This is a genomic window from Rufibacter sp. JT20002, assembly GCF_056491185.1.
This window is the reverse complement of record NZ_JBSZJY010000003.1, coordinates 634,387-692,057: the sequence shown is the minus strand read 5'-3', so window position 1 is coordinate 692,057 and position 57,671 is coordinate 634,387. Positions and strand designations below refer to the sequence as shown.

At 46.0% G+C, this 57,671-nt stretch carries 46 protein-coding genes (2 of these 46 only partly in view); 22 read left to right on the top strand and 24 right to left on the bottom strand.

Going from position 1 to position 57,671, the window contains the following annotated elements:
* From ACW9SV_RS16790 to ACW9SV_RS16745, 10 genes are all read right to left on the bottom strand, one after another.
* Positions 1-893 carry the 5' portion of a polysaccharide pyruvyl transferase family protein gene (locus tag ACW9SV_RS16790; protein WP_479557914.1) on the bottom strand. It extends 235 nt beyond the left edge of the window, so only the first 893 of its 1,128 coding nucleotides appear in the window; the start codon lies at positions 891-893; its stop codon lies beyond the left edge, outside the window.
* A 3-nt stretch (positions 894-896) separates the two neighbouring features.
* Positions 897-2,177: an ATP-grasp domain-containing protein gene (locus tag ACW9SV_RS16785; protein WP_479557913.1), complete on the bottom strand. Its 1,281-nt coding sequence runs from the start codon at positions 2,175-2,177 to the stop codon at positions 897-899.
* A 48-nt stretch (positions 2,178-2,225) separates the two neighbouring features.
* A complete protein-coding gene (locus tag ACW9SV_RS16780) occupies positions 2,226-2,924 on the bottom strand; it encodes a WbqC family protein (RefSeq protein WP_479557912.1) in 699 nt (232 codons plus the stop codon).
* 80 nt (positions 2,925-3,004) lie between these two features.
* Positions 3,005-4,087: a DegT/DnrJ/EryC1/StrS family aminotransferase gene (locus tag ACW9SV_RS16775; protein ID WP_479557911.1), complete on the bottom strand. Its 1,083-nt coding sequence runs from the start codon at positions 4,085-4,087 to the stop codon at positions 3,005-3,007.
* Between the two features lie 348 nt (positions 4,088-4,435).
* Entirely contained in the window at positions 4,436-5,125 is a 690-nt protein-coding gene (locus tag ACW9SV_RS16770) for an ABC transporter ATP-binding protein (protein WP_479557949.1), read from the bottom strand.
* A 1,221-nt stretch (positions 5,126-6,346) separates the two neighbouring features.
* A complete protein-coding gene (locus ACW9SV_RS16765) occupies positions 6,347-7,321 on the bottom strand; it encodes a UDP-glucuronic acid decarboxylase family protein (protein WP_479557910.1) in 975 nt (324 codons plus the stop codon).
* Positions 7,322-7,323: 2 nt separating this feature from the next.
* Complete coding sequence (locus ACW9SV_RS16760; protein ID WP_479557909.1) at positions 7,324-8,676, bottom strand: UDP-glucose dehydrogenase family protein; 1,353 nt, start codon at positions 8,674-8,676, stop codon at positions 7,324-7,326.
* Between the two features lie 63 nt (positions 8,677-8,739).
* The gene (gene asnB / locus ACW9SV_RS16755; RefSeq protein WP_479557948.1) at positions 8,740-10,647 is read right to left on the bottom strand and encodes an asparagine synthase (glutamine-hydrolyzing); all 1,908 of its coding nucleotides are present in this window, start codon (positions 10,645-10,647) and stop codon (positions 8,740-8,742) included.
* Positions 10,648-11,119: 472 nt separating this feature from the next.
* Positions 11,120-12,097, bottom strand: a complete 978-nt coding sequence (locus tag ACW9SV_RS16750) for a UDP-glucuronic acid decarboxylase family protein (protein WP_479557908.1) — start codon at positions 12,095-12,097, stop codon at positions 11,120-11,122.
* 24 nt (positions 12,098-12,121) lie between these two features.
* Positions 12,122-13,474 (bottom strand): UDP-glucose dehydrogenase family protein, encoded by a 1,353-nt coding sequence (locus ACW9SV_RS16745; RefSeq protein ID WP_479557907.1) that lies wholly within the window; start codon positions 13,472-13,474, stop codon positions 12,122-12,124.
* 354 nt (positions 13,475-13,828) lie between these two features.
* On the opposite strand from ACW9SV_RS16745, the gene ACW9SV_RS16740 reads away from it, so the two are divergent.
* Positions 13,829-14,914, top strand: a complete 1,086-nt coding sequence (locus tag ACW9SV_RS16740; protein WP_479557906.1) for a mannose-1-phosphate guanylyltransferase — start codon at positions 13,829-13,831, stop codon at positions 14,912-14,914.
* Positions 14,915-15,405: 491 nt separating this feature from the next.
* Here the strand turns inward: ACW9SV_RS16740 and ACW9SV_RS16735 are convergent, their stop codons facing one another.
* The 4 genes from ACW9SV_RS16735 to ACW9SV_RS16720 all read right to left on the bottom strand — a co-directional run bounded on the left by ACW9SV_RS16735 (position 15,406) and on the right by ACW9SV_RS16720 (position 19,636).
* On the bottom strand, positions 15,406-17,208 hold the full coding sequence (locus ACW9SV_RS16735) for a hypothetical protein (protein ID WP_479557905.1): 1,803 nt from the start codon (positions 17,206-17,208) through the stop codon (positions 15,406-15,408).
* A 36-nt stretch (positions 17,209-17,244) separates the two neighbouring features.
* Entirely contained in the window at positions 17,245-18,171 is a 927-nt protein-coding gene (locus ACW9SV_RS16730; RefSeq protein ID WP_479557904.1) for a glycosyltransferase family 2 protein, read from the bottom strand.
* A gap of 131 nt (positions 18,172-18,302) precedes the next feature.
* Positions 18,303-19,244: a GNAT family protein gene (locus ACW9SV_RS16725; protein WP_479557903.1), complete on the bottom strand. Its 942-nt coding sequence runs from the start codon at positions 19,242-19,244 to the stop codon at positions 18,303-18,305.
* On the bottom strand, positions 19,229-19,636 hold the full coding sequence (locus ACW9SV_RS16720) for a sugar 3,4-ketoisomerase (protein ID WP_479557902.1): 408 nt from the start codon (positions 19,634-19,636) through the stop codon (positions 19,229-19,231). Before ACW9SV_RS16720 ends, ACW9SV_RS16725 begins: the two co-directional genes overlap by 16 nt.
* 261 nt (positions 19,637-19,897) lie before the next feature.
* Here ACW9SV_RS16720 and ACW9SV_RS16715 point away from each other — a divergent pair, with 261 nt between their 5' ends.
* The 6 genes from ACW9SV_RS16715 to ACW9SV_RS16690 all read left to right on the top strand — a co-directional run bounded on the left by ACW9SV_RS16715 (position 19,898) and on the right by ACW9SV_RS16690 (position 26,467).
* Positions 19,898-20,338, top strand: coding sequence for an ArsI/CadI family heavy metal resistance metalloenzyme (locus ACW9SV_RS16715; RefSeq protein WP_479557901.1), 441 nt, complete (start codon positions 19,898-19,900; stop codon positions 20,336-20,338).
* Between the two features lie 25 nt (positions 20,339-20,363).
* The gene (locus tag ACW9SV_RS16710) at positions 20,364-20,873 is read left to right on the top strand and encodes an N-acetyltransferase family protein (RefSeq protein WP_479557900.1); all 510 of its coding nucleotides are present in this window, start codon (positions 20,364-20,366) and stop codon (positions 20,871-20,873) included.
* A 180-nt stretch (positions 20,874-21,053) separates the two neighbouring features.
* Entirely contained in the window at positions 21,054-21,587 is a 534-nt protein-coding gene (gene sigZ / locus ACW9SV_RS16705) for an RNA polymerase sigma factor SigZ (RefSeq protein ID WP_479557899.1), read from the top strand.
* Positions 21,588-21,734: 147 nt separating this feature from the next.
* Positions 21,735-23,318: an NAD(P)/FAD-dependent oxidoreductase gene (locus tag ACW9SV_RS16700; RefSeq protein ID WP_479557898.1), complete on the top strand. Its 1,584-nt coding sequence runs from the start codon at positions 21,735-21,737 to the stop codon at positions 23,316-23,318.
* Between the two features lie 4 nt (positions 23,319-23,322).
* A complete protein-coding gene (locus tag ACW9SV_RS16695) occupies positions 23,323-24,867 on the top strand; it encodes a hypothetical protein (RefSeq protein ID WP_479557897.1) in 1,545 nt (514 codons plus the stop codon).
* Positions 24,868-24,922: 55 nt separating this feature from the next.
* A complete protein-coding gene (locus ACW9SV_RS16690; RefSeq protein WP_479557896.1) occupies positions 24,923-26,467 on the top strand; it encodes a hypothetical protein in 1,545 nt (514 codons plus the stop codon).
* A 37-nt stretch (positions 26,468-26,504) separates the two neighbouring features.
* Here the strand turns inward: ACW9SV_RS16690 and ACW9SV_RS16685 are convergent, their stop codons facing one another.
* The 3 genes from ACW9SV_RS16685 to ACW9SV_RS16675 form a co-directional block, all read right to left on the bottom strand.
* A complete protein-coding gene (locus ACW9SV_RS16685) occupies positions 26,505-28,586 on the bottom strand; it encodes a ComEA family DNA-binding protein (protein ID WP_479557895.1) in 2,082 nt (693 codons plus the stop codon).
* Positions 28,583-29,419, bottom strand: coding sequence for a PorV/PorQ family protein (locus ACW9SV_RS16680; RefSeq protein ID WP_479557894.1), 837 nt, complete (start codon positions 29,417-29,419; stop codon positions 28,583-28,585). Before ACW9SV_RS16680 ends, ACW9SV_RS16685 begins: the two co-directional genes overlap by 4 nt.
* Positions 29,420-29,578: 159 nt before the next feature.
* Complete coding sequence (locus ACW9SV_RS16675) at positions 29,579-31,885, bottom strand: S46 family peptidase (RefSeq protein WP_479557893.1); 2,307 nt, start codon at positions 31,883-31,885, stop codon at positions 29,579-29,581.
* A 66-nt stretch (positions 31,886-31,951) separates the two neighbouring features.
* Here ACW9SV_RS16675 and yidD point away from each other — a divergent pair, with 66 nt between their 5' ends.
* From yidD to ACW9SV_RS16650, 5 genes are all read left to right on the top strand, one after another.
* The gene (gene yidD, locus ACW9SV_RS16670; protein ID WP_479557892.1) at positions 31,952-32,182 is read left to right on the top strand and encodes a membrane protein insertion efficiency factor YidD; all 231 of its coding nucleotides are present in this window, start codon (positions 31,952-31,954) and stop codon (positions 32,180-32,182) included.
* A 97-nt stretch (positions 32,183-32,279) separates the two neighbouring features.
* Complete coding sequence (locus ACW9SV_RS16665; protein WP_479557891.1) at positions 32,280-33,023, top strand: DUF4184 family protein; 744 nt, start codon at positions 32,280-32,282, stop codon at positions 33,021-33,023.
* Positions 33,020-33,457 (top strand): nucleoside deaminase, encoded by a 438-nt coding sequence (locus tag ACW9SV_RS16660; protein ID WP_479557890.1) that lies wholly within the window; start codon positions 33,020-33,022, stop codon positions 33,455-33,457. The genes ACW9SV_RS16665 and ACW9SV_RS16660 overlap by 4 nt, the downstream gene beginning before the upstream one ends.
* 155 nt (positions 33,458-33,612) lie before the next feature.
* Positions 33,613-34,191: a peptide-methionine (R)-S-oxide reductase MsrB gene (gene msrB / locus ACW9SV_RS16655; protein ID WP_479557889.1), complete on the top strand. Its 579-nt coding sequence runs from the start codon at positions 33,613-33,615 to the stop codon at positions 34,189-34,191.
* A gap of 180 nt (positions 34,192-34,371) precedes the next feature.
* A complete protein-coding gene (locus tag ACW9SV_RS16650) occupies positions 34,372-35,235 on the top strand; it encodes a hypothetical protein (protein WP_479557888.1) in 864 nt (287 codons plus the stop codon).
* A gap of 112 nt (positions 35,236-35,347) precedes the next feature.
* On the opposite strand, the gene lgt is transcribed toward ACW9SV_RS16650, so the two are convergent.
* Entirely contained in the window at positions 35,348-36,175 is an 828-nt protein-coding gene (gene lgt / locus ACW9SV_RS16645; RefSeq protein ID WP_479557887.1) for a prolipoprotein diacylglyceryl transferase, read from the bottom strand.
* A gap of 193 nt (positions 36,176-36,368) precedes the next feature.
* Between lgt and ACW9SV_RS16640 the strand changes: the two genes are divergently transcribed.
* The 7 genes from ACW9SV_RS16640 (at position 36,369) to ACW9SV_RS16610 (ending at position 48,654) form a co-directional block, all read left to right on the top strand.
* Positions 36,369-37,382, top strand: a complete 1,014-nt coding sequence (locus ACW9SV_RS16640; RefSeq protein WP_479557886.1) for an NAD(P)/FAD-dependent oxidoreductase — start codon at positions 36,369-36,371, stop codon at positions 37,380-37,382.
* Between the two features lie 4 nt (positions 37,383-37,386).
* Positions 37,387-37,710 carry a 2Fe-2S iron-sulfur cluster-binding protein gene (locus ACW9SV_RS16635; RefSeq protein WP_479557885.1) on the top strand — a complete coding sequence of 108 codons (324 nt, stop codon included), beginning with the start codon at positions 37,387-37,389 and terminating at the stop codon, positions 37,708-37,710.
* A 296-nt stretch (positions 37,711-38,006) separates the two neighbouring features.
* Positions 38,007-38,771, top strand: a complete 765-nt coding sequence (locus ACW9SV_RS16630; protein ID WP_479557884.1) for a LuxR C-terminal-related transcriptional regulator — start codon at positions 38,007-38,009, stop codon at positions 38,769-38,771.
* A gap of 477 nt (positions 38,772-39,248) precedes the next feature.
* Positions 39,249-41,780, top strand: coding sequence for a TonB-dependent receptor (locus ACW9SV_RS16625; protein ID WP_479557883.1), 2,532 nt, complete (start codon positions 39,249-39,251; stop codon positions 41,778-41,780).
* Positions 41,781-42,101: 321 nt separating this feature from the next.
* A complete protein-coding gene (locus ACW9SV_RS16620; RefSeq protein ID WP_479557882.1) occupies positions 42,102-43,013 on the top strand; it encodes a carboxypeptidase-like regulatory domain-containing protein in 912 nt (303 codons plus the stop codon).
* A gap of 298 nt (positions 43,014-43,311) precedes the next feature.
* Positions 43,312-45,834, top strand: a complete 2,523-nt coding sequence (locus ACW9SV_RS16615; RefSeq protein ID WP_479557881.1) for a TonB-dependent receptor domain-containing protein — start codon at positions 43,312-43,314, stop codon at positions 45,832-45,834.
* A 363-nt stretch (positions 45,835-46,197) separates the two neighbouring features.
* On the top strand, positions 46,198-48,654 hold the full coding sequence (locus ACW9SV_RS16610; protein WP_479557880.1) for a TonB-dependent receptor: 2,457 nt from the start codon (positions 46,198-46,200) through the stop codon (positions 48,652-48,654).
* 60 nt (positions 48,655-48,714) lie between these two features.
* Here the strand turns inward: ACW9SV_RS16610 and ACW9SV_RS16605 are convergent, their stop codons facing one another.
* From ACW9SV_RS16605 to ACW9SV_RS16585, 5 genes are all read right to left on the bottom strand, one after another.
* Positions 48,715-49,347 carry an HD domain-containing protein gene (locus ACW9SV_RS16605; RefSeq protein ID WP_479557879.1) on the bottom strand — a complete coding sequence of 211 codons (633 nt, stop codon included), beginning with the start codon at positions 49,345-49,347 and terminating at the stop codon, positions 48,715-48,717.
* A gap of 223 nt (positions 49,348-49,570) precedes the next feature.
* On the bottom strand, positions 49,571-51,424 hold the full coding sequence (nadE, locus tag ACW9SV_RS16600) for an NAD(+) synthase (RefSeq protein ID WP_479557878.1): 1,854 nt from the start codon (positions 51,422-51,424) through the stop codon (positions 49,571-49,573).
* Between the two features lie 212 nt (positions 51,425-51,636).
* Entirely contained in the window at positions 51,637-52,389 is a 753-nt protein-coding gene (gene rnc, locus ACW9SV_RS16595) for a ribonuclease III (protein ID WP_479557877.1), read from the bottom strand.
* Between the two features lie 2 nt (positions 52,390-52,391).
* Positions 52,392-53,645 carry a beta-ketoacyl-ACP synthase II gene (fabF, locus tag ACW9SV_RS16590; RefSeq protein ID WP_479557876.1) on the bottom strand — a complete coding sequence of 418 codons (1,254 nt, stop codon included), beginning with the start codon at positions 53,643-53,645 and terminating at the stop codon, positions 52,392-52,394.
* A 76-nt stretch (positions 53,646-53,721) separates the two neighbouring features.
* A complete protein-coding gene (locus ACW9SV_RS16585; RefSeq protein ID WP_048919546.1) occupies positions 53,722-53,958 on the bottom strand; it encodes an acyl carrier protein in 237 nt (78 codons plus the stop codon).
* 177 nt (positions 53,959-54,135) lie between these two features.
* Here ACW9SV_RS16585 and ACW9SV_RS16580 point away from each other — a divergent pair, with 177 nt between their 5' ends.
* Together ACW9SV_RS16580 and pyk are read left to right on the top strand one after the other, a co-directional pair.
* A complete protein-coding gene (locus ACW9SV_RS16580; RefSeq protein ID WP_479557875.1) occupies positions 54,136-54,561 on the top strand; it encodes an IPExxxVDY family protein in 426 nt (141 codons plus the stop codon).
* 3 nt (positions 54,562-54,564) lie between these two features.
* On the top strand, positions 54,565-55,995 hold the full coding sequence (gene pyk / locus ACW9SV_RS16575; RefSeq protein WP_479557874.1) for a pyruvate kinase: 1,431 nt from the start codon (positions 54,565-54,567) through the stop codon (positions 55,993-55,995).
* A 231-nt stretch (positions 55,996-56,226) separates the two neighbouring features.
* On the opposite strand, the gene rpsT is transcribed toward pyk, so the two are convergent.
* Positions 56,227-56,484, bottom strand: a complete 258-nt coding sequence (gene rpsT, locus ACW9SV_RS16570) for a 30S ribosomal protein S20 (protein WP_479557873.1) — start codon at positions 56,482-56,484, stop codon at positions 56,227-56,229.
* A 384-nt stretch (positions 56,485-56,868) separates the two neighbouring features.
* On the opposite strand from rpsT, the gene ACW9SV_RS16565 reads away from it, so the two are divergent.
* On the top strand, positions 56,869-57,671 hold the 5' portion of the coding sequence (locus tag ACW9SV_RS16565; protein WP_479557872.1) for a cytochrome-c peroxidase. Its footprint extends 310 nt past the window's final position; 803 of the gene's 1,113 nt are visible here — the first part of the coding sequence; it begins with the start codon at positions 56,869-56,871; its stop codon lies off the right edge, out of view.

Here is a 57,671-nt window from a genome sequence, read left to right as displayed (position 1 = left end):
GCAGCAGGCACACCAAAAGCTAAGGCAGTTATTGCAGCATGCAAGCTAGAACTCAACACAAGTTCAGCGTGAACTAAAATATCAGCAATTTCTAGGGTCTTTAGCTTAGTGGGTAGCATCTGTATTTTTCCTTTAGACAACTCCATTATTATCTTCAAGTATTTATCATCTTCCCAAGGATGTATTACAGGCAATAAATAAACCTTCAGACCAGAATAATCTTCAAACTTCAATAATGATTCAGCTATAGACTTAGCTTCATCATTATCAATTGAATTCACCTGATATATAACATACTTCTCTGAATCTATATATTCTCTATAGAACCTTCCAAACTTCCCACTTGACTTTAATAATTCAGGAAATAACCAACCTAAATCCGGTAATAAATTAATATTTGAATCATAATATTCAAGCTTGTTTTCAAGTGCTTTCTTTGAAAGAATTCCTCTTACTGAGATAAAATCTAAATTCTGTATTGTTCGACTAACTCTACTAAAATCAACATCTTCACCAAAAGGCCTAACACCTACTGAGAGCCAAGCTTTGTAATTAGCTTCACAGTCTGCCCAATCCCAAACTACATCTGAGGGTCTATATGACTCAATTATCAAATTATTTTTTTTATAAATAGGTATCCAAGTTTTCTCATCATAAAAATGAACTACTTCTCCTCCTGCTAAAACTAGAGCATCATAATTACCATTAACTTTTTCTTTTTTATAAGAGACGTACTCAAATTCTTCAACAATAGCACTAGCGGGAGAAAAGAAAGTAAACTCTGTATTTGGAATTCTCGACTGCACTTCTTTCTTAAAAATGTGAGAAAACAAAATATCTCCATAATTATTAATATCAGCGAAAGAAAACATCGCGATCTGTAAATTTCTCATATCTTATCCGAAAACTAAACTATCAACAGCATCAACATCAAACACAGGTATACCTAGGGTTGTTCTAACCTCTTTCCTTTCTAAATACCAATTATCAATAAATATAGAACCTTCTTTCTCTATCACATCCGATTTTTTTTCATTCATCTTCAAAACATATATACCATCAAATAAATGAGGACTTATTTTATATGATTCTAAAGTAACTAGAATATCTTTCGCATGTTTTGTTATTAAGAATACCTTCTTTTTTGTTTCTATCGATTGATAAATAAGCTTAATCAATGATGTATTCACAGAGCCATTTACCACAAGTGTATCATCAAAATCTATATAAAGTTTATCATATTTTATATTAAGTTTATACCTATTAATTGTGCTCCGAAACAGTTCAACATTGAAATCATTCACTAAAATTTCAATATCCATATTTAAAGCATCAAAAATACTTAATAGAGGAAGATTGACTCCTTTCTGTCTAAAGAAACCCATTGAACTTGCAACTCTTGTCGATACTTCAAGAAGCTTTAGCTTACCATGATTATCTTCTTTCAACTGAAAGAACCATAAACCCCTCAGTGAAAGCATACTATTGATTGTTGAAGCAATCTTTGAAATTTCTTCAGTTAATTCACATTCTATGTTGTGAAAAGATATTCCCATTAAAACTGCTACTCGCTCCCTTGCACCACAAAATCTCAAATTACCCTTCCTATCTGTAAAGCAATCTATTGTATATTCTTTACCTGGAAGGTATTCAAGCACAACGAAGTCATTTAAATCATTTGCTCGATTAGCAAATTCTATATCAGTATTTATTTTTAATACCCCTTTTGCTCCTTCTCCTACATTAGGTTTTGCAAAAATTGGGTATTTGAAAGGTGGATTTTGAACATTATAGAGGATTGGACAAAAATCTTTATCTTTAAATAATTCGTAAGTTTTTGATTTATCTCTGCAAATAGAATTAGTTAAGAACTCAGATGTAATCACCTTTGCGTTTATGCGAGTTTGGTCCTTAGATAATAGAAGCGAAACCGTATCATGGGTTGGGAAAATTAACTCAATTTTTTCTTCATTTATCAAATGATTCAATTTTTTGATAAATTGTTCATCGTTTGCATTAGGAAGTTTGAAAACTTTAGAGTTATATATGAGGGGACTATGATCATCCTTACTTGTGGCTCCAACAACTTCTATATGAACAGAATTTTTAATAGCATAGAATACTTCTAATGCATTCTCTGAACCACACGGATAAACTAAGACTTTCTTTTTCTCCATCAACCTAATCTTATAACTTTATAAGCAAACCTGCTTTCAATAAGTAATTCAAACTAATCGATACATTCTCAACAAGGCATCTATTTCTGTTGGCGACAAGAACATCATAACATCTATAATTGAAAGCCATGGTACAAACTTTTCACCAAATTGTTTATATTTAATTTCAAAAGGCTCCAGAAAACTTAACTTTATATTTTTATCTGAAAAAGCTTCTTTTGAATAGAGATTCACGCCACCAATCGGATTTATATACTCAGATGCATTTTCTTTACCACATATATCTAAAATTCTATCTTGCGATTTCAAGTCCTTATTATTATAAACAGTTGAAGACCTCACAATTTGTGTTTTGACATTCAAGTATTCAACAACATAACACAAACTATTAACACACAAGTCGGATATATATTCATAATTGGGCTCCAAAGATTTCTCAATTATTGAAAATGCTTCATTAAAGTATGGAGCCTTTTTATAACCTTGTGTTATAGACTTCAAAAAACTATTTTTCCATTTATTATAATTATCTATTTCAACAGTATTAATTAACTTATTTTGGCTTACTCCAATTAGAGGAACAGTAAATCTGGCAGGAGCAGAATTCAATAATATATTATTCCTATTTATCCATCCCTTCTTTATGTAGTTAACATCATCATAGATAACAAAATTATCCACTGCCTTAACTAATTGAAAATAACCTATATAAGGAAACAAGTATGGCTGCATTATTGCAAGCTTCATATCTTATAATTTAATTAGAAAATCCACCACCTTATTTTTTTGTAAAAAGCTTAAACTTATACCATGATGCAAGATTATGGCTAATTGTTTTGCACTCGTAATATTATCCTAGCAATCATATGAATTTCTTCATCTTTCAAAGTATGATAAAGGGGAAGACAGAGAACCTTCTGAACCACAGAACTACACACTGGCAATTCGTTCGAATTTTGAACATAATTCAAATCGGAAAGCGAAGGATAAAAGTATCTCCTACAGTAAATATTATTGTCAGCCAGCCTCTTGTAACAACTTTGCATCATCTCTGAAGATTCAAATACTAATGGATAGTAAGAGAAGTTATAAGTTGTTTCTGAAGAAATTTTCGGTCTAAAACCCTTTACATCTTTAAGGTATCTATTATAACAAAATGTAAGCTCCTTTCTTTTATTCAGTATTTCATCAACATATTTTAGATTTACTAAGCCCATTGCCGCATGAAACTCTGAACTTTTCCCATTTATTCCCACCTCCCCAAACTCTTCTGGACCAGTATGTCCAAAGTTCCTCATCAAAGACATTTTTCTCAAAATGTCTGGACTGTTTGTGAAAACAGCTCCACCTTCTATTGTATGAAATAGCTTTGTAGCATGGAAACTGGTTGTGCTCACATCACCATACTCGAAAATAGATTTTCCTTTGTATTTAGTCCCAAAGCAATGGGCAGCATCATAGATCACTTTCAACCCATGCTTGTCTGCAATTTTTTGGATGGCTTCCACATCACAGGGTATCCCGTAAACATGGGTAGCTAATATACCAGTAGTAGCGGGAGTAATGGCTTCTTCAATTTTAGAAGGGTCTATGTTTAGGGTTTCTGGATGAATATCTACAAAAACCGGTTTACAACCCTCCCAGACAATGCTGCTGGTGGTAGCAACGTAGGAGAATGGAGTAGTTATAATTTCGCCTGTAAGACCTAGCGCTTTGATGGCTATTTGCAAAGCAATGGTCCCATTATTTAAGTATAGTAAATGACGAACCTGTAAATACTCTTTCAACTTGAGTTCTAATTCGTTTACTAAAGGTCCATTGTTCGTCAACCATTCCCTCTTCCATATCCCGCTTAGATACTCATCATACTCTTCTTTAGGGGGCAGGAATGGTTTAGTTACATTGATCATTTTGCTAAGACTCTTTGTTGGGGTTACAAGTCAAATCACCTTCTGTCATTTGACTTAGAAAGCACAAAGATGGCGAATTAGATTTTTTAGGACAATTGAATTCAACTTTACTTTATATATTCCAAAAAAATACCAATAATATTTCATTGCGTTTATTTAAAATATAACCCATTTGAAACCACAACTTGATACGTTGATCAAAACAACAAACACTATTTTATAACACATATAAGCTGCCACATCTAAGCAAATAATTGTTTTTATACCATATAATTAATCAATTTTTGCATAAATATACTTGTCATATTTATGGATTATCGTTCTTAGGCGGTTCTAAAGAGATTTACTTTAAATTACTTCTTTCAGCACCTCTTCATAAGTACGTTCTGCCACTATTTCTCCCTTTCTAAGTTCAAATATTCTGTTACAGTCCTTCAAAGTAGTAATTCTATGCGCTATGATAAGTATTGTTATTTCAGTATTTGCTAAACCAGAAATAGCCTCACTTACTTCCCGTTCAGTTTCGTTATCTAAGGCACTTGTTGCTTCATCAAAGAGAAGGATTTTAGTATCTTTATATAATGCCCTAGCAATACCTATTCTTTGCCGTTGGCCTCCTGACAATTTTGATCCACGCTCTCCAATGTAAGTATTTACCCCTTCAGGTAGGGAATCAATAAAACTCTTCATAGAAGCCTGCTCAATAGCATAAGCCAACCTGCTTTCATCTACTGTTTCCTCTCCCAAGGTTATATTCTCTTTGATAGTACTTTCCATCAAGAAAGTATCTTGCTTCACGTATCCTATCAATTTGTGCCAAGATTTTATATTTTCTTTTGTAAGAGGCACGCCATCAACCTCAACTTGCCCTTGCGTCTCTTGAACAAAGCGTAAAAGAATATTTAACAAAGTAGTCTTACCGGAACCTGAACTTCCTATTAGCCCAATCTTTTCTCCTTTTCTTATAGCAAGGTTAATACTTTTCAAAGTAGGCACATGGGCACCAGGAAAGGTGAATCCCACATTACGAAACTCAATTTGGCGGTTAAATTCTAAAGATTGTTGGGTTTCTGAAGCCCATGGCATATTCTCATATTCCCGTTGCCTTTCTAAATCATAAAGAGTATATGAATTCTGCTTAATAGTTACCAAAGAAGTTAACATTCGGTTAACAGATGGCATTAAACGGTAAGCAGCGGCCGCAAAGAGACCAACAATGGTAAGAATTTGTGCAGGATTCCTACTGAAAAATAATGAATAGATAAAAATGGTAACCACCCCCAAGATGGCCACCATTTCTATAATTCTGATGGGAATTTGGGCATATAAGAAAGACTGGGCATCAAGAGTTTGGGCCCTCTTTTGGGTATCAATTAACTTTTGTTTATACTTATCTTGCTTATCAGCTAATTTCAGTTCTATAAAACCCACAAAGGCATCAGTCATTAATCGCTGAGTTATTGGCCGCAATTCATTTAATCGAACTCCTATCTCCTGAGACCTCCCTTTTAAAATTTTATAAGTAATAAAAGTAGCGGGAGCTAAAACCACCACAAGAATTACAAACAGCACTGGATTGAAAACAATAATTCCCACCAAAACCACCACAACCATTGTCAACTCTGCAGTAAATGTAAATATTGGCCTTAGTATTCCGTTTACATATAAAGAAGGAACATTGATTGTACTATTTATAATAAAAGCAGAACCCCAATTATTAAATTCAAGAAAAGGAAGGTTAAGATATTTTGTATATTGGCTTTTGATAATTTTTAAAGCAATTTGGGCTGAAAAGAGAACCTGCTTATAATTTATCCAAATGATAAATAAATTTTTTAATCCAAAGAAGGCAAATACTCCTAGAATAAGAAACAGAATAAAACTTTTTTCACTGGAGAAATTCAACAGCTCATACAGCTTAAAAAGGTATTGATTCTTATAAATAGAACCAGGTTGTGAGGCAGACATGATCACAGGAATCAAAGCTGCCAAACCAAATACATCTAAAACAGAAGAGAGCAATAAAAGAACAAACAAGAGCATGGAGTATCGCTTCTCTTTAGGCTCTAAGTAATGATTTGCGCTTTGTAAAGATTTTAATATTAATCCGGTATCCATTAATCACTTGCCTTGTTATAGATTATCTAGTAATTCCACTGCGATTAAAGAAAGTACCCTGAGAGTTCAGGCTAGGATCTCTCAGGGTACTTTCTTTTGTAAGTTGCTTCTAGGTATTAATAAACTTCTTTTAAGCTAAACTCAAAAACTCTTTGCCTCTTTTGGGGCAGAACGTATGTGCTCTTTGAAGTACTCTAGGGTGCGTCTAAGGCCCTCTGCTCTTGGTACCTGTGGCTCCCAGCCCAGAATCTCTCTGGCCTTGGAGATGTCGGGACGGCGCCGTTGCGGGTCGTTCTCGGGCAGAGGCTGATAACCTAGTTTCAACTCCACTCCTGTAAGTCTGCAAATCTCCTCAGCAAACTCTTTGATAGTTACTTCTGAGGGATTACCAATATTAACCGGTAAGGCGTAGTCACTCAATAACAACCGGTAAATTCCCTCTACCAAGTCATCTACGTAACAGAAAGACCGCGTCTGTGATCCATCTCCGAAAATGGAGAGCTCTTCTCCTCTGAGCGCTTGGCTCATGAAAGCCGGAAGCACGCGCCCGTCGTTGAGGCGCATTCTTGGGCCGTAGGTGTTGAAGATCCGTACAATTCTGGTTTCCACTCCATGATGGGTGTGGTACGCCATAGTGATGGCCTCCTGGAAGCGCTTGGCCTCGTCGTAGCAACCGCGAGGGCCTACCGGGTTCACATTGCCCCAGTACTCCTCTACCTGAGGGTGTACCTCCGGGTCGCCGTACACCTCTGAAGTAGAAGCGATGATCAGTCTTGCTCCTTTGGCCCGCGCTAATCCTAATAAATTATGAGTACCTAATGATCCTACTTTTAAGGTTTGAATGGGGATTTTAAGGTAATCAATGGGTGAGGCTGGCGAGGCGAAGTGCAGGATGTAATCCAGATGACCAGGCACATGCACATATTTAGAAACATCATGATTATAGAACTCAAACTGTTCTAATTTGAATAGATGTTCTATATTCTTCAGGTCACCAGTAATAAGATTATCCATGGCAATGACATGGTATCCTTCTTTGATAAAGCGATCACAAAGGTGCGATCCCAAAAAACCGGCAGCGCCGGTAATTAATACGCGTTTTCTATCTGCACTCATGCTTAGTTTGTCATTTCAATTACTGGTTGCACCTCCTTAACGCCAATACCATAATAAGCAAAACCTTGCTCTTGCAGCTCTTTGGCCTCGTAGATGTTACGACCATCAATAATTACCTTGTTTTTGAGCAGTTTACCGATTACCTGGAAATTAGGTGAGCGGAACTCTGGCCACTCGGTTACAATCAGCAAAGCATCAGCATCAATCAAGGCTTCGTACTCGTCTTTAGCGTATTCCACTTTGTCGTTCTCGCCAATCATGTGTTTCGCCTCTTTGATAGCAACCGGGTCATATGCCTTCACACTGGCACCTTCTGTCAAAAGCTTGTCGATGATAACCAATGAAGGAGCCTCACGCATATCATCCGTCTTAGGTTTAAAGGAAAGGCCCCAAAGAGCGAAAGTTTTCCCAGCAAGATCCCCACCAAAGTGCTTCATCACTTTGTTAAAGAGAACCTCTTTCTGGTTTTCATTCACAGATTCTACTGCTTGTAGAATTTGCATTTGGTATCCATTCTCCGCAGCAGTTTTAATTAGGGCTTTCACATCTTTAGGAAAGCAAGAGCCTCCATAACCTATGCCTGGGTAAATGAACTTATTACCAATACGGCTATCACTGCCGATACCACGGCGAACCATGTTTACATCTGCGCCCATGATTTCACACAGGTTAGCTATGTCGTTCATGAAGCTGATCTTGGTGGCTAGCATGGAGTTAGCCGCGTACTTGGTCATCTCCGCCGAAGGCACATCCATGAAAATAATAGGGTGGCCGTTCAACAAGAAAGGCTTGTAGAGCTTGCGCATCACTTCCTCGGCCTGTTCGCTCTCAACACCAATAACAATTCTATCAGGCTTTAGGAAATCATCAATAGCTGCTCCTTCTTTCAGGAACTCAGGGTTGGAAGCAACGTCAAAAGAAAGGTCAGAGCCTCTCTTCTCTAATTCTTCGGCCACGGCCTGTTTTACTTTATTAGCTGTTCCTACCGGTACGGTGCTTTTGGTAACCACCACCAGGTAGTCATTCATATGTTGGCCAATCTCCCGAGCTACACCCAACACATATTTCAGATCCGCAGAGCCATCTTCACCTGGAGGAGTACCCACAGCGATAAAAGCTGCATCACACCCTTGAATAGCAGTAGCCAGATCAGTGGAAAAATGTAGCCTGTCCTTCGCTACATTCCGCATTACCATTTCTTCGAGACCTGGCTCGTAGATAGGCAAAATGCCCTGCTTAAGATCTTCAATCTTTTTTACATTGACGTCAATACAAGTTACATCAATACCTACTTCTGCGAAGCAAGTACCTGTCACCAGGCCCACGTAGCCTGTTCCTACTACTGCAATTTTCATGGGAGAATTTTAAATGTTACGATTGTTCTAGTGCTATTCTAGTATTAGAAGATATTGGTGCTCTTAGGCCATCCACTTTTTCCACCAGTGCTGGAAGACCACCAAGGCCCAAATGCGGGCATGAATGTCACCAGGGTTCTTGGAGAAAAGCTGGGCTTTCAAACGCTGAATTTCTTTCAGGTTGAAGATTCCTTGGGCTTCAATGAAGGCATCTGATAACAGATCGTCCATGATCATAGGCCGAAGTTCGTTTTGGAACCATTTCAGCAAAGGAACCTCAAAACCATGTTTTGGTCGCTTGTACAGTTCTGCTGGGAGCATTTCGCGGAAAGCATCCTGAACAATTTTCTTCTTCATATTACCATCAATTTTGGACGATTGCGGCAAGGAAAAAGCAAAGTTCACGACTTTGTAATCAAGGAATGGCGTTCGCACCTCTAAGCTGTTGGCCATTGACATGAGATCTACCTTGGTAAGCATGTCGTTGGGTAGCACCAGTTGCATATCAGTTAAGAGCACCTCGTTTATATCCCCTTTTTGCGAAAGGTGGCTCAAAATCTTTTGGCGACGCTTTTTGTAAACATCCTTGGAAAGGATTCTTTTAGACTTTCCGCTGAGTAGTGACTTGGCATCTTCTTCAGTAGCAAAGGAAGCCCAACGCCAGTAGCGATCTTTTGCAGAGAGGTTCATCCCTTCCCCGAAGCGTTGGAACTGCCGAATGCGATTGCCAAAGGAAGAGTTTCTGGATTTAGGCATCATTTCCCAAAGCGGCAGCAAAGCAGCTACCGTTTCAGCAGCAAACCCACCCTGGCGCACTTTGTACTCGGCCATGTGCTTGTTATAGCCGGCAAACAGTTCATCTGCACCATCACCTGATAAGGCAACAGTAACTTTCTGGCGGGTGTAATGGCTAAGAATATTCACTGCCAAGGCCGAGGAATCGGCGAATGGTTCATCTATGTAATCGAGCGCCCGGAAGAGGTGGTCGTACAGATCATTGTTCGTAAGCGAGAAGACGGTATGGTTAGTCTTATATTTATCGGCTACCAACTTGGCGTACTTGGTTTCGTCAAAGAAGGGCTCGTCTTTGTACCCGATGGAGAAGGTGTTTAGGTGCTGCGTATGACGAGAGGCCAAAGCTACAATGGCAGACGAATCAATCCCCCCGCTTAGGAAAGCTCCCAAGGGAACATCGGCGATCATCCGGCGCTGCACGGCACCATCCATCAAGTCAACCAGCTTTTTCTGCTGCGCTTCGTAGGAAAGATCGTTGTGCTTTACCTTTTTCTCATCGTATGGTATCTTGTACCAGCGTTTTACTTCTACTTTTCCTTTTTTATCCACTAAGAAGTAATGCCCGGGCATTAACTTTTTCACGCCTTTGAAGATAGAGGCTGGTCCGGGGATGTAGTTTAGCTGCAGGTACTCATATAGAGAGGCATAATCAAGCTTGCGAGGAATTCCAAAAGCCAGAAGGGACTTCATTTCTGAAGCAAACACCAGTTTATTCTCATCTTGGTACATGAGAAGTGGTTTCACCCCATAACGGTCTCTGGCGACAAACAGGGTTTCTTCTTCTTTGTCATATATAGCGAAGGCAAAAAAACCGTTCAGCTTCTTCAGGAAAGAAGGACCTTCCTCTATGTAGTATTTTAATAATACCTCGGTATCTGACTGCGAAAAGAAGGTATAGCCTTTTGCTACCAGTTGTTTTTTTAACTCCTGGTAATTGAAGATCTCGCCATTGAACACGATGGTGTAGCGCTCATTCTCAGTGTGCATGGGCTGGCACGCCACATCGCTTACATCAATAATAGAAAGTCGGCGATGCCCCAACCCTACTGCGCCATGGGTAAAATGCCCCCCAGAATCGGGTCCCCGTAACTGGAGCGCGTCAGTTGAGTCTGATAAACGTTGAATGGCCGATTGGCCTTCTTGAGTAAAAGCGTAGATTCCTGATATACCGCACATATTGCCGCAAAGGTACGACATATCCTTGAGATGGTTTTACTATATCGGATAGATTATACTTCACCTTCCTAATGCATCCCCAACAGAAACTTCTAAACAAACACAACACATTGTGAAACAATTATTTATGTATTAAAAAACAAATTGTTAAGAATTCACCTCTGGTTTTAACTTTTTATATCACCATTTGTGTTTTTTAACAATTTTATAATTAATCTAAGCCAAAATGCTTTTGAGCAACTTCACATAGGCTCGTTTCTACATTGAACTTTGCTATAACTACAAACTTTGGGATTCTGTACAGAGAAACCTAAACCTGATTCCGTTCAACCCAAGCAGTATGTATAATAAGCACCTGTGAGCGTTTCATAAGGCTACTACTTCCTCCAACAAAACCAATTCTACTAAATAAAAAAGGGTTTGCCGCTAGATTGCTGCAAACCCTTTTCGGTATACTTTCTAATAATCGCCCTTAAAACACCCGGTGCTTGACCTCGGCCACGTGTACATTCTCCCGAAAGTACTCCAGGGTCCTTTTGAGGCCCTCCCCGCGGGAGACCTGCGGCTCCCAGCCCAGTATGGCCCTAGCCTTACTGATGTCAGGACGTCGCTTCTGAGGGTCGTTCTCTGGCAAGGGCTGATAACCTAGATTGAGCTCTACACCGGTTAACTTGCAGATCTCTTCAGCGAACTCCTTTATGGTCACTTCACTAGGATTGCCAATGTTCACAGGTAATGCATAGTCGCTCAGCAAAAGACGATAGATGCCCTCTATTAAATCGTCCACATAGCAGAAAGATCGCGTTTGGGACCCATCCCCGAAAATGGAGAGTTCTTCTCCTCTGAGTGCTTGGCTCATGAAGGCGGGCAGCACGCGGCCGTCGTTGAGGCGCATCCGGGGCCCGTAGGTATTGAAGATCCTGACGATGCGGGTCTCCACCCCGTGGTGGGTGTGGTAGGCCATTGTGATGGCCTCCTGGAAGCGCTTGGCCTCGTCGTAGCAGCCCCTCGGCCCCACCGGGTTCACGTTGCCCCAGTACTCCTCCACCTGCGGGTGTACCTCCGGATCGCCGTACACCTCCGAGGTGGAGGCGATCAGGATGCGGGCGCCCTTCGCCCGGGCCAGGCCCAGCAGGTTGTGCGTGCCCAGCGACCCGACTTTGAGCGTCTGGATCGGGATCTTGAGGTAGTCGATGGGCGAGGCCGGGGAGGCGAAGTGCAGGATGTAGTCCAGCTCCCCCGGCACGTGCACGTACTTGGAAACGTCGTGGTTATAGAACTCGAACTGCTCTAGTTTGAACAGGTGCTCGATGTTCCTCAGGTCCCCGGTGATAAGGTTGTCCATGCCGATCACGTGGTAGCCCTCCGCTATGAAGCGGTCGCACAGGTGCGAGCCCAGAAACCCGGCGGCGCCGGTGATGAGTATGCGCTTTCTCTTAGTATGTGTCATTAAAACGTTGAGTCTAGTCAGTAATTAGTTCGTGGTCTCCACCGCGGGCAGCACCTCCTGCACCCCGATGCCGTAGTAGCAGAAGCCCAGCTCCTGCAGTTCCTTGGCCTCGTAGATGTTCCTTCCGTCGATGATGACCTTGTTCCTGAGCAGCTTGCCCATCACCTGGAAGTTGGGCGAGCGGAACTCGGGCCACTCGGTCACCACCAGCAGGGCGTCGGCGTCGATCAGGGCCTCGTACTCGTCCTTGGCGTAGCTCACCCGCTCGCTCTCCCCGATCATGTGCCTAGCCTCCTTGATGGCCACCGGGTCGTAGGCCACCACGCTGGCGCCCTCCGCCAGCAGCTTCTCGATGATCACCAGCGAGGGGGCCTCGCGCATGTCGTCGGTCTTGGGCTTGAAGGACAGGCCCCATAGGGCGAAGGTCTTGCCCGCGAGCTCCCCGGAGAAGTGCTTCATCACCTTGTTGAAGAGCACCTCCTTCTGGTTCTCGTTCACGCTCTCCACCGCCTTGAGGATCTGCATGGAGTAGCCGTTCTCCTCGGCCGTCTTGATCAGCGCCTTCACGTCCTTGGGGAAGCAGGAGCCGCCGTAGCCGATGCCCGGGTAGATGAACTTGTTGCCGATGCGGGTATCGCTACCAATACCACGACGCACCATGTTTACATCTGCGCCCATGATCTCACACAGGTTGGCGATGTCGTTCATGAAGCTGATCTTGGTGGCGAGCATGGAGTTGGCCGCGTACTTGGTCATCTCCGCGCTAGGAACGTCCATGAAGATGATCGGGTGCCCGTTCAACAAGAAAGGCTTGTAGAGCTTGCGCATCACCTCCTCGGCCTGCTCGCTCTCCACCCCGATCACGATCCGGTCAGGCTTGAGGAAGTCGTCGATCGCCGCGCCCTCCTTGAGGAACTCGGGGTTGGAGGCCACGTCGAAGCTTAGCCCCGAGCCGCGCTTCTCGAGCTCCTCGGCCACGGCCTGTTTCACCTTCCTGGCCGTGCCCACGGGAACCGTGCTCTTGGTCACCACCACCAGGTAGTCGTCCATGCTCTGGCCGATCTCCCGGGCCACGCCCAGCACGTACTTCAGGTCCGCCGAGCCATCCTCGCCGGGAGGGGTGCCCACCGCGATGAAGGCCGCGTCGCAGCCCTTGATGGCCGCCGCCAGATCGGTGGAGAACTGCAGGCGCCCCTTCTCCACGTTGCGGAGCACCATCTCCTCCAAACCAGGCTCGTAGATGGGCAGGATGCCCTGCTTGAGGTCCTCGATCTTCTTGACGTTGACGTCGATGCAGGTCACGTCGATGCCCACCTCGGCGAAGCACGTGCCCGTCACCAGGCCCACGTAGCCCGTTCCTACTACTGCGATTCTCATAACTTAACAGTTTAATTTTCTACAACTTATAACAAAACACTAAATTCTTCAATAAAATAATTCATATCCAAACGTAACATTTTTATATATGTTTTCAAAAAAACTTCCATTTTTCTAAATATATAGACCGACTTATTTAACTACTAAAGAAGCAGCTAAAAGCTTATTTTTCAGCAATTTGCAATTATTGTAGCCCAAATTTATGAGTTCTTTAAAACCTTGTTATAGAACAAGCAGTACAATGACAATTGTATAAAGTAAATATTTTTTTGAATTCTACTCACACAAACCTATATTTGTTCATCCTCAGATTCACTAATTTACTTACTAGAATTTACTTAAAATTTAATTAAAATGAGTAATAAAGCAGATAACACGTATTTAGTTGTAATGGCAGGAGGTGTAGGAAGTCGTTTTTGGCCTTTTAGTAGAAACAATTACCCAAAACAGTTCCATGATGTATTAGGCATCGGAGAAAGCATGATCCAGACGACCGTTAAACGCTTTTCATCCATATGCCCTCAAGAAAATATTTACATAGTTACTAATAGAGAGTACAAAGCCCTTGTACAGAATAATTTCCCTGATTTAAGCGATGAGCAAATCTTACAGGAACCCATTGGCCGCAACACGGCCCCATGTATTGCTTACGCCTGTTATAAGATTGCCCAGAGAAATCCTGACGCCAATATAATTGTCGCCCCAGCTGATCATGTTATTCTGAGGGAACAGGCTTTCACAGAGTGTGTTCAACAAGCCTTGGAGGCAGCAACCAAAGAGGACATTCTGGTTACTATAGGCATCAAACCCACCCGACCTGATACTGGGTATGGATACATCCAATACCAACAAGATGGCACTCAATGTTTTAAGAAGGTAAAAAAATTCACAGAGAAACCTTCTTTAGACCTTGCCCTTCAATTTATTGACAGTGGTGACTTCGTCTGGAATGCTGGAATCTTCATCTGGAATGTTCAATCTATTCTTACTGCTTTCAAGACACATCTTAATGATGTTGCAGAACTTTTCGACAACGGAAAAACCGTCTACTTTACGCCAGAAGAAGAATCCTTTATAGACTCTACTTACGACTTATGCCGCAATGTCTCTATTGACTATGGCATCATGGAAAAAGCAGAAAACGTTCACGTAATCTTAGGAGACCTAGGTTGGTCAGATGTCGGCACCTGGAACTCTCTCTATAGCATAGCAGACAAGACTCCTGAAGGAAATGTTGTAGACGGAGACACTATGTTATATGATACTCAAAATTGTATCATTAAAACACCCCAAGATAAATTGGTTGTGATACAAGGTCTTCAAGATTACATTGTAGCCGAACATGACAATGTTCTTATGATTTGTCAGCGCAAAAATGAACAACAAGTAAAAGACTTTGTAAATCACGTAAAGGAAAGCAAAGGATTGATGTATGTCTGAAGCCTTTTAGGTCCGTAATTGAAAAGGCATATAAAACACAATAGATGCAAGACAGAACCACCAACTAAAACCCAAGGTGGCATTGCTTATAATACTGGCTGCGCGTAAACTAATCTATTCATCACCAATTACATAATGCATGGTAATGTAGTTAATAATGCCTCGGGCTTAGAGTAGATAAGAGACCCTTATTTGCTGCTTCTAAGTTACACTCAAGAAAATATCTCTTGAATAACTGACATTCTACCTACAGCAGGTCATCAAAATGCGAGGATAGTTGGCGTAAGTATGCTTATTGATACTTCCAGTTGTTCAAACCACATAACAATGAACGATTGGAAGCACAAAAACTTTATTCATTAATTAAATTATTGGATTTGAGCAAATCAAAACAATGGTAAACCTTTATCAAGGAAGGACAACTCTTTCTCTAAATTCATTTAGTAATAAATTAACTAAAGAACTGCAAACCTTCCATATGTGATTAACCATTAAGAAGGATTATCAATATAGTAGATATAATACCCATTAACTTCATGGAACATCTTCCTTTTTTTGAAAGCTTTAAGGTACCTTGATTTCTTACTAATCCAGACAATAGAAATTTTATACTTTTTTATATTTTCTTCAATATCTATACTTGTATCAAAAAGAGGATTAATAGATCTAAATAAAATAGGTTGAACTGATGGTGCTAATTTTTTTATTGAACCTCTAATTGAAGAAATATCATAATTATATAAATACATTCTATAATCGTTAGCTCTGGCATATGCAGTTGCATGGGTAGGATAATGTTCCAAAACCCATTGACTTGGCAAAATACTATTTTCATCAACAAATATGCCTTTAAGAGCTACCCCTATCCCGAGCCTTTCAATCTTATGAGTTAAAAGATCATTAGAACTATCCTTAACCTCAATTTTAGCAAAAGGATAATTGTAATCTGTCATTAAAAGAAGTATTATACCTAAAAAAATTATTCTCTTTTCTACTAACAACTTGAAAAGTAAAAACAAAAAGGAGACCCTGGCCAAGTTATAAGCAAAACTTTGCAACTGGAAAGCGTCAATTGAAGCCCTGGACAGTAAAGCAAAAGAAAATAAATATCCAACAAAGCAAATTATCAACCAATATCCAAAGTCAACAACTATTACTCCCTTCTTTAGGCTATTATAATTGCTATATACAAAGTAGCAAATCACCAATCTAACTGGATAAGAAAGCATACCAAGTAAGAAAACTCTATAGACGTTACTTAAATCAAAAACGCTTTGCACAAAAGAATAAACATTATCTACTTCTAAAGAAAAATATTTGTTTATAAGGTTCTCTTTAAAAAACAAGAAAAAGAAGCCATAAAAAACAATAAAAATAACAACCTTCACTAACCAACTTCTCTTAACTTCTTTGACAAAGACAATAGTAGTTATCAACAATACTGGAATAAATAAAATATTTTCGACAGAACCGACCATCAGCATGGCAAGTGCAGAATCAAATCTTTTTTTTATTATAAATTGAGAAACAAGAACAAAAATAGGAATAAAAACAAGCTGTCTTAGATCAAACTTATAAACCGGGGGTAAAATCCATATAAACCCAAGTACTATTAAACAGAAAATTATAACTACTATTAAGGATTGGTTCAATTTCCCTTTTAATCCTTGAAAAAATATAGAACAAACAGTTAGGACTGTAAAAGTTTTAAGAATTGGATAAACAAAATAGAACAACACTATATCACTTTTTACATTGTATATTGTTTTGAACAAGCTCCCTAACCAAAACTCCACAAAGTGGTACAATGACACACCGGTTGCTCCATACAAAACCGATTCTGGGTTAATTGTCTCCAAACCTTCATAGTGCACTAGGCTTTGAATTAAACAATACACATATCTTTCATCGTTAGGTGGATGAATAAAAGGAGTATAGAGAGAGGGATTATATAAAAAGCCGAGATTGAAATTGACTTGTAAGAAAAATAAAAACACAAATAATCCAACAGATCCTGCAACGAACTTCAAGCCTCCACATAAACTTTGATCAAAAGAAACAATCAAGCTTTTACGAAATGAAATTAACACTAATGGAAGTAAGAATAATATGGATATAAATCCGGTTTTTAATAGTGCATAAAACGAAACTACAAGTAACAACCCAACCCAAAAATTAATTACATGTTGAGTAAACCCACTATCCTTCTTTATACTCCATTGCAAAAAAAATGATCCTACCAAGTAAAACAACACAAAAAACACAACTCCTAAAAGAAGCACTAGAACCATCATATATGCTATAAGCTATTTTTTAATTTTTGCCTCCACTTACACTACATCTTCTATAATGTATAAGGGTCTTTTCCTAGATGAATCTAGCGCGCGCCATACATATTCACCAATTACACCTAGAGCCATCATTTGGAACGAGGATACAAATAGAAGTACCACCATCAACGCTGACCACCCCTCTACAGTGTCCATACCGCTTAATTTGGCCACAATTATAGATACTCCATACAAGAAGGCCAATAAACCTAAAAGTAAACCCACAACAGAAATCGCTCTTAAAGGCAAAAAAGAAAAGGCTAAAATTGAATCAATAAGCAACTTCAATTTTTTTTTAAAAGTCCAACGAGAAACACCAATTTCTCGGTGCTTTCTACTGTACGGTATGTTGACATATTCAAAACCCATCCAAACCATCAAGTACAATACATTACTATTGCTTTCTTTGATTTTAAGCACCTCTTCCCTTACCAACTTATCAAATAAAACGAAGTCAAAGCCTCCCTTAGGCATATTTTTAAATGCGATTTTACGCATGATGAAGTGAAACAGGGTTGAGAATACCTTACCAATGAAGGGATCATCCCTATCTTTTCTACTACCTATAACCAATTTGAAACCCTGTAGCCAATAGTCATACATTCTGGAAATCAGTTCAGGGGGATCTTGCAAATCTGCGGATATAACAACTGTGCAATCGCCAGTAGCATATTCCATTCCTGCTATAACAGCATTATAAGATCCCACATTACTGGCGAGCTTCAATACCTTCACCTTTCTAGGATAAGCCTCTTTCACCTTAAGAAGCTCATTGAAAGTGGCATCTTTTGAACCATCGTCAATAAAGACGTACTCAAACTCTACGTCTGAATTAAAATTGCTTTCGTTCTTTATCAGCTCCTTTATAGTGACTGGTATATTCTGTTCATTGAAATAACACGGTATTATGACAGAAATTATTGGCATCTTGATCGGTGTCTTGTACTGATAATTGAAAGGTATAATGCAGTTTGCTGTTTTCTATTTTGAAATTGGAGCTGAGCACTGATCGCTAACGAAACTACTTACAGTGAGGGCCCATTTTAGAAATAGAAGGTCTAAAAATTAAAAGTTAAAATATGGGTAAGTGCACCAAAGCTACAGCCCAACTTTTCAAAGGTTTTAATTACAGCTTTATTAGAGGCTTGCGTAGTAAGTTTCACATAGGAGATTTGCTGTTCTTTTGCCTGATGCATAAACTCAGTCATCAATTTTACATACCAACCTCTGTTTTCTGGAGCGGCTGCTGCCAATCTTCCACACATTAAACTTATCTTATGTTTTGGAGACAATTCCTTGTAATAATCAAAAGCGATAAAGGAGGCAACGGGAAGATTAGGAGCATCGGGCACTAGGACCTGATCACAAAAACCATTTACTGCAGCTTCGGCATAGGTTGCAAGATACTGATCAGCTTCTTGTTCTGGAAAAATGAAGTCTGCGTGCAGCCTATCATACTTATTCCTATTATTGGCAGCAACCATTGACAGAGAAGCAATATCTCCTTTTGTAGCTTTTCTTACCGGATACCGTTCCCCGGAAAAGCTTTCCAAGTTTTTCCTATAATAATGAATTCGAGTCTCCACCAACTTTATGCCAGCTTCATTTAGGCATTGAATTAGGAAGATGTCTTCTGAAGGAATCTCAGAAAAGCAGTAAAAGCTGTTTGATTTCTGCAGTTCACTTCTAAAAATACCTATGGCTTTGATCAGAGCGCTTGCATTTTCCTGGCCGTACAAAACTGTATATAATTTATAGCAATCCCGGTTAAAGTACATGCTATCCCATACAAGGTACTCATATAGAAAAACAAACTTAGCTTCCCCAACGGGCACTTCCATTTGAAAGGAAGAGGGTGATGTTCCAAATCCCGAAATTTTGCTCTTCACGAAAAGATCAAACTGATCACTTGCGCGTATCTCCCTTATGAATGAATAAGGGCTATAAAATGTTAAAACCTCCCTTCGGTTTGCAATCAGTTCGTCTAAGCCTTGCTCCATTTAGCTTTAAATTTGGTATACTCTCTTATATAATCACCTTCGCTATACAAGGTGGAGGCCAACACCATCTGAACGGCTGCATGGGTATATTGCATGGTATGCCACACATTTGGAGGAATATAAAGTCCTTGGTTAGGGGTATCCAATACAAACAAGTTCACTTCTCCACCAACCTGCTCAGTAGTCACTAAAATGCGTCCAGTGACAGCAACAAGTATCTGCTCTGTCTCATAATGCGCATGCCGACCTCTTACGATAGGCTCAGGGGTACTATACGTCCAAAATACCCGCTTCACATCAAATGGAATCAGCTCCCTGTTTTCAGCCACAGAGATAAACCCAATATCTATAGAGCCAATTACCGGAAACTCAATTATGTATGGTTTGCTCACGTTTTTACCTTCTGCTTACTTAATCAAGGAGTATCTTACTCTCCTCTGAGCAATAGCTTTATTGCATTTCAGGCAAGTTACAGAAAAAAGGAAGGAGCCTGAAATTGAAGAATTTTATATCTAGCCTTTCTCCTGTTTGCCCTTGTTAACTTTCCTTTAGAACTATCCCTCTTTGAAAATAATTTCTGCAAAATCTGCGTCTTTTTAGCAACCTCGTCGTCTTCGGGTTAGAAACCAACCGAAACCTTAAAAGACAAAGCCATGAAAAGAATGCATGTGAACCTTAGCGTAAACAACTTAGAGGAATCAATTGCTTTTTACTCCGCCCTATTCGCCGTGGAACCAACCGTGCTGAAACCCGACTATGCTAAGTGGATGTTAGAAGACCCCAGGGTAAACTTCGCTATCTCGACTTGGGGAGGACAATTGGGCATTGAGCACTTAGGCATTCAAGCCGAAAGCCCTGAAGAACTACAGCAGGTGTATGCCCGACTGAAGAAAGCCAAAGGAACCATCCGGCAGGAAGGAGAAACCATCTGCTGCTATGCCCAATCTGAAAAATCCTGGATCAAAGACCCACAAGGTGTTGAGTGGGAAACCTTTTATACATTTGGTGAAGCCACCACCTATGGCGGTCAGACTCAAGAAACTTCCTGCTCCACGCCTACTGGTTGTGGTACAAAAATCCCCGAAGTTGTTTAACTTTCTATCATTCCTCTACCACACCATGGAAACTGTAACATCCGTAACATTACAACCGCTGCAGAAGGTACATTACGCCTGGGTAAAGGCAATTTATGAGCAAGGCATTGTTTCTGAAAATGCTACCCTGGAGACCACGGCTCCTGAGTGGGAGAACTGGGACACCGGCCACTTAAATCATAGCCGACTTATAGCACTTGCCCCTAGTGGCCAAATAGCAGGTTGGGCCGCTTTGAGCCCGGTTTCGGGAAGATGTGTGTACGGCGGCGTGGCCGAAGTAAGCGTGTACTTGGATGCAGCTTATCGAGGGAAAGGGATTGGACAGGCATTGTTACAGGAACTGATCCGCTCCTCTGAAGCAAACGGTATTTGGACCCTGCAAGCGGGTATTCTGAAAGAGAACGAGGCAAGCGTAGCCCTGCACCTAAAATGCGGGTTCAGGGTAGTAGGCCTTCGGGAACGATTGGGTAAATTGAAAGGCCGATGGCGGGACACGTATTTACTAGAGCGCCGCAGTTCTACCGTAGGGATTTAAGCTCCATTTGCAATTCTTCGTTTCAGGCCTGATTTGTTAAACAGAAGCCTAAAACAATACCTTACTATATCATCAATTACCTCTATGATTGCTGAACCTGCTTCCTGTGCCTCCTCCCCTTCTACTTGCGCCCCAAGCACCTTAGCGGATCCTTGTGCTGAGGTAGCATCCGTGTTCCTCATGTACCAAGAAGCACTGCAGGGTTTCATCCGGAAACGGGTGCCTAACCAAGCCGATGCCGAGGATCTTTCCCAGCAAGTCTTACTGAAGGTGCACAAACATTGCGAAACCTTGCCGCAGGTGCGCAATGTACGGGCGTGGCTTTACGAGATTACGCGCCATGTGGTCCATGATTTTCATCGGGCTCGCCAGCGCGAAACCTTTCTGGAAGAAAATACAGATGTGCCAGATTCTGGACCTAATGCAAACCCAACCCAGGAATTGGCAGATTGTGTGTTCCCCTTACTGCAACTACTGCCCCCAGAATATGCAGAGCCTCTCCGGCTCAGTGATTTGGAAGGGATCCCTCAACAGGAAATCGCCAACCGCCTGGGACTCTCCCTCTCCGGGGCCAAGTCGCGGATACAGCGTGGGCGCGAGAAACTAAAGGCGGTTTTCCTGGAGTGTTGCCACCTGGAAATGGATCGACAAGGGCGGCTTATCAGTGCCGAAATAAAACCAGAATGCCAAGCACTGCAGCGGTGTAACCCTTAACGATGTTGTTTAGGGTCTGTTTTCTGAATATAGGCCCTAAACACAACTTCCTATCCCATTTGGATAATACCTCAAAGAACTGGCAACCGAGAACTTTGGCAGAACTCCTTTTGCCTGTTATCTTTGAAAGAATATCCTTTTCTTTTTATGTCGTCTCCCTCTACAGCTCTCATTATCGGGGCTGGTCCGGCTGGTTTAACGGCCGCCCATGAATTTCTGCAAAAGACCCAAGTACATCCTTACGTGGTAGAAGCCACAGACCGGATTGGGGGCATCTCGGCCACCATCAATTACAAAGGGAACCGCATGGACATTGGGGGACATCGCTTTTTCTCGAAGTCTGACCGGGTGATGGACTGGTGGCTTTCCATTCTGCCCCTACGGCTAGAGGAAGGACAAAGCATTGGCGAACTGAATTACCGGGGGAAAAGCCGTGCTATCCCCTTGGTTTCTGCCACTGACAAATCAGTTGGCGATAATGTAATGCTGTTGCGCCAACGCAAGTCCCGCATCTTCTTTCGGCGTAAATTCTTTGACTATCCGCTTTCTTTTTCGTTGGGCACTCTTTCTCAGTTAGGGATAGGATGGTCACTTAAGGCGGTATCAAGTTACCTTAAGCAGGTGGTGCTGCCCATTCGGGAAGAAAAGAACCTGGAGGAGTTTTTCATCAATAGGTTTGGCAAACACCTGTACCACACGTTTTTTAAGGCTTACACCGAAAAGGTCTGGGGAGTACCTTGTCAGCAGATAAGTGCCGAGTGGGGCGCCCAGCGTATTAAGGCGCTTTCCATTACTCAAGCTATAAAGCACTTTCTTAAACAACAGTTCTCCTCTTCATCGGCAGACTTCACTCAGAAGAACACCGAGACTTCCTTGATTGAACAGTTTCTGTACCCCAAGTTAGGCCCAGGCCACCTTTGGGAAGTCGTAACCCGTCAGATTCAGGACCAGGGCGGCGAGGTACACATGCAGCAGAAAGTGGTAAAACTTGAACTGGAGAAAAACAGGATTGTCTCTGCCATCATCGAGGAAACCTCAACGGGTACCTCTTACCAGATAGCACCCGAGTACGTAATTTCCACCATGCCTATCCGCAGTCTGATCCGGGCTCTAGGGGAAGTTGTCCCTGCTGAGGTACGCCAAATTGCGGAAAACCTTCCGTACCGGAATTTCATCTCGGTTGGGCTTTTGCTGAACAAGCTGGCAATACAGCAAGAAGGAAATCGCTTGATCCAGGACAATTGGATTTACATTCAGGAACCAGATGTACAGGCGGGCCGCCTTCAGTTATTTAACAACTGGAGCCCCTATCTGGTCACAGACCCAAACAAAGTTTGGCTTGGGGTGGAGTATTTCTGTCAGGAGGAAGATGCGCTCTGGAACATGTCAGAAGCTGAACTGCAGCAATTAGCCATTGAGGAACTGGATAAGTTGGGCATTATCTCGGCAAATCAGGTGATTGATGGTACCGTTGTCAAAATGCCTAAGGCCTACCCTGCCTATTTTGGTTCTTACAATGAGTTTCCAAAAGTACAGGCTTTCTTAGACAGCATTGAGAACCTGTTCCTGGTGGGTCGTAATGGCATGCACAAATACAACAACCAGGACCATTCTATGCTTACTGCCATGTTGGCCGTGGAGAACATTGCCGCCGGTAGAACCGACAAAGAAAACCTGTGGGCGGTAAATACAGAGCAGGAGTATCATGAAGGATCTTCTAGTAAGGAGTAGGAAGATGCGCATAGATGACAAGAAATCCGCCCTGTTCTTTACCTTGGTTTATGCTCTGCTTTTAACCTATTTCATGCCTTTTCATGAGCTATGGCCAGATGAAACAGAACCTTGGCTTTTAGCGCTCTACAGCGAATCCTACAGTGATTTGCTTTACAACAAAAGGTTTGAGGGCCACCCCAACCTTTGGTATAGTTTATTATATGTGGTCACCCGCTTCACGGACAATTTGCAGGCGCTTAAAATCAGTCACTTCTTTTTTTCAGTTGGCTTTGTGTATGTTTTTCTGCGGCACGCACCTTTTCACATAGTAATCAGGCTTTTATTCTGCTTTGGTTATTACGGATTATTTGAATTTGGAATTATAAGCAGGCTTTATGCGCCTGAACTTCTAACCCTGTTTTTACTTTGCGCATTTTACCCAAAGCGCTTTTCACACTGGTACCTGTACATTCTATTACTGGCCTTAAATGCCCAAACTCATTTATTTGGGCTATATTTTTCGGGCATTATGGGACTCCTTCTCTTTGCTGAATCCCTTAAGTTTTGGGAAAATGTACCTTTCTGGCAGAAGATCAACTCAAAGAAATTAACGTTAGGGGTTCTGCTGTGGGTTATTGGTTGTGGGTTTTCCTTTTGGAGTATAACTCATTACCTAGGATTTGCCCATCCCCATCTTTGGGATCCATATAAATTTCAGCAAGCCTGCACCAGGATTTGGCAAGCTTTCTTTCCAGTACCTGAGTTGTCAATCCATTTCTGGAACACCTCATTTCTAAGAACCAAATATGAGATTCCGCTTTCTTTCCTAATAGCTTTACTGCTGTTTTTCTCATTCAAGCCTAAAAAGCTTTTGGGAGGATTGGTTCTTTTGTTTTTGGCTCTTTTCTACTTTTTCGCTTTTAGGTTTGAATTATCGCTGCGTCACCACGCACACTTTTTCTTGTTTACAGTTGCCCTGTTCTGGATATCTACTTACTACACCCCTTACAATGCAACCTTCAACCTGAGATCGTCTCTTACTTTTTGGCAGATAAGAGCTTTAAATTTCGTTCTGCTGTTAGCTACTGGCACACAATTTCTGACAGGGCTCTACGCAATTGGAATGGAGCACAAATATTCTTTTTTCCCGGGGAAAGAAGCGGCTTATTTTCTGAGAAAACATTATCCTAATCATTTTCTTACCACATCTCAAGACTTTCCATCTTCTACGACTGGGGCTTACCTAGGAAAGCCTATCTATAACCTATACCGAGGAGAATACACTACTTTTTATGAGCTTGACCCTAACCTCGAAAATAAATTAACTCCTTTTCAACACTTACAGTGGGCAAGGGCACTAGCACAACAACAGAAACAAAGCATCATTTTACTATCTGCCAAGAAGATAGCAATTGAGTTTTTCCCTTACCCTGTTACTCACCTAAAGTCGTTCAACCAAAACCAAATAGTGGCTTTACCACAGTATTTTAGTGTTCACCTCTACCTAATAAAACCGGAGTTTGTGCCGAAATCTGATTTTGTGGTAGGTGCTCCGGTAGAATTATAGCTTGGTACCGCTTTTCTACTTTCTTCAAAAGCAACAGAAAAGTAATTTGTAAAACATGCGCACTCTTTCTCAGAACAGCTGGTTTGCCTTGTTTTTCGCGCTGCTCTACGCCTTGCTGTTATGGAAGCTTATGGCTTATCATGAGCTTTGGTTTGACGAGACTGAGCCTTGGCTGCTGGCCCTGTATAGTGATTCTTATGCAGACCTGCTGCGAAACAAGGTATATGAGGGGCACCCTAACTTGTGGTATAGCCTTCTGTATGTTGTTACAAGGTTTACTCAAGATTTAAAAGCGCTGCAGCTTACGCAGTTGGTCTTTGCGGCAGGATTTACTTTCCTATTCCTGCGGTACGCCCCATTCAACTTGCTACTCAGATTGCTGTTTTGCTTTGGGTATTATGGGCTGTTTGAGTATGGCATCCTGAGCCGCCTCTATGCCTTGGAGCTGTGTACTACGTTCCTGATTTGTGTGCTGTACCCAAAACGGATCTCACACTGGTACCTCTACCTTTTTGCCTTAATCCTAAATGCCCAAACGCACGTTTTCGGGTTGTTTTTCTCAGGAGTAGTGGGATTGCTGCTTTTTTGGGAGGTGTTTGACTTGCAGAAAAATTCCATTTCCCAACCCAGAATATCCCCGATAAACCGGTGGACAGGGTTGGCCATTTGGGTCATGGGCTGTCTTTTGTCTTTTTGGAGCATCGCCCGCCCAGCAGAAGCGGTTCAGCTAATGGTCAATCTTAGGGCACCCACCAGACCATGGCAAGCTTTCTTTCCCATACCTCACTTCTTTGTTGATTTTTGGAATTCCTATATTCTTACGCCTACGTTGATAGGGTATGCCAGCGAAGCTATCCTTTCATTGGGCATTCTCCTATATATCCTGTACAGCTTAAAACCAGTAAAACTTCTTTTTTTGGCCTTTTTGGCTTTAATGGTCCTCCTGGGCTGCTTTTTTGCATTTAAATACGTGGGAAGCACAAGGCATTTTGCCCATTTCTTCCTCTTCACCATTGCTTTCACCTGGCTGCTCTACTACCATAAAGAAACCTCTGAGGCAGCGCAACGATCTTTCCAGCGTTTACAAAAGCTTCTTCTCCTGGCCATTTTCGTCCAGTTTGGAGTTGGCATCTATGCAGTGATGATGGATGTACGGTACTCTTTTCACCCGGCTAAGAAGACGGCAGCCTTCCTGAAAGAAAAAGTGCCTGCTTCTCACCTTATTGCCTTGGAAGACGACCTGCTTTTATCAGCTGTTGTGGCCTACTACGGCAAGCCTTTACTGTACCTACCCAGATTAAGGCCCAGCACCTTTTTTCAGCCAGACAGCCCCGAGGAGAATGCGTTAACTCTTTACCAGACGTTGAATTGGGCGCAAGCCTTGGCTCAGAAAGAACAACGAAACGTGATCCTGGTATCTTCCCAAGAAATTGATTTAGGCTGGTACCCTTACCCGGTTAAACTGTATGCACGCTTTGACGAGGCCAGCATCACCCCTCACTATTTCTATATATACCAGGTAAACCCTACCCCGTTACCGCAGCAAGACTTTGTAGCGGGCACTCCACAAGGCTTCGGCCCTCCAAAGATTTTGCCTTAGGTGAAAGCTATTTCCCCTCTGTTTTCTGGGAAACCACTTAAAAACGATAACGGGCCTGCACGCGCACATCGGTGCGTTTGGGACCTTGAATCTGTTCTAAGCCGGAACTGACCGTGCTTTGTCCCCGGTAGTGTGTGTGGCTGAGTTTAAACCAGAAATCCAGGTGCCGATTAATTTTTTGCTGCGCCAGTAAGTAAAGATGGGTGCCCCGGCCGGTAAAAACCGGAATAGAAAACGCATATAGCACATCCTGCTCGGGTACATAGAGCCGAGTATCATAATCATCAGTATCAAACAAAGCATAGCGGACACTTACCCTAGTATCCTGATGCTCCCAAGTAACGTCTTGCGCCGTGAAGAAACCGGTACGGGTAGGGCCACTTTGCCTAAACTGACTGGCCTGGATTCTGGACCGCAACCGAAGTGCAGGAAGGGGGCTTACTTCCAGCAACAGCAAATACCGGTGGGCGTTTGTGTCGGTTACCAGGCGCAGTGCTTCCTCTTCTTTGGTTTCGTTGCGGGCTTTGCGTTCGTACTGATACTGACCATAGAGCAACGTGGTTTTGGAAGGCATGAACTGTAATCGTAGTAAGTATTCCTCTCCATCAGATGGAGCATCTACCCGGTACCGGAGCCACGGAAAAGCAAAACGGTCATAGTACCCCGTGAGCTGCCAGCGGTTGTTCAATTTCAGTTTCAGACCGGTGTACAAACCGCTTTCGTTCTGGTTTCGGCTACTTTCCCCAAAAGCGGCCCCATAAAGCGAGTGGAAATCACGGGTATAATGACGGTACAGTACCGCTACCTCTACTTTCTCAGAAAGACTTGCCAGTACGCCGTTCACTGTACCCACCCCACCATTGGATGAGCGGGCAGTCTCGCCAAAAAAATTGAAATTCTGCCACAAATAACTATAATGCAACCCCACGGCCGTGTTCCGGTTTCCGCTGAAAGTGAAAAGGTTGTAGGGCTCTGGTCTCTGCTGCAGAGGCACGCTGTAGGAAGTGTGCAACGCTGTTACTCCAAAACTGAGTGCCTGCTGAGGATTGCGGTATGTGATGTTCCCGCCCACTACTTGCTCTCTTGCCCTTTGGCGGTTGGCCCTCTCAGTTGGGGTGCGGTGCAGGCCCGAAGTTTGAAGTCCGCCCAAGGTGATCAAGGTAGTATCTTCTGACAGGTCATCGCCGGAAGAGGCATCTACCCTGCGGTTGGAGTAGAATAAGGATGTCTCAATCCTGCGCCACCGATGCGTGGCGGCGGCCCCTCTGAAGAAGTTACTTTCCAGGGCGGAAGTGTGCGGTTTTATCCCCAACTGGCTGCGCCGAACGCTGGTGATGGTTTCACTTCCTTTCCCAACGCTTAGCCCGCTGGAAAGCAACAAACCTTGCCCAAACTGCAGCTGGTAATCGCCTAACGCGATGGTTTTGAAAGCGCCCCGATCATACAATTGCGCATGCGCCGAGAGAAAATCGAATCCATATTGCCGCTGCCCGGGGTTCCACGTGAACTGCTCTCCGGCATCCTTCTCGGCAGTGACGCCAAAACTGAAATCGCGCGGATGACTGAGCCGATACCGGAGCAGGTATTTGTCCTGCGAGCCCAGATAACGGGTGGTGGAACGCCCCTCGGGTGGCGTGTAGCCACGGCGCTCCTGCAGGGTGCGGTCGTACCTGAAAAGCAGCGTATGGGTATCGGCGTTTTCCAGGCGTTCGCGCCAGGTGCGTTGGCCTATCTGGCCCAGGGCTGTAATTGTCACGAAAGGCAACAGCCTTCGGATGGAAAGTAAATCGAACCCCGGAATGGATTGCAGCTCATATAGGCTCACCAAGCGTCCGTTTTCCTGGATATGCTGGAGCAAGGCCGAGATTTGCCCTTCAGAAAGGAGAAAGAGGCTTCGGAGCTCCTCGCGAGAGGCTCGGTTCAGATCCAAGGGCTGCCGGTAGTACTGGAGCAGGGTTTCGTAGAGGTCTTCATACGCCACGCTGTTCTCGTCATCCTGCTGCCCGAAGAGTTCCTGCACCAACAGTTCCACGTCCATCTGAGGCCGGGGCACTTCCTGACCGCTGGCTAGCTGCTTTAGGCCTACAATCAGGAAAACAATCCAAAAGCAGACCTTCATGGCTGCTTCTCTTTTTGCAACGCATAGCCAAGTGACAGGTAATTGCTTACCCCCAATTGGTTCTGGGCCCCTAGCGCATACGCTACCTGAAACTGTTTGAATCTGACATCCACCCCTGCCGTGCCAGACCGGATGGCTGTGTTGAAACCGGTCCGGAGCCCCAAGGCTGGTAATAACCGGTATTCAATGCCGCCTTTCACCGCTAACGGGTATTCCAGTTCTTTCTCTGCCTCTAGCACCAGCAACACCTTCGTGGCAGCCTGAAACCCCAATCCAATCTTCATGACGGTAGGCACGCGCTCATCCTGAAACTCGGCTAGTTTGGCTTGGTTCAGATTATAGATGTGCGCCCCAAACGTAAGGTTAGGTAGCAGATCAGATTGGATCCCCGCGCTCAAGGCGGCGGCTTTCCGGCTGCCCCATTCCTTTATCCGCACTTGCAGCAAATCGGCCTTAAACCCTAACCGAACCACGCCTAATTGGTGGGCAAATCCAATCCCCAGCCGTTGCTCATTGTAAAGCTCTCCCCCGAACCGCTGCACGTCTATCCCCAAGGCACCAAGTTTAGGATGCGGATAAACGGCCAACAAACCTACCGTGGTGAGTTCTTTTATAGAGAAACGATTATGGGCATAGGCACCCAGTTCCAAGGATTTCAAACCGGCAATACCTGCCGGATTGTTACTCAGTGCCCAGATGTCTGGCAAGGTTACCGCTGCCCCGCCTAGGCTAACGGCTCTGGCACCAACCGCTGAGTTGTTGATTTGCCCCTTCGTGTAGAAAGGCCCTGATATAAAAGAAAGAAACAGACAGTAGCGTAGGAGTCTCGGCATAGGCAGTCAGGATGGGTGGTTTCCACTCTACGCAAATCATAGAACAATGCTACATCATCTAAGTTTTATTTTATTAAATTGAGTTGGGCATAACAAAAATGCCCGGAAATCTTTCCGGGCATTTTAAGTCTACCTTTCAGAAAACAAGTTAGAAACAGCTTAGCTCTTCTGCTTTTTGGTTTCTTTCTTGATTTTGGTTTCGTTCTTTTTCTTCTTGATTTTGATCTCAGAATCGGCGGTTTCAAACTCCATTTTGCCGTCCATCTTAACATCATTCAAAGATGGGTTGAAAGTGGTATTGGGGTTACCGTTGTCTACCAGGGTCATCTCGTTCACCAGATGACCGGCACCGGCCAGTTTATCGATCACGAAGAGCACGTATTTGATGTCTACGTTGATGCAACGCTTGTACTCAGGGTCAAACACCAGGTCACCGGTCATGGCTTCCCAGTTGCCGTCAAAAGCCAACCCGATCAACTCACCACGACCATTGATCACCGGCGAACCAGAGTTACCACCCGTGATGTCGTTGTTGGTGATGAAGGCCACGCGCAACTCGCCGTTCTGACCGTAGCGACCGTAGTCTTTCTTGTTATACAGCTCAATTAACTTAGCCGGTACGATGAACTCAGGGTTGGTAGGGTCTTCTTTCTCGGCGATGCCTTGCAAGGTTGTATAGTACTTGTACTCCACGCCATCACGCGGCTCGTAGTCCTTCACGGTTCCGTAGGTCAGGCGCAGGGTAGAATTCGCATCTGGGTAGAACACTTTGTTCGGGTGCATTTCGCGCAGACCGGCTACGTACAGACGGTTGGCTCGGCCTAGAGCAGCGTTGTACTCGTTCAGTTTGGGCAGGATGTTGTCCTGGTAGTTGGTTTGCACCGCGCGCATGAACTTGAACGCCGGGTCTGTTTCCAGGGCTTTTAGCGTAGGATTGGCCAAAAACGCATTAGCTTTTGACTCAGAAGAAAGCACCGATTTGCTGTACACATCAGCGGCCCACTTCTTGAAATCACCTTTGTAGGTAGAGGTCAGGTCTTTGAAGATATCGGCGTGCTGCGCTTTGGGCACGTCGTTGAAGTACATCTGCATCAGCTCGGCAAAGATTCTCTGGTCAAAAGACGGCACGTAGCTGGCGTAGAACTCTTTGTTCATGTCTTTGTAAGCCGTTACCAGTTCCTGCAGTTTGGCTTTGTCCACGTTGCCCGCCTTCAGCATAGTGTACAGCGGCGTGTACTGGTAAGCGTGTGCGATCAGCTGCGGTGCCAAAGCGGCCTCGGTGCGGTAAATAGCCGACAGGTTATAGATGCGCTGCCCGGCATAAGAGGCGTTAATATCTGCCAGAGCGGTGCCGTAAAGTCCTTTGCGGGTAGAGTTACCGTTGGCCCACTCCTGAAAGGCTTTCTCCTCGGCGGCTTTCTTATCAAGCGTTTTCATGCGCTTGATGCCTTCGTTCTGCCCGATGTAGTATTTGTAGTAGTTGCTGATGCTGGCGTAATTGGAAGCCAGTTTCAGACGATCGGCAGGTGAGGCATCCATGGCTTCTTTCATCAAGGCCAAGCGGCGCTCACGCAATTTGATACGAGCTGGGTTAGACTGCTCCACGGCCATGCTCAGGCCAGAACCGGCCATAAAACGGGTAGTGCGGCCAGGGAACCCGAACACCATAGAGAAGTCGCCTTCTTTCACGGGGCTCATAGATACCGGCAGGTGATGCTTAGGACGGTACGGTACGTTTTTCTCAGAGTAAGCGGCTGGTTTTCCGTCCGGAGACATGTACACCCGGAACATAGAGAAGTCACCCGTGTGGCGGGGCCACATCCAGTTATCAGTATCGCCCCCGAATTTCCCGATGCTTTCCGGCGGGGTTCCTACCAGACGCACATCTGAGAAGCGCTCGTACACGAACATGTAGAATTCGTTGCCATTGAAGAAATCGCGCACGTAGGCCACGTACTGGCCGTTGTTTTTAGCGGCATCGGCGATGGCCTTGGAACGCTCGGCTACCAGTTTGGTACGCTCCTGCTCCGGGGTCTGCGACGTAATGCCTTGCAATACCTGACTGGTCACGTCTTCCATGCGCACCAGAATGTCTACAAACAGGCCTTCGTTTTTCTTTTCCTGCTCGCGAGTCATGGCCCACCAGCCGTTTTTCAGGATGTCGTCCTGCGGGGTGGAGTTGTTCGCGATGGCGTCGTAGCCGCAGTGGTGGTTGGTGAGCAACAGACCTTCTTTGGAGATGAACTCGCCGGTACAAAAGCCGCCAAACTGCACGATGGCGTCTTTCAGGCTGGCGTTGTTCACGTTGTAAATTTCCTCAGCGGTGAGCTGCAAACCTTGTTTCTGCATATCCACGTGGTTGAGGCGCTTTACCAGCAGCGGCAACCACATGCCCTCATCGGCGCGGGCCGTCATAGACAGTCCCAGGCACCCCACAAGGAGTAAACTATAGATCTTTTTAAGCATAACGTGTGTTAGTTAGAAAACCCAAAGGTAAGGATTTGTGACTTTTTTTCCCGAAACTAGCAGCCTATGCAGGTAATCAACTGGCTTTTCAAGCACCTTTTCCTGGGAATTGTGTGGGTGTACCGCTACATGATCTCGCCGCTTACGCCCGGCAGTTGCCGCTTCACGCCCACCTGCTCGGCCTACGCACACCAGGCAATTTTGAAATACGGCCCCTTTAAAGGCGGTTGGATGGGATTGAAACGCATTGGCCGTTGCCAACCTTGGGGCGGGCACGGGTATGATCCGGTGCCGTAATGCCCTTCTATGGATTGGCTTAAATTTGACCTTTCCTTTAGAATTGATTCGTATCAAATTAGCCATCTTTCCGTTAAGGTGACTTAAGCCTCGCTCCATGCCCTTTACCTTTTCGCATCCGGCCATTGTTTTACCGTTTATTGGGTTGAAGTACCGCTGGCGCTCCGCCACCGGCCTTATTGTGGGCAGCATGGCTCCCGATTTTGAGAAATTCATCCGGATGAGTCTGCATGACCCTTACAGCCATACCTGGCGCAGCATTTTCTACTTTAGTTTGCCGGTAGGGCTTCTGGTTTGTTTTGTCTTCCACCTCATTGTCAGGGATGCGCTCATTGACCACCTCCCCCTTTTCCTGCGCAAACGCCTGAACCGGTTTAAGCGCTTTAACTGGAAAACTTACTTCAAAAAGCACTGGCCGGTAGTGCTTCTTTCACTGTTGATTGGCATTGTCTCGCACCTGGCCTGGGATTCGTTTACCCACAGGACCGGGTTGGGGGTGCGGCTATTCCCTTCCTTGGCCGAGGAGGTGCTTCCTGAGCCTTTCTCCCGGCCCTTGTTCTCACTCCTACAACAGGTGCTATCAGTGGTTGGCGGTTTTGTCATGGCCGTTTTTATTTACCAACTCCCGCAGGAAACCAGGCCCTTGGAAAAGAAAAATATTCTGGGTTTCTGGTGTATGTCTGGAGTGATAGCGTGCGTGGCACTGGCTTTATGGGCGTTGGGAGGCGGAAAAATGAACCGGTATTATATCATGGTGGCGGCCCTCTCGGCAGGGTTGCAAAGCCTGGTTATTCTTCCATTACTTATCAGAATCAAAGAACAAATACAGACAAGAGCATGAATGATTTTTTGCAAGCCGCCCTTGAGGAGGCTAAAAAAGGGTACGAAGAAGGCGGTATTCCCATTGGATCGGTGTTGGTGCACAACGGACAGATCATAGGAAGAGGCCATAACAAACGTGTGCAGGACGGCAGCGCCATTCTGCACGGCGAGATGGATGCGCTAGAGAACGCGGGCCGGCAACCGGCATCGGTGTACCGCGAGTGCACGATCTACACCACTTTGTCCCCGTGTTCTATGTGCTCGGGTACCATTCTGCTGTATGGCATCCCCAAGGTTGTAGTGGGCGAGAACAAGTCGTTTATGGGTGAAGAGGAATTGCTGCGCTCGCGCGGCGTGAACGTGACCGTGGAAGACAACCAGGAGTGCTATGAACTGATGCAAAAGTTCATCCAGGAGAAACCCACCGTCTGGAACGAGGATATTGGGGTTTGATTTCCTTTATCTGAGAAACTCCTGTTTAGGGCTGCTTTCACTGAAAACTAGCTCTAAACAGGAGTTTCCGTTTGGTCTTTTCTGCCGCAGAAATCCGCAAACTTAATGGGGGACGTATGTGTTGTAGTAACACAACATCCTTGATCAGCACTTCCATGAAACGCCTTCTTTTCTTCTATTCTATAGTACTCTTGCCGTTGCTCAGTTGCCAGCGCTCCGTTGAGAAAACAAGCCAGGCAGACCAGCCTACCGCTGTTTTGACCTCAGCACAGGTAACCACCCCGCAACAAGGCAAAAACCCGTACTACTCCCGTACCGATACCACCAAGCTGCACGTTTCGGACGTTGACTGGAAAAAGGTTCTCCCCGAGGATGTGTTCTACATCTCCCGAAAGAAAGGGACAGAACGGGCGTTTACCGGCAAGCTCTGGAATTTTACCGGCCGGGGAACGTACTACTGCGCCGCCTGCGGAAACAAGTTATTTAAGTCTGATGCCAAGTTTGCGAGCGACTGCGGCTGGCCCAGTTTCTTCCAAACCATCCGGAAAAACGCGGTGATTTACCAGGAAGACAATTCTTACAACATGGAACGGATTGAAGTCCTTTGCGGCCGCTGCGATGGGCACTTAGGCCACCTTTTTGATGACGGCCCCGAGCCCACCGGCAAACGCTACTGCATGAACTCCATCGCGCTGGATTTTGAGCCAGAGGCAGGTGCTTTCGGGATAAAATAAACTCCTTTGGTTTCATTTAAACCTCCACTGCTGGTCACGGCGGTGGAGGTTTTGTTTTTAGGGCAAACCTAGGAAACGGCACGGAAAACGAAATTTTGAGAACTCATAGGCTGACTCGGCGTTTAATGAAGTTCTGGCCGCGCCAGAGAAACCTAATTGATCACTTACCCCTAAACCTACATGAAACGTTTCCCCTACATCCAATTGTGTCTGCTTTTGGCTTTATCGTTAACGTTTGTTTTCAGCAGTTACCAACCCTTTTCTGCCCCCGCCAGCAATACAGTAAATGCTTCGGCCAACACCCTGACGCACCTGGCCAAATTACCTGAGGTCGTAGTAGAAAGCTCTGGTTTGGAGATTGCGGACAAAGCCAATACCTACTGGACGCACAACGATGCCGGCAACGCCCCCATCCTGTACAAAATCAATGAGCAAGGCCAATTGTTGCAGGAAGTGTACGTAGACGGCGCCACCAACATTGATTGGGAAGACTTGGCCCGGGACACCCAGGGCAACCTCTACATCGGGGACATGGGTAACAACAGCAACAAGCGCACCGATCTGCGCATCTATAAAATCTCTTTGAAAAACGGCTTCAAACCGCAGCAGATCAAGTTCACCTATGACGATATCCCAGCGGGGAAAATAGCCAAAGAAGCGCGCAACTTTGACTGCGAAGCCTTTTTCTGGCAGAACGGCAAACTGTACCTCATCTCCAAAGACCGTGGTACCTCGCGCTATGCCAAGGTCTATGAACTTTCAGATGATGCCGGCAACCACACCGCTAAACTGATCAGCAAGAATGAACTTCCAGGCCTGGTCACCTCGGCTGACCTAAGTCCTGATGGACGGCATTTGGCCGTGCTCACTTACGGCAAACTGTACCTGTACCCGGTGGCTAAAAGTTCCAACCAGTTCCTTACCCAGAAGCCCCAGATCCTGGACTTACCTAAAATCGGTCAGGCCGAAGCGGTGCTTTTCAAAGACAACCAGAACCTAGTCATCACCAACGAGGAAGGCAATCTGTTTAGGTACGCTTTGTAGAAAAGCAGCGCCAAAACAACATTGCGCATAACCAAAAACACCAGGGCCCCGCAGTAATCTGCGGGGCCCTGGTGTTTTTATGCTCTTTTCTTAGAAATAGTCTACAAGCTATTTAAGCAGTTACCCTTTTAGGTGTTCTAGGCTGCTTGAAGGCGTAAAACAAGACCGCAATCCCGATCAAGATCAAAGGAATACTCAGCCACTGGCCCATGTTCAACGGCAGTTCATCTTCAAAAGCTTCCTGGTTTTCTTTCAGGAATTCCACCAGGAACCGGAACGAGAACAGCAAGGTCACAAACAACCCAAACAGCAGTCCTCTGATTTGTCCGGCTCCTCTTTTCCAGAGCGTGTACAATAAAATGAACAGGAACACGCAGAAAAGGCTTTCATACAGCTGAGACGGATGACGCGGGTCTACGTACGCCGGAATACCGTTGAACAGCTCATTGTTCCGCACAAACTTGAAGGCCCACGGCACATCGCTCGGGCGCCCGATTATCTCAGAGTTCATGAGGTTTCCTAACCGGATGCAGGCGCCACCCACGGCTACTACAATCACAATGCGGTCCAGTACCCACAGGTAATCAAATTTGTGTTTGCGGCAGAACATGTACAGGGCAACCAAGATCCCGATGGTACCGCCGTGGCTGGCCAAACCGCCCTCCCAGATTTTGAAAATCTCTAATGGATTTGAAAGATAATACACCGGGTCATAGAACAAGCAGTGGCCCAGGCGCGCGCCAATTACGGTACCAATGATCATGTACATGGTCAGGATGTCCACGTCTTCATCGGTACGGCCATCTTTGCGGTAGATGTATTTCTCAATGGGCTGGGTAAGCACAAATGCCATGGCAAACAGCAGACCGTACCAGCGTACCGTAACTGGCCCAAGCGAAAAAATATCGGGAGAAACGTCCCAGGTGATAAAGTTCAGCATGTAAAAAAGGTTAGTGGGGCTAAATTTACAATTTAATCTATGAGGGGCAAGAATCAGTTCTGCTTCAAAGGAAACACTTTTAGCTAAAATGATGTTACTTTGTGGGCGCAAACCTCAACCTGTAAGGGAGGTGCGTGACCGAGAGTGGCAGAAAGGGAATTGCCTGACTGCCGGTTAGTTTTATATACCTTTTATGTCAACTGTAACTACTGATATCTGTATTATTGGCGCCGGGCCGGTAGGGCTGTTCGCGGTGTTTGAAGCAGGTCTTCTTAAAATGAAGTGCCACGTGGTAGACGCCCTGCCCCAGGTAGGCGGCCAGCTTTCTGAAATCTACCCTAAAAAACCCATCTATGACATCCCAGGTTTTCCGTCTATTCTAGCCGGTGACCTGATCAAGAACCAGATGGAGCAGATTGCCCCTTTCCACCCTACCTTCACCTTGGGTGAGCGCGTAGAGGATCTGGAGAAACTGGAAGACGGTTCTTTCCGGCTTCGCACGAATGAAAACACTGAGATCTTCTGTAAGGTAGTCGTGATTGCCGGTGGCCTGGGTTCCTTTGAGCCGCGCAAACCAGCTATTGACAACCTGGCCAACTTTGAAGGTGGCAAAGGCGTGAACTACATGATCCTAGACCCAGAGCATTACCGTGACAAGCGCGTGGTGTTGGCCGGTGGCGGTGACTCTGCCTTAGACTGGGCTATTTACTTAGCCGATGTAGCCAAAGAACTTACGTTGGTACACCGCGGTACTACCTTCAGAGGTGCGCCTGAGTCAGCCGAGAAAGTAGCAAGCCTTGCCGAGGAAGGCCACATGCGCCTGCTTCTGAAGTCTAACGTAACTGAGGTACACGGAAATGGCCAACTACACGCCGTTACTTTAGCGCCAGACGGTGCGGAGCCCTACCAAATAGAAACTGATTACTTTATCCCGCTTTTCGGGTTGGTGCCTAAGTTGGGGCCGTTGGAGAACTGGGGTCTAGAGTTGGAGAAATCGGCCATTGTGGTGAACACGGTAGACTACAGCACCAACATCCCGGGTATTTACGCCATCGGCGACATCAACACGTACCCAGGCAAGCTGAAGCTGATCTTGTGCGGGTACCATGAGGCTGCCTTAATGGCGCAGAGTGCGTACTCCATCATCAACCCAGACAAGAAATTTGTTTTGAAATACACTACCGTAAACGGAGTGCCAACCATGTAATGCCATGCAAGAAGACATCACAGTTTACGTAGAGACCGCAGACGGAGAACGCGTGGCCGTTCCTGTTCCCACGGACATGGGCCTAAGTTTGATGGAAGCCTTAAAAGCCAACGAGTTTGATATCCTGGCTACCTGTGGCGGAATGGCCCTTTGTGCCACCTGCCACGTGGAACTTATTGAGGCACCCGAACTGCCTGAGGCTTCTGACGATGAACTCTATATGCTGGAAAACCTGCCTAACCTGCGGGACACCAGTCGGCTTTCCTGTCAGATCAGGGTGACTCCAGAATTAGACGGAATGGTCCTGCGCGTGATGTCTGATCACTAATACTTTCAAATTTCTACTCAAAAAGCCTTGGCTGTTGTTTGAACCGCAACACCAGGGCTTTTTTGTTTTCAGGGCCTTTTCAGGATAATAGGTGTGAAATACTAACCAACTTTGATGATTTCTTCTTAGAAATAGAAATTTTAAAGCCCACTTTGCTTCCTTTTCGCCTTTAGAGCGCAAATTTTGGCAATTTCTTGTTGAAAGAATTGCGTTTTCCTCTGCCAATAATGAAATTTAACATAAACACTTATAAAAGAAAGAGATACAACCTTGAATCTGCCAAACACCGTCAAAAAATGGAGTTACTTGCCTTTGAAGCCGCCAAGAAGATCTGGAAGCAGATCTCCAAAGAAACCACCGTTCCCAGCCTGGAGTTTGAGTTGGAGCTCCACAAAAAGCTGCTGAATTTCTTTCAAGTAGGAGATTACTACTATTACATCTTCAACTGCCTGGAAGCCAAAATAGAGTACGTCAATGAGAACGTCACCGCGCTGCTGGGCTACTCCCCAGAGGAATTCACGGTCCCTAATATCCTGGAAAAGATTCATCCCGATGACCTGCCTTGGTTCCTGAACTTTGAGAATGCCGTGACCGAGTTCTTCCTCCAGCTTCCGCCCGATAAGAGCATGAAGTACAAAGTCAGGTATGATTACCGCGTGAAAAAGGCCGATGGCAGTTACATCAGAATTCTTCAGCAGGTTATCACCATCCAGGCAGACAAAAATGGAGGCGTGCTCCGTACCTTAGGCGTACATACAGATATCTCGCACCTCAAAAAAGAAGGCAAGCCGGTTCTGTCCTTCATTGGGTTGGAAGGCGAACCTTCCTACATAGATGTCAAAGCCAAGAACCTCTTTTGCCCCGATCAGGAACCGCTAAGTAGACGGGAAAAGGAAATCCTGTCCTTGCTTATTGCCGGAAACCACAGTCCGCAGATTGGCGAGAAACTCTACATCAGCCAACATACCGTAAATACCCACCGCAGAAACATCTTGGCCAAAACCGGGGTAGCCAGCACTTCAGAGCTGGTCGCGAAAGCAGTTAGAGAAGGCTGGTTATAAGGTGAACTAGCTTTATCTTGCATTACCGTTTACAGGTCAATTTTTTGAAAATGCATCAGGAATAAATTTGGTTTCACCCCCGCTTTCAAGCGCTCCGCTTGGGGTTTACTCTTTCTATCCGGTAGGTTCTAAATCTACTTTCAACCCTTTCTGTAGTTGTAGTACCTATTTAAACTAGGCCATCGAGACGCCTTAAGGGCCTGCTTTGGAGAACCTGGTATAGCCCACCACACCTACCACTTAATCTGCTTATAATCTTCGGTTTACCTTAATTACGTTAAGGCAAAAGTGTTAAGGGTTTGTTAAATACTTCCTTTTTGTAATTCGGGCTGTAATAATCCTCTGCCTCCGCATACTAATGCCTCAACTGAATACCTTCTGATGCCTTGTTGGGGAAGCCATAAGCCGGCCCAGGCTCCCCACTTTTCAACCCAGATGTGGTCAGTTGCCAAAGCTATCATCCTCTTTAACCTCTGTATGAAAAAACTTCTGCTCTTAACCTTGTTAAGCTGCGCTACCTCTGCTCCGCTCTGGGCGCAGAACCCAGTGAATTCCCCTCGTCCCCAAGCTGCTCCCGCCGGGGCTGCTCCTACCTTGCAAACTCCCCAGGGAGCCGGCAGAATTACCGGCACTGTAGTAGACTCAGAATCTTCCAAGCCGGTTGAGTTCGCTACTATTGCCTTAATCAATACCGCCAGCGGCAAGACCCTAGACGGCACCGTCACCGATGAGAAAGGCCGTTTTACCCTAAACCGGGTACCCAACGGTACCTATACGCTTACCATCAGCTTCATTGGCTACGAGACCAAGGAAATGAAGCAGGTGACCGTTTCTGCAGAGGACCAAACTGCTAACTTGAATAAAATTGCCTTAGCTCCTGCCCAGACCAAGTTACAGGAAGTGACTGTAGTGGGTGAAAAGCCTTTGATTGAGGACAAGGTAGACCGCTTGGTGTACAACGCCGAGAAGGACATCACCAACACCGGTGGTACCGCCGCCGATGTGATGCAGAAAGTACCTTCCGTGGCCTTAGACCAGGATGGTAACCTCCAACTGCGGGGTTCTTCCAACGTGCGTGTACTCATCAACGGAAAACCCTCTACCGTAATGGCCGGCAGCGTGGCCGATGCCTTAAAGCAAATCCCCGCCGATGTCATCAAAAACGTGGAAGTAATTACCAGCCCCTCGGCCAAATATGACGCGGAAGGCACTGCTGGTATCATCAACATTGTGACCAAGAAAAACAGCTTGCAGGGTGTGACTGGTTCTACCACCCTTACCGCCGGTACCCGGGGCAGTAACGGGAACGCCAACCTGAGCATGAAACAAGGCAAAGTAGGCGTAAACGTGAATGCGGGCGTTAACCGGTTTTACAGCAAAGGCTCTATGAACCTGCGGCAGGTGAACCAAGCCAGAAACGAAGCAAAGGAATTGTTTGAGAACACCACTACCCAGTTGGGGACCAGCACCGTTGACGGGATGTTTGGCTTCGGGCAATTGGGCCTAGATTACGACATCAATGAGAAGAATAGCTTGTCCGCCGGAATCCGGGTGAACACAGGTTCTTTCAAGATGCGGTCTCACCAGAATGCCAATACCTTTCAGGCAGCGCAAAACGAAGCAACCACCGGTTTCCAGGAGCCTATGCTAACCGATGAGTACAACCTGTCCATGAAAAACAACAACAATCGTCTGAGCATGGACCTGAACCTGGACTTTACCCACCAGTTCAAAAAACCGCAGCAAGAACTTACGTTGTTGGCGCTCTACAGCCAGACTGACCAGGACAATGAAGTGAACCAATTAAGGTACGAGATTGAGGGTCCCCTGCGTTCCACTACCCTTAATGAAAACGAAGGCCTTAACAAGGAACTCACCTTTCAGGCAGATTACGCGCACCCGATGCCTAAAAACACCTTGCTGGAAGTAGGTGCCAAAGGCATTCTGCGCGACGTATCCAGTTCCTCTCTGTATGACGGCAAAGACTTGAACGGAGACTTCTCCTATGACCAGAACGTGATTGCCTCTTACCTGTCTTACGGCTTCAACCTGAATAAGAAGACAGCCCTGAAGTTTGGCGGACGCTATGAGTACACCGATGTTGCCGGTGATTTTGTCAACCCAGAGCAAGACTTCTCAGCTAACTATGACAACTTCATCCCCAACATCACGCTGGCCTACGACCTTACGCAGAACAGCAAACTGCGTACTACGTTCACCCAACGGATTCAAAGACCCCAGTTGTTCTTCCTGAACCCGTACCGCCAGCAACAAGGACCAAACCTGGTGGTGTACGGTAACCCACGACTAGATGCTGAGTTAACCGATTCCTATGAACTGAATTACAGCACCTTCTTCAAGACTACTTCCATCAACGTGTCGGCGTACATGCGGATCACTGATAATGCCATTGAGTCTGTTTCTGAAGTGCTGCGTGATACCACATTCGTAACATTTAACAACATCGCCAAGAACAAGACCTACGGAATGACCTTGTCTGGCTCTACCAAGCCTGTTCCGGCCTGGAACATCAACGGAAACGTGAACGTGTACTACGTGGATTTGAACGCCCCATTTGCGTCTAACTCTGGTGTGATGTACAACATCAACGTGAGCTCTGGCTATACCTTCGGAAAAGGCGTAAGTGCTCAGTTCTCCGGAGGCTTCAACTCTGACAGGGTTCAACTACAAGGAATAGCCTCTTCGTTCTCTTACCACAATCTGGCCATCCGGAAAGAGTTGTTTGAGAAAAAAGGAGCTTTGAGCTTAGGGATGGACAATCCGTTCAGAAAAGCCCTGAAGTTCAGAAACGAGTTATCTGGCGTAAACCAAAACACCGAGGAGAGACTACCTTTCAGCACGCAGACCTTGGTTACCCAATACAACCGTGGTTTCCGGTTAACGTTTGAGTACCGCTTCGGGAAAATGCAGCAGCAAGGACCACCTAAGCGCAAGAAGTCTATCCGCAACGATGACGCCAAACAAGGCGATGGCGGTGGAGTTCAATAGACCATCATAACCCCTTGAAAACAAGAAGAGCGATAACTGAATGGTTATCGCTCTTCTTGTTTTCAAGGGGTTTAAAGCTTGATTTAGGTAAAAAGGCAAGAAATAGAAAGCTGCTTGTGGATCATAAATATATAAGTATTATATATACAATTTAATTTATATACCTCACGTTGAATAATCATACTTCCTTTTACCAGAAAGGTGGTCTTTACTCTTTCTCACCAAATAGAAAATTATAATCAACTATTTAATTCAAAATTCAATTCACTAAACTGAATCAATCCTGAATGAGAGAACATCTTATTCAGGATTTCCCCCGCCATGAAACAATCTTTTATACATCTTTCTCTTTTCTGCTTATTTCTATTTCTAAGTTCTTTTATACCTTCTGCGCTCGCCTCTAAGCCTCAGCAAAACAGTGAGAAGATAATCCTTACTGGCATTGTTATTTCCAGTGAAACAGATCAACCTATTACTTATGCCAGCATAGGAATTTTGGAAAGTTCAACGGGCACTATTTCAGATGAAAATGGGGAATTTACGCTTACTATTCCGGCAGTTTTGATAAGTAAGGTAATTCGTATTTCAGCAATCGGGTACGAAGCCAAAAAGCTAAAGGTAGAAGACCTTCTCGCCGGTAAAAACAGTAAAAGTGTCACTATTGCCTTACTTTCTAAGCCTGTGCAGCTTGCGGAGGTTAAGGTGAGCAGCAAAAACTGGAAAAGTGTGGAACTAGGTGGTAGCCTGGGACCTACTTCAAAGTTTTCCCACAGTTTCATTATTACCCCCAGGCCCATACAAGCCAATCTGGGCCGTGAAATAGGCATCCATATCAACAATGGCAAAAAGCTTTCCTACTTGAGCAAACTGAACTTCTGTCTTAAATCAAACAAATATGAACTGGTGAAATTCAGGTTAAACGTGTACGATGTCCAAAATGGCAAGCCAGGGACAAACATTCTGCCCAAAGACATTTATGTGACGGTGCAAAACCAGAAAACCGGATGGATGCAGGTAGACCTGGAGCCCTATGATATTTATGTAGAGCAAGACTTTGTCATCTCCCTGGAGTGGATTGATTGCATGCCAAAACGCCACTCCCTAAGCTTGGGTATTCCAGCTTCCATGCCAGGATTCCAGACCGCTTTCCATAAAGATGCCAGCCAATCTAAATGGTATAAAATACCAGCAGCGGGCATGGGCATGAACGTGGTGGTACAGCGGGAAAACTAAATTTTTATCAACTTCCTTTTAGCCCCTATTTCATAAAAACAGCCTCAAAAAGGTATGCACTGCAAGTAGGGTATGCACCCTTGAATTTATTTGCTTGTCCTAGAAAAGTGAATTAAACTTTTACCTCAAAAACAGGTCTAAACCGCAACTATCTCTTAAAGGCAAAACTGCACTAAAGGCTTTTTTGAATCAGCTTTACCTTATACCACTACCTTTTACCAGAACACCTTTCATTTTACCTATTTAATTATTTAATCTATCGGTTAACCCTTTATCTACCTTTATTATCCCTCTCTTCATGCGTCACCCTTTCTTGATTGCCTGCCTGTGTCTGGCAACGGTGTCTACCTTACGGGCACAAACCTCCTCCCCTGTCCCTACCCCTTCCACAGCTTCCGCCTCTGGCGGAGGGGTGCAACGGGTCGCAGGAAAAATAAGTGGTGTGGTCACTGATTCTTCCACCGCCAAACCCGTGGAGTTCGCCACGGTTTCGTTGGTCAATGCTGCCACCGGAAAACCCATTGACGGCACCGTGACCGATGATCGCGGCCGATTCACCTTGTCCCGCGTAGCTTACGGAAGCTACTCTGTCTCGGTGAGTTTTATTGGCTATGAAAGCTATAACCGCACTGGCATAACCGTTTCTGAAAAAGACCCTGAGATTGAGCTAGGCCGTATCATCCTAAAGCCTATCCAGAACAAGCTGAAGGAAGTGACTGTGGTGGGCGAGAAACCGCTGGTGGAAGACAAAGTAGACCGCATGGTCTATAACGCCGAGCAAGACATTACCAACATTGGCGGCAATGCCTCAGACGTGCTCAAGAAAGTACCGTCTTTGAGCGTAGACCTGGACGGGAACGTACAGTTGCGTGGTTCCTCTAACGTGCGGGTGCTCATCAACAACAAGCCCTCCAGCATTATGGCCAACAGCGTGGCCGACGCTTTGCGGCAGATTCCGTCAGACATGATTAAAACTGTGGAGGTGATTACCAGCCCCTCGGCCAAGTATGACGCCGAAGGCACTGCTGGCATCATTAACATCATTACCAAGAAGAACACCCTGTACGGGGTAAACGGCAGCGTAAGCACCTCAGTAGGAACGCGTAACTCCAACGGCAACGGCAACGTGAACGTGCGCCGCGGCAAGGTGGGGTTCAATGCCAGCCTAGGCACGCACCAGCAATATAACAACCGTAACGAAAGCATGCTGCAACGTACGGTAAAGTCTGGTGTAGGTGCGGAAGCTACTGAAAGTACGCTTAACCAAATGGGTGAGTCGAAACGTCGGGGCGGTGGCGTATACGGGCAAGTGGGGTTTGATCTAGACATTGACTCTGTTAACAGCGTGACTGCGGGCGTGAACGTGTACCAAGGCAGAGGACGGAATCAGGGGACGCAACAGTCTTTGCAAAATGCGCCCTCTTTCACGCAGCAAATTGATAACCTAAGCCGCAGCCAAAACAAAAACCAGTCGGTAGACCTCAACTTGGGCTATACCCACATCTTCAAACCCCAGCAGGAATTGTCTGTGTTGGCGCAATGGAACCGGGGCAGAATGGACAACCTCACCAATCAGGACATATATCTGAACCGCGAAACCACTTTAGATACCCTGCTGCGTAACAACAACAAGGGCGCTAACCGTGAGGCCACGTTCCAGATTGACTATGTGCACCCGTTCCAGAATAAAACTCAACTGGAGGTAGGCACCAAAGGCATCCTGCGGCACGCTGAAAGTGACGCCATGTACCGCCGCATCCGGTACTCTACCGGCACCGAGCAACTGGACCCCAATGAGTTCACTTATGACCAGGACGTGTACGCTACGTACGCTTCTTACGGCTTCAAACTGAACAAAAACTACAACGTAAAGACCGGGGCCCGCTTTGAATACACGTCTATTGACGGGCAGTACATACAGCCGTACCAAGACCCTTTCAAGGATACTTACTCCAATTTCATTCCCAACATTCTGGTTTCCCGCACTATCAAAAGTCAAACATTCAGAGTAGGCTACACGCAACGCATTCAGCGTCCGCAGATCTGGTATTTGAACCCGTACGTGAACATTATTGATGCCAAGAACGTGTCATTCGGCAACCCGGAGTTGGAGCCGGAGTTGGCGCACTCGTATGAATTAGGGTACAGCAATTACTTCAAGACCAGCTCTATCAACCTTTCTTTGTATCTGCGCCAGACCAACAATGCCATTGAATCCATTCGCCGGATTGTGGGCCGGGAAGATGCCTTACCAGTGGTGGAAGGTACTTGGCAACAGGAAGACGTGGCGTATACCACGTTTCAGAACATCGGGAAAAACGCCACCTATGGGGTAAGCCTTTCTGGGAATACTAAGCCGGTGCCAAAATGGAACCTGGGCGGCAGCATGAACCTGAACTACGTGACCCTGCGGAGCACGTTCCAGAACAATTCGGCTATGCAGTACAGCGTGAACCTGAACTCAGGCTATGATTTCGGGAAAGGGTTGGCGGCACAGTTTTTCGGGTCGTATAGCTCGCCCCGTCCTACTATTCAGGGCAAATTCTCAGGATATTACTTCTCCAGTTTCAGTATTAGAAAAGAATTCTGGGAAAAGAAAGGCAGCCTGACCTTAGGCGTAGACAACCCGTTCTCCAAAGCCATCAAGTTTACCTCAGACCTGAAGAACGACAACTTCACGCAGTACACCGAGAACCTGAACTACAACCGCGGCGTGCGCGTGAGTTTCTCGTACCGTTTCGGAAAAATGGACATGAAACAGCAACCCCGTAGCAAGCGCTCCATCCGGAACGATGACGCCAAAGGCGGAGAAGGCAACTAAGTTTTTTTCGCTTAACGTACCAGAAGCACTCTTCACGGGGTGCTTCTTTTTTTGCCCTTACCATAATTGAAGGCTACTCCGCTCTCCAGAGTTATCTTCTGTTTAGCTTTGCTAGGAAACAAAACCGCTGTTTTCAGCCTATTTTGCAAGGAATAGCACAAAATCAAAAAAAGTTTGCAACTCAGGCAACCGCCGGAGAAAGTCTTACATCTAATAGACAGTTGCGCGCATCAACTGCTTACCAAATCCCACGACAGATGTCCTATTCCGCCCCACGCGGCTACTAGACGGTAGCGGCGGCTGGAAGAAGTGCGTCCCTGTGAACCTGATGTGATACACCCTAAACCTGCAAAAGAAATCCCAATGCGTCTCTCAATTCTTGCTTCCCTGTTCTTCCTTCTTTTAACCATAGCCGCCCCTCTCCAGGCTCAGGCCCAAACCCCAGTCGGCAAAATAACCGGCCAGGTACTGGACTCGGCTACTACTAAACCAGTGGAGTTTGCCACCGTTTCGCTGACCAGCACCGCCACCGGAAAGCCCGTGGATGGCACCATCACTGATGAAAAAGGGAACTTCACCTTCACCAAAGTAGCGAATGGCACTTATTCCCTCACGGTGAGTTATCTGGGGTACGTTTCCCAGTCTGTGCCTTCTTTTACTATTTTCGCCGATAAACAGGAAATCATCCTACCTAACATCAGCCTGAGGTCAAATGCCACCAAGCTGCAAGAGGTAACCGTAGTGGGCCAGAAGGCCCTCATTGAAGACAAAGGAGACAGGTTGGTGTACAACGCCGAGCAGGACATCAGCAACCAGGGAACCACCGCCTCAGAGGTGCTCCGGAAAGTGCCTTCGGTGACGGTAGACGGAGACGGCAACGTGCAGTTGCGGGGCAGCGCCAATTTCAGGGTACTCATGGATGGCAAACCGTCCAGCATCCTGGCCAATAACTTAGCCGATGCCCTGAAGCAGATTCCGGCGGATATCATCAAAAGCATTGAGGTGATCACCAGCCCATCGGCGAAGTATGACGCTGAGGGAACGGCTGGTATCATCAACATCGTCACCAAAAAGAACAGCTTACAAGGGGTGAACGGAAAGACCAGTCTTTCCTTGGGCAGCCGATACCGCAACGTGAATGGCAGTTTAAACGTGAAGAAAGGCAAGTTTGGGCTGAGCACCAGCGTGAGTGGCTATGACAGCAATAACCGCAGACTTAACCTGACAAACCGTACCACCGACGACCAATCTACCCTGCAACAAGAAAGCCGCAATCTTTCTCTGAACCACGGGTTTAATGCCAAGGCAGAACTAACCTTTGACCCAGATACCTTGAACGCCTTCAACCTGGGGGTTTCTACCCGGCGCAATTACTTTTTAGGTTCCGGCTACCAGACCACCCTTAACCGGGGCGCTGGCTCTGAGCAGCTTCCGGTGGCGTACTCAGACCTGGAAAACCCTTGGAACGGCTTCGGTTATGATGTCAACTTCGGGTACACCCGTACCTTCAAGCCCAAGCAGGAATTGACCTTTCTGGCCCAGCTAAACCACAATGAGTCCAATGACCTTTACGATAACCTGCTCTACTCCCCCGAGGCGCCGTTGGTGCAACGCCAGGTAAACGACAACACCTCGCCCAGTGAAGAGAAAACCCTGCAGCTAGATTATACCCAGACCTACAAAAATGGAGGCAAACTGGAACTTGGGGCCAAAGCCATCTTCCGGGATGCCCATAGCCGCACTACTTACGCCTACACGTTCCCTACCCAGACAGATTCCACGGTCATCAATAACTTTGATTATGACCAGGATGTAAAGGCCGCCTATGCCACCTACGCTTTCCAGCTGAAGAAATTCGACGTAAACCTGGGTACCCGCTATGAGCACACCACCACCAAAGGCGTGTTCCTGAATTCGCAATGGAACGATGAGGTCAAAGAAACCCAACTGGTGAGAAGCGCTTTCAAAGACGCCTACCAGAACGTGATCCCCAGCCTGAGCGTTTCCCGCACCATTGACACCATCCATACCGTGCGGCTAAGCTACACCCAGCGCATCCAGCGGCCGCAGATTTACTCGCTGAACCCTTTCCTGCAATTGGAAGACTTCAACTTCGGGTACCGCGGAAACCCAACCTTAGATGCTGAATTGACCCACGCGTTTGAAGTTGGCTACAACACCTTCTTCAAAACCACTTCCATCAACGCCTCTCTGTTCCTGCGCCAGACAAACAACTCTATCCAGCAGGTATTGGCGCCAGAGCAGCTAGTGGTGAATAACCAACTGCGGGAGGTACTGCTGATTACCCATGATAACATCGGGAAGAACCGCGTGTACGGATTGAGTTTATCTGGCTCCACCAAGCCAATCCCCACCTGGACCATCAGCCCAAGCCTGAATCTGAATTACGTGAGCATGGAGGATAACCGCCAGAAAAGAGAGGGACTACAATACAACTTGAACCTGAACACCAGCTATGAGATTGCCAAGGGTCTTACTGCGCAAGCAAATGCCGGTTACAACTCCAAAAGCAAGATGCTGCAGGTGAATATCGGGGATAACTACTACACCAGTTTCTCGGTGCGCAAGAAAGTAATGAAGGACAAAGGCTCTATCAGCTTCGGAGTGAATAATCCGTTCTCCAACACCATTAACTTCAAGTACACCGTCATTACCCCTGGTTACCAACAAACCGTTCAGAACATCAACTATAACCGTACCTTCAGAATCGGGTTTGACTGGACTTTCGGGAAGATGCAGGGCAGCCAGAAGCATAAGAAATCCATCCAGAACGATGATGCTTTGAGCGGCGGAAAATAGGTTTAGATCTCTCGCTGGTTTAGCGCTCTTTTTCTGAAAAAGAGCGCTAAACCAGCGAATTTATTCTTGCTCTTGGTCTGGGAAGCTCTGGAAGCTTTGCCGGTCTTCCTCTAAGCGGAAAATGGCTTTCTGCACTTCATAACAGGCCAGCATGTACAACCGGAACGGCTCTCCTTTCTTCAAAACCTCCAGCAACGCCACAATCTCTGGTATGTACACCTTCGCGAAGCTGATGTCCTGGGCAATGATGTCGCGGGTATTGTCAATGATATCGGCGAGCTTGATGGTTTGGGCGCGGGAAGAGATTTGGCTTAGGCGCTCCACCTCCATCTGCTTCCGGCGTTTGCGGTTGTGCCCGGGGGCATTCTGTTTGGTGAATTGGTCGGTGAGGTCTACCACCATTTGCAGTACCTCTGCTGGTTTCACGATGGTGCCTTGGCAGACTTCCTCCAGAAAGGATTGCATTTCCTGTTCGGTCACCGGGGTGTCTTCCAGTACATCGTGCAGGAGCGCGGCCATGACCATCCCGGTGGTTCCACTGTACGCCATCACTGTTTGGGCCACCCGTTCCAGGTGCTTTACATAGGGTTCATTGTGGTACTTGCGACGCTGCTCGCCATGGGCTTTCACGGCAAAAGCCCAGGCGGCTCTTTCCAATTCATTGAAACTTGCAGGACATTCCAATTCTTCCATGGATTCTAAAAGGATAGGCCAACACGCCACAAAAAGCATTTCAGGGGAAGACCAAACGTTTAAGGTCCGTTTACGCAAAATGACCCGAAAACAACCGAAGATGCCTCAAGAGGCAAAACAAAAATGGAGCAACTACTGCGTCTTCCTTTGATAGTTTTAGAGCCTGCTTTTCAGAAAACAGGCTCTAAACGAAAATCCTACTCACCTTTTCAAATCCAAATTTCTACAACTCGCTCAGTTCTTGCCGGAACCCACCACTCAGGATGGGGAACCGAAGCCAGCTGCGCGGGTCTACGTTGTAGTCATCCAGGTGGAAGGCCGGGGCGTAGCGTTCACGTTTCCATTGGTTGCGGCTCCAGAGCGAGTAGAACCGTTGGATGAACTGCTTTAACTGCTCATCCGGGTAGGTGCCTTTCAGCTTCTCAAACACCTGCTTGGGGGCAAGGCGGTCATAGAAGGCCAGCCGTTCGATCTGGTTCAGGAGCGGATACGGCATGAGGTCTTCTTCATCGGTCTGGGTGTTTTCCAAAGGCCGCAACTCTGCCGAGGGCTGCAGGTTGTTCACGTACTGCAGGCCTTCATAGCCCAGTTGCTGCTGGGCCCAGATCAGCCACTGCCGGATGAACGCTTTGTCTACGCCCGCAATGGGCGAGATACTTCCAGCGGTATCTCCGTCCATGGTAGCATACCCTACGGAGGCTTCTGACCGGTTTGAAGTGGCCAGCAATAAAGAGTTCCTCAGGTTGGCCAACATCCAGATACCAGGCGCTCGTACCCGAGCCTGGATGTTTTGCAGCGTCAAGTCATCGTGCTCCCAGGTTAAATCACGGCCGATGACATGCTCAATCTTGCCCCGGTAACTTTTCACTTCTTCGTCAATGGTCCAGTTATAAAATACCGCCCCAATGGATTTAGCCAGTTCCTCCGCGGAGCGGTAGGTATCATCGGAGGAGTTGATGGTGCCTTGGTAGGCCGTTACCAGCAATTTACCCACCAAGGCATTTCTAAGCTCGTTTCCGGAAAGTTGCTTGTATTCAGGAAGCTCTTCTGCGGTGAGGCAATTGGTTTTCTGCACGAACTCCTCCAGGCTGATCTCCTCCAGGGCGTGGCGCACCATCTCAGCCACGGCCACGGCACACAACGAGGAATCGGCACCGCCGCTCAAGGAAAGGACAAACCCGCGGCTGCGGCTTTTGCGCAGGTAATCAAACAAAGCCAGTGAGATAGCCGAGATAAACTCGACGTTCTCATCTACGGGCAAAAGGTCCATTTCTACGGGTGGCAAGGGCTTCTCAAAAGAAACCTCGGCACATTCAAAGTCCACGCTTTTAAACGAAAGCAGTTGATTACGGAGGACCAAGTTGCCGTTTTGGGCGATGATGATTTCGCCATCGTAAATCATTTTACCGGCCTCGTTGCCCAACAGATTAACGTACAGGTACGAGCACTCAAACTCCCTGGACGCATCTACCACTAAGTGGAATCGCACATCGGTTTTGCTCATGGCAAAGTGGCTGGCACTTGGGTTGATGATGAGCTGTACGCCTTTCTCTTTATGCCGATAAGCCGGTCGATTAGCGTTACGCCAAGCGTCTTCACAGATCTCAAAGGCGAACTTCACGTCCTGGTGTTCATAGATGATGTCCCCGATAGAATAGGTCTGCCCAAAGGCTTCGAACTGTTCAATGGTGTTGGGCACCCAGGAACTAAACCAGCGGGGCTCATAGTGCACACCATCATTGGCCAGAAACTGCTTGGCCGTAAAGCCTAAAATCTTTTTATCTGCGATGACGCAGGCGCAGTTGTAGGTGGTATTGTTCAATCGGATAGGCAAACACACACACACGATGACACCCTCGCACCATTCCTTTATCTCCAGCAAACGCTCAAAGCATTCCACACTCACCCATTCACTTAGGAAAAGGTCCTCGCAGCCATATCCCGGAATGCTCATTTCTGGCAGGCAGAGAATGTCCACATTCTGTTCTTTGGCTTGTTCAATGGCGGTTTTTATGTTGCGGAGGTTGTTTTCCCAATCTAGGGGAGTTTGGTTAAGGGCCGCGCCTGCAAGTTTCATAGTTCAATTCTGTTTAAGGCTTTTCTAACGCAAGAACTCGCCTGCATGTTAGAAATACTTAGTTCAGCACTGTTACACGCAGCGCCAGGTGCCTACAAAACTAAGCGCCTTTCACTAAGAACCAAGAAAGAAACAAGCATAGAACCCAACTTCTGCCCTTTGAAAAAATGGCAGTTTAGCTGGGTTTAGGAAATAAGAGAAGGAAAACGGAATTAAGGCAGGATGACACCCGTGGATTTAAGCACTTCCATGCTTTTCTCAGCGGCGGCTTGTTCTGCTTTCTTTTTGGAAAGCCCGCTGCCGCTGGCAATAATGTCATTGTCCACTACCACGGCGGCAGTAAACTCAGTGGTACTACCAGACTGTTTCTGGCCCACAATCTCAAACCGAATACTGCGGTTCTGGCCTTGGGCCCACTCAATCAATTTACTTTTAAAATTGCTGGTGGTAGTGGTGAGTTGGTGCAGATCAAAGTGCGGCTTCACCAGTTTCTTCAAAATGAAGCTCTTGGTGTCCTCGTATCCTTTGTCCAGGTAAACCGCTCCTACCAAGGCCTCCAGGGCATTGCCGTTGATGAACTTGTGGCGCGTCACCCCAGAAACGTTGTCAACTTTGATGAGCGAGTGCAATCCCACCTTTACGGCTAGGTTGTTCAGAGACTCGCGGTTTACCATACGGGACCGAATCTCGGTTAAGAAACCTTCGTCTTTGTAGGGGTATTTTTTGAAAAGGTATTCAGCAATGACCGCACCTAAGATGGCATCACCCAAAAACTCCAGACGCTCATTGGTTTCCTGGTTCCCTTTCAGATTTTGGCGCACAAACGAGGTGTGCGTGAACGCCAACTGGTACAGGTGCAGGTTGTCGGGCGCCATACCCGTAATATGGGTGATGGCGTTTACAAAAGCTTTGTCCTTGTAAAAGAATTTGTGGATCGCGCGAAAGACCGGTCTGATCGGGCTCAATGCTATTCAGTGAATTTCTTGAAAATCACAGAGGTGTTGTGTCCGCCAAATCCGAAGGTATTGCTCAGGGCAATGTTTACTTCGCGCTCTTGAGCTTTGTTAAAGGTAAAGTTCAGCTTGGAGTTAAATTGCTCATCATCCGTGATGTGGTTGATGGTAGGCGGAACAATACCGTTTTGGATAGCCAGAATAGAAGCAACCGCCTCAATGGCTCCGGCAGCACCCAATAAGTGACCGGTCATAGATTTGGTAGAGCTAATGTTCAACTTGTACGCATGATCACCAAACACGTGCTCAATAGCTTTGGCCTCTCCTACGTCACCTAGCGGCGTGGAGGTACCGTGCACGTTGATGTAGTCTACCTGCTCTGGTGTGATACCGGCATCACGCAAGGCGTTTTGCATTACATTGCGGGCTCCTAAACCTTCTGGGTGTGGCGCCGTGATGTGGTACGCATCTGCAGACATCCCGCCGCCAATGATCTCAGCGTAGATTTTTGCGCCACGGGCTTTGGCGTGCTCGTACTCTTCCAGTACAATAGCTGCCGCGCCTTCGCCCAAGACAAACCCATCGCGGTCTTTGTCAAACGGACGAGAGGCAGTTTCAGGGGAATCGTTACGTTCAGAAAGGGCTTTCAAAGCGTTGAATCCTCCCACTCCGGCTTCGGTTACCGCTGCTTCAGAACCACCGCTCAACACAATATCGGCCATACCCAACCGGATATAGTTGAAAGAGTCAATTAAAGCGTTGGTGGCAGAGGCACAAGCCGATACGGTCACGAAGTTAGGACCTCTGAAGCCGTATTTGATAGAGATATGACCGGCGCTGATGTCGGCGATCATTTTAGGGATGAAGAAAGGGTTGAAGCGTGGAGTACCGTCACCGTTGGCAAAGTTCACACACTCTTCCTGGAAGGTGCGCAAGCCCCCAATACCAGATCCCCAGATCACCCCAATGCGGTCTTTGTCTAAAGACTCATCTTCCAGATTTGCATCCTGTACCGCCTGATCGGCGACAATCACAGCAAATTGCGTAAAGAGGTCCATTTTGCGGGCCTCTTTACGCTCAAAGTATTGCTCAGGATCATACCCCTTTACTTCGCAGGCAAATTGGGTTTTAAATTTTGAGGCATCAAAGCGAGTGATGGGCGCTGCCCCACTCACCCCGTTCACGAGGCCGTTCCAGTATTCAGAGACAGTTTTCCCCAGAGGGGTAAGCGCACCAAGGCCAGTTACGACAACTCTCTTAAGCTCCATACGCTGCTAGTAGAGGGAAAGAACCTATATAGATTAGGTAAAATTGGATCGATAGAAGAAAAAAGGAGGGAGGAGATTACTTTGCGTGCTCTTCCAGGTAGCTGATCGCTTGGCCTACCGTTGCAATATTCTCAGCTTGATCGTCTGGAATAGATACATTGAATTCTTTCTCAAATTCCATGATCAATTCTACGGTATCAAGAGAGTCGGCACCCAGGTCGTTTGTAAAGCTAGCCTCAGGCGTTACCTCAGATTCTTCAACGCCTAATTTGTCAATAATGATAGCTCTTACTTTTTCTGCGATTTCTGACATTTTTTTAGAAGTTTTTTAAAACACAGTGCAAAGAAATAGATTTGGGAACACAATGTCAAACAAAATGCGAGAGATTGTTTTATTCTGATACTTTTCTGATAAGTTGACTTGAGTTTCCGTTTCACTTCTTTAAATTGCCATCCCAACATTTAATATTTACCCAGAGTACGGCAACCCATGAAATCTTTCCGTCTAGACGTAGAATACGATTTTGATTTCGACTTATATGGAGTTGTGTCGTCCAGCAAGGAGCATACTCTTGCCTGGGCGTTAAACAAGTACTTTAGAATAAGGTTGGTAAAACAGGCAGACCTGTGCATTGACTTTCTTCACAAAGGCAGGTTGATCATTTCAAACTACCTGCACAAGGCAGAGCATGGCACGCTGCGCCTGTTCCGGAACCGTTCTGTAGGCACCAGCACCCTGACCTCCCCTTTCCTGGTTCCGGATATTAAAGAGTATGATTATGTAATACAGGTGTCTGGCGGGCTCAGCCATCTTCAGCAAGAGCTGCTGCAGACCCTCAACGCTGTACCGCTTGTGCAGTACGTGCGTTCCTTTGACCCACATTGTTTACGTTATAAAGAAAACCTGCTTTTTTAGCGCATGGCTATTCCCTTCAACAACACCAAGATTATTGCAACCGTTGGCCCCGCCAGCAACACCCCTGAGCGCCTCCGGGCCCTTATCCAAGAAGGGGTAGATGTTTTCCGTCTTAATTTTTCTCACGGCGCTCACCACGAACACCTGAAGGTTATTGAACACGTACGGGCCATCAATGCTGCCGAAGGCTTCAATATATGCTTACTGCAAGACTTGCAGGGCCCTAAAATCCGGATCAACGATGTACAGGACGGCGCCATTGAGATTGTGGAAGGTCAGCAACTGACATTTGTCTATGACAAATCTATGGGTAACCCCCAGAAGCTTTCACACAGCTATGCCCGTTTGGCCCAAGATGTGCGCCCTGGTGATGCTATCCTGATTGACGATGGTAAACTTGAAGTGCGCGTTTTAAGCACCGATGGCGTGAACGAGGTAATAACTGAGGTGGTGTACGGCGGCGTGGTGAAACCTCGCAAAGGCATGAACCTGCCAGACACCGTAGTTACTGCTCCATCGCTTACTGAGAAAGATATTCAGGACCTGCACTTTGGTTTGGATAATGATGTAGAGTGGATTGCTCTTTCTTTCGTAAGAAAAGTAGAGGACATCCATGAAATCAAACAAATTATTGCGGAGCGCGGCAAAGACGCCAAAGTAGTAGCCAAAATTGAGAAACCAGAGGCGATCCGCAACATTGATTCCATCATTGAGGCCACCGATGCTGTAATGGTAGCCCGTGGCGACTTAGGGGTTGAAGTAGGAATGGAGAGCGTTCCTATGCTGCAGAAAATGATTGTGGAGAAATGCAACAAGCTGGGCAAACCCGTGATTGTGGCAACCCAGATGATGGAAAGCATGATCACCAATCCACGTCCTACCCGTGCTGAGACCAACGACGTGGCCAACGCAGTAATGGACGGCGCCGACACCTTGATGCTGAGCGCGGAAACCGCTGCCGGAGCCTACCCTATTGAGACTATCCGGAGCATGAACCGCACCATCAAGTCAGTAGAGACGCAAGCTGCCGTTTTCCACCGCAACTTCGTGTTCAACAAACAGTCGCCTACTTTCTACAATGACACGGTGGTGGCAAGTGCCGTAACCCTGGCCCGTGATACCGACGCCCGTGCGCTCATCTGTCTCACCAAATCTGGGTACACTGCCATCCAATTGGCCAAGCACCGCCCTAAAGCCAACATCTTCGTCTTCACCGACAACCGCGTGCTATTGAACACCCTGAACCTAGTATGGGGTATCAGAGGCTATTACTATGACCGGTTCGTGTCTACCGATGAAACGATCGCAGACCTGAAAGAGATCCTGGTAAAAGAAGGCCACCTGGAGACCGGTGATATCTTCATCAACATCGGGTCTATGCCGGTAATGGAGAAAAAACGCGCCAACATGATCAAGTTAAGCGTAGTTCACTAAGCGATACTTAGCACTACTTTAAAAAAAGCGGCCCGCTGTTAGAAGCGGGCCGCTTTTTTATTGGCTCAGTTTAAAGATAGAAAAGCCTTCCTCTGAACTGGGCAATGGCTAGAAATAGCGAAAGTGCATTTCGGATTATAGCACGTTTCAAGCAAACAGGCCCATAACACAAAAAGCCTTGCATCAGCAAGGCTTCTGTTTATTACCCAAGAAAGTAAATACTACCTAAAACTAGGCAGCTAAAGTATTCACGAAACGAGCCAATTTCGATTTGTTGTTGGCTGCTTTGTTTTTGTGGATCACGTTCTTCTTGGCCAACTTGTCCAGCATACCAGATACCGTCTTAAACAGCTCTTGCGCCTCGGCTTTGTCGGTTGTGCTTCTTAAACGCTTTACAAAGGTACGGGTCGTTTTCGCCTGATAACGATTCAGCAAGCGTTTCGCGTTGTTAGATCTGATTCTTTTTAATGCTGACTTATGGTTAGCCATGGTTGTGAATATAGATAAATGCTTTTGACTCTGATTCTAAATGAGTTTGCAAAACTACATGGTTACAGATTAAATTCCAAGAAAACTTTACCAAAATTTATCCACGGCCTTTCTCTTCTCCCTCTAGCAGAGGAACATACAGGTAAAAAGAACTGCCGCGCCCTGTTTTGCCCTGCAAAGTTAGTATTTACAACCATCTAAAGACACCTTTATGTGAAAGATTTCAATTGGCACCTTCATTTAACTGGCCTACTCACCGGTTATCCGTTGAATTTTCTTTTCTTAGTACAACCGTTTAAAGGGTGCTTTTTAGAAAGAAGCCCTTAAACAGCAAATACAGAAAAGGAATAATCCACCGTTATTCTTAAAATCAAATACGACTACATGCGTATTTTCCAGAAGCTGTTTTCTTGGGGATGGTTGGCTGCCACCTGCGTTCTGACAAGCTGCAGTACAGCTCCTTCGGAGGAAGAAATAACCGAACCCCTTCCTGCTCCTACCCCGTATCAACTGGAGTTGCCCAAGCGCTTCGGGAACACACAGGCTATCCCCGCGGACAATCCGCTTACCCAGGAAGGTGTTGCCTTGGGCCGGATGCTTTTCTATGAGAAAACGCTCTCGGCCAACAACACCATGTCCTGCGGCAGTTGCCACCAACAGCAATTCGCTTTTACAGACGGTCAGGCAGTCAGCAAGGGAGTAGACGGCGTGGCCGGCACGCGCAGTGCCATGTCCTTGGCCAATCTGCTGTGGGTTTCGCAATTCAATTGGGACGGGGGACCGAAATCGTTGGAGGAGCAGGCGAAGATTCCGCTGGAGAGCCCTATTGAACTGCATCAGAATTTGGATGTAGCTGCAGCTAAATTGCAGGCCACGGAGAAATACCCAATCTTATTTGAGAAAGCCTTTGGGAGGGGCTCCATCACTAAAGAGAACCTGCTCAAGGCCTTGGCGCAATTTACCCGAACCCTCATCTCTTCCAACTCCAAGTTTGATCGCTACCAGGAAGGCCAGGCCAACCTAACCGCGGACGAGCTGCTGGGCATGCGCCTCTTCCTTACCCATCCAGATCCAAACATCAGCCTGAGAGGCGGCAACTGCGGCGACTGCCATGGCGGTACGCTACAAACCTTTAACACGTTCCATAACAACGGACTGGATGCATTGCCCAAAGACGCCGGCAGAGG

What these genes read in the sequence shown, in the direction of transcription:
- ACW9SV_RS16785 (WP_479557913.1), bottom strand. Translation starts at nt 2,177, where the DNA reads ATGGAGAAAAAGAAAGTCTTAGTTTATCCGTGTGGTTCAGAGAATGCA.
- ACW9SV_RS16780 (WP_479557912.1), bottom strand. Translation starts at nt 2,924, where the DNA reads ATGAAGCTTGCAATAATGCAGCCATACTTGTTTCCTTATATAGGTTAT.
- ACW9SV_RS16775 (WP_479557911.1), bottom strand. Translation starts at nt 4,087, where the DNA reads ATGATCAATGTAACTAAACCATTCCTGCCCCCTAAAGAAGAGTATGAT.
- ACW9SV_RS16765 (WP_479557910.1), bottom strand. Translation starts at nt 7,321, where the DNA reads ATGAGTGCAGATAGAAAACGCGTATTAATTACCGGCGCTGCCGGTTTT.
- ACW9SV_RS16760 (WP_479557909.1), bottom strand. Translation starts at nt 8,676, where the DNA reads ATGAAAATTGCAGTAGTAGGAACAGGCTACGTGGGCCTGGTGACAGGT.
- asnB (WP_479557948.1), bottom strand. Translation starts at nt 10,647, where the DNA reads ATGTGCGGTATATCAGGAATCTACGCTTTTACTCAAGAAGGCCAATCG.
- ACW9SV_RS16750 (WP_479557908.1), bottom strand. Translation starts at nt 12,097, where the DNA reads ATGACACATACTAAGAGAAAGCGCATACTCATCACCGGCGCCGCCGGG.
- ACW9SV_RS16745 (WP_479557907.1), bottom strand. Translation starts at nt 13,474, where the DNA reads ATGAGAATCGCAGTAGTAGGAACGGGCTACGTGGGCCTGGTGACGGGC.
- ACW9SV_RS16740 (WP_479557906.1), top strand. Translation starts at nt 13,829, where the DNA reads ATGAGTAATAAAGCAGATAACACGTATTTAGTTGTAATGGCAGGAGGT.
- ACW9SV_RS16735 (WP_479557905.1), bottom strand. Translation starts at nt 17,208, where the DNA reads ATGATGGTTCTAGTGCTTCTTTTAGGAGTTGTGTTTTTTGTGTTGTTT.
- ACW9SV_RS16730 (WP_479557904.1), bottom strand. Translation starts at nt 18,171, where the DNA reads ATGCCAATAATTTCTGTCATAATACCGTGTTATTTCAATGAACAGAAT.
- ACW9SV_RS16725 (WP_479557903.1), bottom strand. Translation starts at nt 19,244, where the DNA reads ATGGAGCAAGGCTTAGACGAACTGATTGCAAACCGAAGGGAGGTTTTA.
- ACW9SV_RS16715 (WP_479557901.1), top strand. Translation starts at nt 19,898, where the DNA reads ATGAAAAGAATGCATGTGAACCTTAGCGTAAACAACTTAGAGGAATCA.
- ACW9SV_RS16710 (WP_479557900.1), top strand. Translation starts at nt 20,364, where the DNA reads ATGGAAACTGTAACATCCGTAACATTACAACCGCTGCAGAAGGTACAT.
- sigZ (WP_479557899.1), top strand. Translation starts at nt 21,054, where the DNA reads ATGTACCAAGAAGCACTGCAGGGTTTCATCCGGAAACGGGTGCCTAAC.
- ACW9SV_RS16700 (WP_479557898.1), top strand. Translation starts at nt 21,735, where the DNA reads ATGTCGTCTCCCTCTACAGCTCTCATTATCGGGGCTGGTCCGGCTGGT.
- ACW9SV_RS16695 (WP_479557897.1), top strand. Translation starts at nt 23,323, where the DNA reads ATGCGCATAGATGACAAGAAATCCGCCCTGTTCTTTACCTTGGTTTAT.
- ACW9SV_RS16690 (WP_479557896.1), top strand. Translation starts at nt 24,923, where the DNA reads ATGCGCACTCTTTCTCAGAACAGCTGGTTTGCCTTGTTTTTCGCGCTG.
- ACW9SV_RS16685 (WP_479557895.1), bottom strand. Translation starts at nt 28,586, where the DNA reads ATGAAGGTCTGCTTTTGGATTGTTTTCCTGATTGTAGGCCTAAAGCAG.
- ACW9SV_RS16680 (WP_479557894.1), bottom strand. Translation starts at nt 29,419, where the DNA reads ATGCCGAGACTCCTACGCTACTGTCTGTTTCTTTCTTTTATATCAGGG.
- ACW9SV_RS16675 (WP_479557893.1), bottom strand. Translation starts at nt 31,885, where the DNA reads ATGCTTAAAAAGATCTATAGTTTACTCCTTGTGGGGTGCCTGGGACTG.
- yidD (WP_479557892.1), top strand. Translation starts at nt 31,952, where the DNA reads ATGCAGGTAATCAACTGGCTTTTCAAGCACCTTTTCCTGGGAATTGTG.
- ACW9SV_RS16665 (WP_479557891.1), top strand. Translation starts at nt 32,280, where the DNA reads ATGCCCTTTACCTTTTCGCATCCGGCCATTGTTTTACCGTTTATTGGG.
- ACW9SV_RS16660 (WP_479557890.1), top strand. Translation starts at nt 33,020, where the DNA reads ATGAATGATTTTTTGCAAGCCGCCCTTGAGGAGGCTAAAAAAGGGTAC.
- msrB (WP_479557889.1), top strand. Translation starts at nt 33,613, where the DNA reads ATGAAACGCCTTCTTTTCTTCTATTCTATAGTACTCTTGCCGTTGCTC.
- ACW9SV_RS16650 (WP_479557888.1), top strand. Translation starts at nt 34,372, where the DNA reads ATGAAACGTTTCCCCTACATCCAATTGTGTCTGCTTTTGGCTTTATCG.
- lgt (WP_479557887.1), bottom strand. Translation starts at nt 36,175, where the DNA reads ATGCTGAACTTTATCACCTGGGACGTTTCTCCCGATATTTTTTCGCTT.
- ACW9SV_RS16640 (WP_479557886.1), top strand. Translation starts at nt 36,369, where the DNA reads ATGTCAACTGTAACTACTGATATCTGTATTATTGGCGCCGGGCCGGTA.
- ACW9SV_RS16635 (WP_479557885.1), top strand. Translation starts at nt 37,387, where the DNA reads ATGCAAGAAGACATCACAGTTTACGTAGAGACCGCAGACGGAGAACGC.
- ACW9SV_RS16630 (WP_479557884.1), top strand. Translation starts at nt 38,007, where the DNA reads ATGGAGTTACTTGCCTTTGAAGCCGCCAAGAAGATCTGGAAGCAGATC.
- ACW9SV_RS16625 (WP_479557883.1), top strand. Translation starts at nt 39,249, where the DNA reads ATGAAAAAACTTCTGCTCTTAACCTTGTTAAGCTGCGCTACCTCTGCT.
- ACW9SV_RS16620 (WP_479557882.1), top strand. Translation starts at nt 42,102, where the DNA reads ATGAAACAATCTTTTATACATCTTTCTCTTTTCTGCTTATTTCTATTT.
- ACW9SV_RS16615 (WP_479557881.1), top strand. Translation starts at nt 43,312, where the DNA reads ATGCGTCACCCTTTCTTGATTGCCTGCCTGTGTCTGGCAACGGTGTCT.
- ACW9SV_RS16610 (WP_479557880.1), top strand. Translation starts at nt 46,198, where the DNA reads ATGCGTCTCTCAATTCTTGCTTCCCTGTTCTTCCTTCTTTTAACCATA.
- ACW9SV_RS16605 (WP_479557879.1), bottom strand. Translation starts at nt 49,347, where the DNA reads ATGGAAGAATTGGAATGTCCTGCAAGTTTCAATGAATTGGAAAGAGCC.
- nadE (WP_479557878.1), bottom strand. Translation starts at nt 51,424, where the DNA reads ATGAAACTTGCAGGCGCGGCCCTTAACCAAACTCCCCTAGATTGGGAA.
- fabF (WP_479557876.1), bottom strand. Translation starts at nt 53,645, where the DNA reads ATGGAGCTTAAGAGAGTTGTCGTAACTGGCCTTGGTGCGCTTACCCCT.
- ACW9SV_RS16585 (WP_048919546.1), bottom strand. Translation starts at nt 53,958, where the DNA reads ATGTCAGAAATCGCAGAAAAAGTAAGAGCTATCATTATTGACAAATTA.
- ACW9SV_RS16580 (WP_479557875.1), top strand. Translation starts at nt 54,136, where the DNA reads ATGAAATCTTTCCGTCTAGACGTAGAATACGATTTTGATTTCGACTTA.
- pyk (WP_479557874.1), top strand. Translation starts at nt 54,565, where the DNA reads ATGGCTATTCCCTTCAACAACACCAAGATTATTGCAACCGTTGGCCCC.
- rpsT (WP_479557873.1), bottom strand. Translation starts at nt 56,484, where the DNA reads ATGGCTAACCATAAGTCAGCATTAAAAAGAATCAGATCTAACAACGCG.